Annotated in this window: 49 protein-coding genes and 1 other RNA gene; 27 read left to right on the forward strand and 23 right to left on the reverse strand. The window is 61.2% G+C overall.

Features of this window, described 5'->3' with window-relative positions; translation table 11 throughout:
- The 3 genes from IIC71_09765 to IIC71_09775 form a co-directional block, all read right to left on the reverse strand.
- Positions 1 to 346: P1 family peptidase (locus tag IIC71_09765; GenBank protein MCH7669463.1), on the reverse strand; the 346-nt coding region annotated here is incomplete at its 3' end.
- A gap of 67 nt (positions 347 to 413) precedes the next feature.
- Positions 414 to 1,058, reverse strand: coding sequence for a peptide-methionine (S)-S-oxide reductase MsrA (gene msrA, locus IIC71_09770; protein MCH7669464.1), 645 nt, complete (start codon positions 1,056 to 1,058; stop codon positions 414 to 416).
- 178 nt (positions 1,059 to 1,236) lie between these two features.
- The gene (locus IIC71_09775; GenBank protein ID MCH7669465.1) at positions 1,237 to 1,398 is read right to left on the reverse strand and encodes a hypothetical protein; all 162 of its coding nucleotides are present in this window, start codon (positions 1,396 to 1,398) and stop codon (positions 1,237 to 1,239) included.
- A gap of 214 nt (positions 1,399 to 1,612) precedes the next feature.
- Here IIC71_09775 and IIC71_09780 point away from each other — a divergent pair, with 214 nt between their 5' ends.
- From IIC71_09780 to IIC71_09795, 4 genes are all read left to right on the forward strand, one after another.
- Entirely contained in the window at positions 1,613 to 4,528 is a 2,916-nt protein-coding gene (locus tag IIC71_09780) for a winged helix-turn-helix domain-containing protein (protein ID MCH7669466.1), read from the forward strand.
- A gap of 129 nt (positions 4,529 to 4,657) precedes the next feature.
- Positions 4,658 to 5,254: a DUF1326 domain-containing protein gene (locus IIC71_09785; GenBank protein MCH7669467.1), complete on the forward strand. Its 597-nt coding sequence runs from the start codon at positions 4,658 to 4,660 to the stop codon at positions 5,252 to 5,254.
- The gene (locus IIC71_09790; GenBank protein ID MCH7669468.1) at positions 5,251 to 6,012 is read left to right on the forward strand and encodes a DUF2182 domain-containing protein; all 762 of its coding nucleotides are present in this window, start codon (positions 5,251 to 5,253) and stop codon (positions 6,010 to 6,012) included. Before IIC71_09785 ends, IIC71_09790 begins: the two co-directional genes overlap by 4 nt.
- 60 nt (positions 6,013 to 6,072) lie before the next feature.
- Entirely contained in the window at positions 6,073 to 6,609 is a 537-nt protein-coding gene (locus IIC71_09795; protein MCH7669469.1) for a DUF1326 domain-containing protein, read from the forward strand.
- 356 nt (positions 6,610 to 6,965) lie between these two features.
- On the opposite strand, the gene IIC71_09800 is transcribed toward IIC71_09795, so the two are convergent.
- The gene (locus IIC71_09800; GenBank protein ID MCH7669470.1) at positions 6,966 to 8,279 is read right to left on the reverse strand and encodes a hypothetical protein; all 1,314 of its coding nucleotides are present in this window, start codon (positions 8,277 to 8,279) and stop codon (positions 6,966 to 6,968) included.
- A 158-nt stretch (positions 8,280 to 8,437) separates the two neighbouring features.
- Between IIC71_09800 and IIC71_09805 the strand changes: the two genes are divergently transcribed.
- Both IIC71_09805 and IIC71_09810 read left to right on the forward strand, forming a co-directional pair.
- Entirely contained in the window at positions 8,438 to 9,064 is a 627-nt protein-coding gene (locus IIC71_09805; GenBank protein MCH7669471.1) for a YgjV family protein, read from the forward strand.
- 45 nt (positions 9,065 to 9,109) lie between these two features.
- The gene (locus IIC71_09810) at positions 9,110 to 9,619 is read left to right on the forward strand and encodes a GNAT family N-acetyltransferase (GenBank protein ID MCH7669472.1); all 510 of its coding nucleotides are present in this window, start codon (positions 9,110 to 9,112) and stop codon (positions 9,617 to 9,619) included.
- A gap of 58 nt (positions 9,620 to 9,677) precedes the next feature.
- On the opposite strand, the gene IIC71_09815 is transcribed toward IIC71_09810, so the two are convergent.
- A complete protein-coding gene (locus IIC71_09815) occupies positions 9,678 to 10,424 on the reverse strand; it encodes a hypothetical protein (protein ID MCH7669473.1) in 747 nt (248 codons plus the stop codon).
- Positions 10,414 to 10,686, reverse strand: coding sequence for a hypothetical protein (locus tag IIC71_09820; GenBank protein ID MCH7669474.1), 273 nt, complete (start codon positions 10,684 to 10,686; stop codon positions 10,414 to 10,416). The genes IIC71_09815 and IIC71_09820 overlap by 11 nt, the downstream gene beginning before the upstream one ends.
- A gap of 161 nt (positions 10,687 to 10,847) precedes the next feature.
- Between IIC71_09820 and IIC71_09825 the strand changes: the two genes are divergently transcribed.
- From IIC71_09825 to IIC71_09835, 3 genes are read left to right on the forward strand one after another with little or no spacing between them, the layout of a single operon-like run.
- Positions 10,848 to 11,930 carry a Nif3-like dinuclear metal center hexameric protein gene (locus IIC71_09825; GenBank protein ID MCH7669475.1) on the forward strand — a complete coding sequence of 361 codons (1,083 nt, stop codon included), beginning with the start codon at positions 10,848 to 10,850 and terminating at the stop codon, positions 11,928 to 11,930.
- A gap of 20 nt (positions 11,931 to 11,950) precedes the next feature.
- Entirely contained in the window at positions 11,951 to 12,658 is a 708-nt protein-coding gene (locus IIC71_09830; GenBank protein ID MCH7669476.1) for a hypothetical protein, read from the forward strand.
- 6 nt (positions 12,659 to 12,664) lie between these two features.
- The gene (locus tag IIC71_09835; protein MCH7669477.1) at positions 12,665 to 13,198 is read left to right on the forward strand and encodes a metal-dependent hydrolase; all 534 of its coding nucleotides are present in this window, start codon (positions 12,665 to 12,667) and stop codon (positions 13,196 to 13,198) included.
- On the opposite strand, the gene IIC71_09840 is transcribed toward IIC71_09835, so the two are convergent.
- Together IIC71_09840 and IIC71_09845 are read right to left on the reverse strand one after the other, a co-directional pair.
- Positions 13,170 to 13,571: a sulfite exporter TauE/SafE family protein gene (locus IIC71_09840; GenBank protein MCH7669478.1), complete on the reverse strand. Its 402-nt coding sequence runs from the start codon at positions 13,569 to 13,571 to the stop codon at positions 13,170 to 13,172. The genes IIC71_09835 and IIC71_09840 overlap by 29 nt on opposite strands.
- On the reverse strand, positions 13,568 to 13,936 hold the full coding sequence (locus IIC71_09845) for a sulfite exporter TauE/SafE family protein (GenBank protein MCH7669479.1): 369 nt from the start codon (positions 13,934 to 13,936) through the stop codon (positions 13,568 to 13,570). Before IIC71_09845 ends, IIC71_09840 begins: the two co-directional genes overlap by 4 nt.
- Before the next feature lie 89 nt (positions 13,937 to 14,025).
- Here IIC71_09845 and IIC71_09850 point away from each other — a divergent pair, with 89 nt between their 5' ends.
- Complete coding sequence (locus IIC71_09850; protein MCH7669480.1) at positions 14,026 to 14,679, forward strand: hypothetical protein; 654 nt, start codon at positions 14,026 to 14,028, stop codon at positions 14,677 to 14,679.
- Here the strand turns inward: IIC71_09850 and IIC71_09855 are convergent.
- A complete protein-coding gene (locus IIC71_09855; protein MCH7669481.1) occupies positions 14,670 to 15,665 on the reverse strand; it encodes a TIGR03557 family F420-dependent LLM class oxidoreductase in 996 nt (331 codons plus the stop codon). The two genes, IIC71_09850 and IIC71_09855, sit on opposite strands and share 10 nt — an antisense overlap.
- A 125-nt stretch (positions 15,666 to 15,790) precedes the next feature.
- On the opposite strand from IIC71_09855, the gene IIC71_09860 reads away from it, so the two are divergent.
- Complete coding sequence (locus IIC71_09860) at positions 15,791 to 16,450, forward strand: aquaporin (protein MCH7669482.1); 660 nt, start codon at positions 15,791 to 15,793, stop codon at positions 16,448 to 16,450.
- Positions 16,451 to 16,587: 137 nt separating this feature from the next.
- Positions 16,588 to 17,232, forward strand: a complete 645-nt coding sequence (locus IIC71_09865; GenBank protein MCH7669483.1) for a response regulator — start codon at positions 16,588 to 16,590, stop codon at positions 17,230 to 17,232.
- Positions 17,233 to 17,461: 229 nt separating this feature from the next.
- Here IIC71_09865 and rnpB read toward each other — a convergent pair.
- Positions 17,462 to 17,810: RNase P RNA component class A (gene rnpB, locus IIC71_09870), an RNA gene on the reverse strand.
- A 116-nt stretch (positions 17,811 to 17,926) separates the two neighbouring features.
- Between rnpB and IIC71_09875 the strand changes: the two genes are divergently transcribed.
- The 13 genes from IIC71_09875 to IIC71_09935 all read left to right on the forward strand — a co-directional run bounded on the left by IIC71_09875 (position 17,927) and on the right by IIC71_09935 (position 33,488).
- Positions 17,927 to 18,211, forward strand: a complete 285-nt coding sequence (locus tag IIC71_09875; protein MCH7669484.1) for a WhiB family transcriptional regulator — start codon at positions 17,927 to 17,929, stop codon at positions 18,209 to 18,211.
- A gap of 36 nt (positions 18,212 to 18,247) precedes the next feature.
- A complete protein-coding gene (gene trpD / locus IIC71_09880) occupies positions 18,248 to 19,267 on the forward strand; it encodes an anthranilate phosphoribosyltransferase (protein MCH7669485.1) in 1,020 nt (339 codons plus the stop codon).
- A gap of 182 nt (positions 19,268 to 19,449) precedes the next feature.
- Positions 19,450 to 21,462: a hypothetical protein gene (locus IIC71_09885; GenBank protein MCH7669486.1), complete on the forward strand. Its 2,013-nt coding sequence runs from the start codon at positions 19,450 to 19,452 to the stop codon at positions 21,460 to 21,462.
- A complete protein-coding gene (locus IIC71_09890) occupies positions 21,459 to 22,397 on the forward strand; it encodes an ABC transporter ATP-binding protein (protein ID MCH7669487.1) in 939 nt (312 codons plus the stop codon). Before IIC71_09885 ends, IIC71_09890 begins: the two co-directional genes overlap by 4 nt.
- Entirely contained in the window at positions 22,394 to 23,509 is a 1,116-nt protein-coding gene (locus IIC71_09895; GenBank protein MCH7669488.1) for a hypothetical protein, read from the forward strand. Before IIC71_09890 ends, IIC71_09895 begins: the two co-directional genes overlap by 4 nt.
- A complete protein-coding gene (locus tag IIC71_09900) occupies positions 23,496 to 25,016 on the forward strand; it encodes an apolipoprotein A1/A4/E family protein (GenBank protein MCH7669489.1) in 1,521 nt (506 codons plus the stop codon). The genes IIC71_09895 and IIC71_09900 overlap by 14 nt, the downstream gene beginning before the upstream one ends.
- Positions 25,013 to 25,978: a MoxR family ATPase gene (locus tag IIC71_09905; protein MCH7669490.1), complete on the forward strand. Its 966-nt coding sequence runs from the start codon at positions 25,013 to 25,015 to the stop codon at positions 25,976 to 25,978. Before IIC71_09900 ends, IIC71_09905 begins: the two co-directional genes overlap by 4 nt.
- On the forward strand, positions 25,978 to 26,841 hold the full coding sequence (locus tag IIC71_09910) for a DUF58 domain-containing protein (GenBank protein ID MCH7669491.1): 864 nt from the start codon (positions 25,978 to 25,980) through the stop codon (positions 26,839 to 26,841). The genes IIC71_09905 and IIC71_09910 overlap by 1 nt, the downstream gene beginning before the upstream one ends.
- Positions 26,838 to 28,643, forward strand: a complete 1,806-nt coding sequence (locus IIC71_09915) for a BatA domain-containing protein (protein MCH7669492.1) — start codon at positions 26,838 to 26,840, stop codon at positions 28,641 to 28,643. The genes IIC71_09910 and IIC71_09915 overlap by 4 nt, the downstream gene beginning before the upstream one ends.
- Entirely contained in the window at positions 28,640 to 31,357 is a 2,718-nt protein-coding gene (locus IIC71_09920; protein MCH7669493.1) for a VWA domain-containing protein, read from the forward strand. The genes IIC71_09915 and IIC71_09920 overlap by 4 nt, the downstream gene beginning before the upstream one ends.
- Positions 31,358 to 31,551: 194 nt before the next feature.
- Complete coding sequence (locus IIC71_09925) at positions 31,552 to 31,899, forward strand: hypothetical protein (protein MCH7669494.1); 348 nt, start codon at positions 31,552 to 31,554, stop codon at positions 31,897 to 31,899.
- 127 nt (positions 31,900 to 32,026) lie between these two features.
- The gene (locus IIC71_09930; GenBank protein MCH7669495.1) at positions 32,027 to 32,599 is read left to right on the forward strand and encodes a hypothetical protein; all 573 of its coding nucleotides are present in this window, start codon (positions 32,027 to 32,029) and stop codon (positions 32,597 to 32,599) included.
- Positions 32,592 to 33,488: a hypothetical protein gene (locus IIC71_09935; protein MCH7669496.1), complete on the forward strand. Its 897-nt coding sequence runs from the start codon at positions 32,592 to 32,594 to the stop codon at positions 33,486 to 33,488. The genes IIC71_09930 and IIC71_09935 overlap by 8 nt, the downstream gene beginning before the upstream one ends.
- 112 nt (positions 33,489 to 33,600) lie before the next feature.
- Here the strand turns inward: IIC71_09935 and IIC71_09940 are convergent, their stop codons facing one another.
- Positions 33,601 to 34,497 (reverse strand): hypothetical protein, encoded by an 897-nt coding sequence (locus tag IIC71_09940; GenBank protein MCH7669497.1) that lies wholly within the window; start codon positions 34,495 to 34,497, stop codon positions 33,601 to 33,603.
- Positions 34,487 to 34,717, reverse strand: coding sequence for a sigma-70 region 4 domain-containing protein (locus tag IIC71_09945; GenBank protein MCH7669498.1), 231 nt, complete (start codon positions 34,715 to 34,717; stop codon positions 34,487 to 34,489). Before IIC71_09945 ends, IIC71_09940 begins: the two co-directional genes overlap by 11 nt.
- 315 nt (positions 34,718 to 35,032) lie before the next feature.
- Between IIC71_09945 and IIC71_09950 the strand changes: the two genes are divergently transcribed.
- Positions 35,033 to 35,701, forward strand: a complete 669-nt coding sequence (locus IIC71_09950) for a hypothetical protein (GenBank protein ID MCH7669499.1) — start codon at positions 35,033 to 35,035, stop codon at positions 35,699 to 35,701.
- On the opposite strand, the gene IIC71_09955 is transcribed toward IIC71_09950, so the two are convergent.
- The 9 genes from IIC71_09955 to IIC71_09995 form a co-directional block, all read right to left on the reverse strand.
- Complete coding sequence (locus IIC71_09955; protein ID MCH7669500.1) at positions 35,694 to 36,479, reverse strand: prolipoprotein diacylglyceryl transferase; 786 nt, start codon at positions 36,477 to 36,479, stop codon at positions 35,694 to 35,696. The two genes, IIC71_09950 and IIC71_09955, sit on opposite strands and share 8 nt — an antisense overlap.
- The gene (locus IIC71_09960; protein ID MCH7669501.1) at positions 36,479 to 36,979 is read right to left on the reverse strand and encodes a redoxin family protein; all 501 of its coding nucleotides are present in this window, start codon (positions 36,977 to 36,979) and stop codon (positions 36,479 to 36,481) included. The genes IIC71_09955 and IIC71_09960 overlap by 1 nt, the downstream gene beginning before the upstream one ends.
- 10 nt (positions 36,980 to 36,989) lie before the next feature.
- Positions 36,990 to 37,598, reverse strand: coding sequence for a bifunctional phosphoribosyl-AMP cyclohydrolase/phosphoribosyl-ATP diphosphatase HisIE (locus IIC71_09965; GenBank protein ID MCH7669502.1), 609 nt, complete (start codon positions 37,596 to 37,598; stop codon positions 36,990 to 36,992).
- The gene (hisF, locus tag IIC71_09970; GenBank protein MCH7669503.1) at positions 37,595 to 38,356 is read right to left on the reverse strand and encodes an imidazole glycerol phosphate synthase subunit HisF; all 762 of its coding nucleotides are present in this window, start codon (positions 38,354 to 38,356) and stop codon (positions 37,595 to 37,597) included. The genes IIC71_09965 and hisF overlap by 4 nt, the downstream gene beginning before the upstream one ends.
- Positions 38,346 to 38,963, reverse strand: coding sequence for an imidazole glycerol phosphate synthase subunit HisH (gene hisH / locus IIC71_09975; protein ID MCH7669504.1), 618 nt, complete (start codon positions 38,961 to 38,963; stop codon positions 38,346 to 38,348). Before hisH ends, hisF begins: the two co-directional genes overlap by 11 nt.
- Positions 38,960 to 39,544 (reverse strand): imidazoleglycerol-phosphate dehydratase HisB, encoded by a 585-nt coding sequence (gene hisB / locus IIC71_09980; GenBank protein ID MCH7669505.1) that lies wholly within the window; start codon positions 39,542 to 39,544, stop codon positions 38,960 to 38,962. Before hisB ends, hisH begins: the two co-directional genes overlap by 4 nt.
- Positions 39,541 to 40,839 (reverse strand): histidinol dehydrogenase, encoded by a 1,299-nt coding sequence (gene hisD, locus IIC71_09985; GenBank protein ID MCH7669506.1) that lies wholly within the window; start codon positions 40,837 to 40,839, stop codon positions 39,541 to 39,543. The genes hisB and hisD overlap by 4 nt, the downstream gene beginning before the upstream one ends.
- Positions 40,836 to 41,687 (reverse strand): ATP phosphoribosyltransferase, encoded by an 852-nt coding sequence (locus IIC71_09990; protein ID MCH7669507.1) that lies wholly within the window; start codon positions 41,685 to 41,687, stop codon positions 40,836 to 40,838. The genes hisD and IIC71_09990 overlap by 4 nt, the downstream gene beginning before the upstream one ends.
- 69 nt (positions 41,688 to 41,756) lie before the next feature.
- Positions 41,757 to 42,056 carry a helix-turn-helix domain-containing protein gene (locus IIC71_09995; protein ID MCH7669508.1) on the reverse strand — a complete coding sequence of 100 codons (300 nt, stop codon included), beginning with the start codon at positions 42,054 to 42,056 and terminating at the stop codon, positions 41,757 to 41,759.
- Positions 42,057 to 42,165: 109 nt separating this feature from the next.
- On the opposite strand from IIC71_09995, the gene IIC71_10000 reads away from it, so the two are divergent.
- The gene (locus IIC71_10000; protein MCH7669509.1) at positions 42,166 to 42,873 is read left to right on the forward strand and encodes a 1-(5-phosphoribosyl)-5-[(5-phosphoribosylamino)methylideneamino] imidazole-4-carboxamide isomerase; all 708 of its coding nucleotides are present in this window, start codon (positions 42,166 to 42,168) and stop codon (positions 42,871 to 42,873) included.
- Positions 42,874 to 43,045: 172 nt separating this feature from the next.
- Here IIC71_10000 and IIC71_10005 read toward each other — a convergent pair whose 3' ends face one another.
- Positions 43,046 to 44,011, reverse strand: a complete 966-nt coding sequence (locus tag IIC71_10005; protein MCH7669510.1) for a Fic family protein — start codon at positions 44,009 to 44,011, stop codon at positions 43,046 to 43,048.
- 641 nt (positions 44,012 to 44,652) lie between these two features.
- A complete protein-coding gene (locus IIC71_10010) occupies positions 44,653 to 45,474 on the reverse strand; it encodes a hypothetical protein (protein ID MCH7669511.1) in 822 nt (273 codons plus the stop codon).
- Between the last annotated feature and the right edge of the window lie 664 nt (positions 45,475 to 46,138).

Raw genomic sequence — 46,138 nt, forward strand, 5'->3', positions numbered from 1 at the left:
CAGCCAGGTCGAACAACACGGCAGAGGCGACGATCGGGACGACACCGGCCGCCGTCGGATAGCCGCGGTCGGTCTGTTCGAGCCTGCGGACGACACCGTCGGCGGCCGCGAGACCAAAAGCGCTGCCACCAGCCAGGACGATGGCTTGGACTGTTTGCACCGTCATGCCAGGAGCGAGCAATGCCAGTTCGCGAGTCCCGGGGGCGGCACCACGGACCTCGACGGCCGTAACGTTGGGTTCAGGCAGGTCGACGACCGTGACTCCTGTAGCTGCGCCCGGATCCGTCCAGTGCCCGACACGCACGCCCTTCACTGCCGTGAGGGTTAGATTCTCGGGGTCGATCATGCTCATAGCCCCACGGTAGCCTGCGACCCCGATGTCGAGAACCGGTTCTTTCCAGACCGAGTTTGTGTCAGGCGACACCGACCGGGCAGGACGCCCCGGTGCCGGCGATGCCACAGTATCCAGCAGGGTTCTTCCCGAGGTATTGCTGGTGGTATTCCTCGGCGTAGTAGAACTCGGTCGTCGGTTCGATGTCGGTGGTGATGGCACCGTAGCCGAGTTCGTTGAGACTCTCTTGGAAGGCAGCCTTGGTGGACAGTGCGAGGGCCTGCTGGGTGTCGTTGTGGGTGTAGATCGCTGATCGGTACTGCGTGCCTCGGTCGTTTCCCTGGCGCATACCCTGGGTTGGGTCGTGGCCTTCCCAAAATGCTTTGAGCAGTTGTTCGTACGACACCTTGTTGGGGTCGTAGATCACGAGGACGACTTCGGCGTGTCCCGTCCTCCCAGAGCACACCTCCTCGTAGGTGGCGTGTTCGACGTTTCCGCCTTCGTAGCCAACCGCGGTTGCGTGAACACCGAGCGTTTGCCAGAAAATGCGCTCCGCACCCCAGAAACACCCCATCCCGAAAGTGGCGAGTTCGAGGTGATCCGCAAACGGCGGCAGGTATGAGTTTCGGTTGTCGAAATGGATACCCGAGAGTTGCATCGGAGCCCGGCGCGGTGCCGAAGCGTCGTCGGTCGTGTTTAGGAGCGGTTTGCGCGTCTTGAAAAACATGGCGCTCGCTTTCTGTCACTACACACAACATGGTACGCCATCGAGATTGTTCCTCTCGCGTTCACAAGTTCATCGTTTCATAAGAACCTTCATGGGCGGGTTTGCACCCACCGCGAGAGGACGTGCCTACTGACCGGGCGAAAACGACGATCTGTATGTGCCGCTGGCCGATGGTCCGCTACACCACCGCGGTGGAGACAGGTCTTGACGTGACAAGGCGATAGCCAGTGCTCTCGGCGACCTTTGGTGGTTTGGCGTCTGGCAGCATCAGTTCAACGAGTTTGCCGTTCATCCACGCTGCAAACGACTGCGGCATGAGACGAGATCTTACAATTGCCACGCGCGGCATTCTCGGACAGCAGATTGAGGCTGTCGTCGTTCTGATCATTGACAGTCCCCGGTAGTCCGCTGGATCGGCTGCCTGATTCTCGGCGGCAACTGCTCCGGTGTTCGTGGACGGATCGATAAAACACACCTGTGAAGATTCCCGTAGCGAGATCAAAGGCTGCGGACGGCTCGCAGCACGAGTTGTGGCGTCGCGGTAGTGTCGGGACGTGCACTCGTCGGAACAGGACATACTCAGGTTGTTGGGACCGCTGGAGCTGGTCCTAGGTGGCGAGTGGGTCGATCCTGGAGGACCGAATCAGCGCGCATTGCTCGCCTACCTTGTCCTGCGCGAAGGCGAGCCGGTCGCGATCCAGACGATCGTCGACGCGATCTGGGGCGACAATGCGTCCGAGGGTTCCGTGCGATCTCTCCGGACGTACGTGTCGAACCTGCGCCGTTTGCTGGGTTCGACGGTAGAGATACGCGGTGGGCAGGGCGCCTATCGCCTGACGCTGCACAGCCTGAAGACCGACATCGGTCTCTTCCGGCAACGTGTCGCGGTCGCTGACAACATTGAAGATTCCCGCGGCGTCGCAGCCGCGCTCGCATCCGCGCTCGCTCTCTGGCGGGGTCCGGTTCTCGTGGATGTGGATCGGCCGTGGGTACTCGACCGATCGTCGATCCTTGAGAGCCAACGCACGAATACCGTCGCCCGCTGGGCCGAGGCGACTATTGCCGACGGCGAACCCGAGCTTGTTATTTCGAAGATTGAGCGGATGGTTGCAGAGGCCGTCCTCGACGAACGGCTGAGCGGAATCCTCATGCTCGCGTTATACCGGTCTGGTCGCCAGGCCGATGCATTGGCCGTCTATCGGCGCCTGCGAAACATGTTGGTGGAGGAACTCGGCGTGGAGCCAGGGCCTGAGTTACAGATCCTTGAAGAACAGATCCTGATGCACGATGTCACAGCCGGACGTGTCGAACCGGTATGGCTGTTCCCGGCACCTGCTTCCGATCTGGTGGGTCGAAGTGTGGAGATCGAGGACCTACTGCAACACACCGAACGGGCGCGACTGCTAACGCTTACGGGTCCTGGGGGCGTCGGCAAGACACGGCTTGCTCTTGAGGTCGGCCGACGGATTCTTGCGGACGGCACGCGGCCTGTGTTCTTTGCCGATCTGTCTGCAGTCCAGGACGAATCCGCGGTCGACGCGGTACTCGCATCAAGTGTGGGTGTCCAGCCTCATCCAGAAGCGGGTCCGCTCGTGAGCCTGATCGAGTACCTTGCGCCTCGGTCGGCGGTCCTTATCGTGGACAATTGTGAACACGTCTCGGACACGGTTGCCCGAGCGATTGCTTCGCTCGTACGGAGTTGTCCACAGCTTGTGGTAATCGCAACGAGCCGATCCTCACTCTTCGTTGACGGAGAGGTCACCTGGAGGACCCCGTCGCTTGCTCTTCCCGACCGTATCGATGCGTCCATCGAGGGACTCCGGCGGTGGCCCGCCGTCGAGCTCCTGCTGCGACGAGCACCGAGCACCTTCGAGCTGACTGCTGCTAACGCCGACGATGTTCTGGAGCTATGTCGGAGCCTCGATGGGTTGCCGCTCGCGCTCGAGATAGCCGCATCGCGTCTTGGCTCGATGACCCCTACTGAGATCCTCGCCACGCTCGGGTCACAAGTACAGCTATCGCGCACCGCAGCACCGGATGATTCACGCCACGCAACCTTGTACGCGACCGTTTCGTGGTCCTACGAACTTCTTTCGCAGCAGCCACGCGAGCTACTCGTGCGGCTCGGGGTGATGTCTGGACGGTTCCTCTTCGAGGACGTCCTCGCGGTGTGTGCTCCGGGGGCAGAGAACCCGGAAGCCGTGCGAGGTCAGCTGTCGGCTTTGGTTGATCAGTCGCTGGTCATGGCAGAGACCTCCGGCACCCGAACCAGGTATCGACTGCTGGAGACAATCCGTCGTTTCTCGGTCGCCCACCTCGGTACCGATGAGCCGGCTGTGAGAGATCGCCACGCTTGCCACTACGCCCAGTTGGCGACGGTCCAGGCTGCCAGGCTGCTCACCAACGAAGAAGGCGATGCCATCGTCGAGATGGTCGCCGCTCACGACAACCTCCGCGACGCGTTCCGTTGGGCAATGGAGAACGGCGACTTGGATTCGGCGTCCACCATCGTCATCTCACTTTCCGACGGCGGGTACTGGAGATCTCGTTCCGAAATCGTTACTTGGTCCCGGTCAGTGTGGGAGAACATGGCACCGAGCGATGTCCGCTGGCGAGCCGTGTCGGGAACGGCAGCCAGGGGTGCATGGATAGAGAGCCGGTTCGAGGACGCCGTCGAGTTTGCGAGCAAAGCAGCAGACGCAGCGGGAGTCGTGCCATCGATGAGTGGCTATCCGGAGGATGTACTTGCAGATGTTGCGTTGTATCGCGGTGACGCGAGCACGGCATTGTTGCACTACACGGGGGTGGTTCTGACCGCGCGCGAGCGCGGGGATTTGACGAGAGAGGCTTGGGCCACATATTACGTTTCGGTGACGAACGCAGTCCTCGGGCGGCTCGAAGAAGCTGCCCTCGCGGCGGCAAGAGCGCTGGCGATTGCTAGGAAGACGGGAAATCCGACGTCGCTTGCGTTTTCCCTCTATGCGACCGGTCTCGCAGTCAAGCATGACAAGCCGCAGGAAGCACGTGCGATGTTTGAAGAGGCGGTGAGGATGGCCGACTCAGTTCGCAACGAGTGGATGGGCGGCATCGCTCGGATGGAGCTTGCCTCGGTCAATACGGCCCATGGTGAGACCGCAACCGGCTTGCGGGGCTTCGCTGGCGTCGTCGACCATTGGTTCCGGGCTGCTGACGGCACGCAGCTACGACAGACGTGGCGGTACCTGACGAGCGCGCTAGTGGATGTCGGCCTCCATGAGGAGGCTGCAGTCCTCGCCGGAGCGCTCCTTGTGGACACCGATTCGACTTTGGCTCACCCTCACCGGCGGGTCCTGGAAGTTATCACGACCGCACTGGGTGACGCCCAATACCGACGGCTTACGATCAGGGGATCCATCATGTCCTTGCCCGAACTCGTCACGGTCAGTCTCGACGCAATCAATCGTGCTCTGGAGCTCGACGAGTCAGGATGAACAGACGGTCTTTGGCTCGAACGTGGCGATTTGCAGGCGCTCAGCATCCGTATTGAGCCTTCTTTGACCTGACGTTGATATCGCTATGCAAGTGTGATTCCCAACGACCGGTCGAACGAGGAGATCAACATGACCTGGAACGTAAAGGGACAGTACTTCGAAACATGTAACTGCGAGGCGGCGTGTCCGTGCATATTCTTGAGCCCCCCAACAGAGGACGACTGCACCGTCCTTGTGGGGTGGCACATTGAGCACGGCGACTTCGAAGGAACGAAGCTCGACGGGTTGAACGTCGCGATGGCCGTACTCTCGCCTGGACACATGATGGAAGTGAAATGGCAGGCAGCGCTGTACTTCGATGATCGCGCAACCGAAGACCAAATGAATGCGCTCGGAGCGATCTTTTCTGGGCAATCCGGGGGACATCCCGCACGGTTGGCGACCCATATCGGCACTGTGCTCGGAGCGGGACCCGCAACGATCAGATTCGAGAAAGAGGGCAAACGGACATCTATGACGATCACCGGCGTCGCCGAGGCTGTCATCGTTGGCGCCGATGGACAAGGTGACGGTGCGATCACGGTAGAAGGTCATCCGCTGGCGATCGCACCCGGGTACGCGGCATCTGTGGCGCACTCGGAGAAGATGACGTACACCGATCACGGGATGCAGTGGAATCTGGAAAAGAAGAACGGACTCTATTCACCCTTCGAATACGCGGCATGACCACCGCAGCGGTCGCTCTCAGCCGGGCCAGGGGAGCGGTCGTAGTCGGGCTGATTGGCTTCACAGCGTTGTCGTGGACGTATCTGGCATTCGTGGCGAGCCGGGCCCAAGATATGTCATCGGTGTTTGCAATGCCGATGACCCCGGCATGGTCGTACGCGCAGGCCGCCGTTATGGCCGTGATGTGGGCGGTGATGATGGCGGCGATGATGCTGCCGTCGGCAATACCGATGGTGATCGCCTACGACAGCCTCGATCGAGGATCGGCTGGCGGCAGGGGAGGTTCGACTCCCCTGTTCGTCACCGGCTATGTCGCGGTCTGGGCAGCGTTCGCGGTGGGCGCGACGGCGCTCCAGTGGCTGTTAGCGACCGTGGCGCTCGTCGACGGTATGGGTGTCGTGACACAAAGCTGGTTCTCTGGTGGTTTGCTCGTCAGCGCCGGGGTGGTGCAGTTCTCGCCAGGCAAGCTCAGCAGCCTCGGCGCGTGTCGCACGCCTATGGGGTTCTTGATGACATCGTGGAGGGAAGGCAATGCCGGCGCACTGCAAATGGGTCTGCACCACGGGAGGTTGTGTCTCGGATGTTGCTGGTCGCTGATGATCTTGCTGTTTGTGCTTGGCGTGATGAACCTCGCTTGGGTCGCGGTGCTCGCCATCTTCGTGTTGGCTGAGAAGGTCGCCCCGAGGCGCATGATGATTTCTCGCTTTGGCGGGGTAGTACTGACGCTGTGGGGCGTCGCTGTGGTTCTAGGAGGATGATGTGACTTGGAAAGTGAGCGGCTTGTACTACGAAGCCTGCAATTGTGAGGCAGTTTGCCCGTGCCGGCGCGAAGGGGATCGAAAGGGGGAGCATCGACGTACGACACCTGCGATTTTGTGTTGTCATGGAGCATCGACAACGGCCATGTAGACGGCCGCGATCTGTCGGGTCTTGCAGTGGTGATCGTGGGTTCTTATGCCGACGACGAGCCAGGGAGTCCCTGGCGTGTCGCGATGTTTGTCGACGAGAACGCGGACCAGGCACGGCAGAAAGATCTTGCGGATGTGTTTCTCGGTCGGATCCCTGGCGACACCAGGAAACTATACGGGCGAGCAATCAAAGAGGTTTCGATGGTGCGACCCGCCGCAATCGAGTTGGTGCATGTGCCCGGTCGGTGGCGCATCGCTGTCGAGACGTTCGTCGAGGTGCGGTCCACGATTGAGGCTGTCGCGGAGGGTCCGGTGACATGTGGCCTTACCGACCATGCCTCCGGCGTTGAGATGATCTCTGACGTCGTCACCGTGGCGGTGCCGCCGTTCGAGTGGAACCTGCGGGAGCGGTGCTCCTTCCAATCCAACTTTGTTTACCAAGGGTAAACCGAGACACACCCGACTCTGCAGTGTCATCGACGTGGTGGGTCACCGAGGAGAGACGATCTGCACGCGCTTCCGCCCGATGATCCGCCACTCGACCACCGTGAGGGCCGGTCTCGATGGGGCGAGACGCTAGCTGGCGCTCTGTGCGACCTTTAATGGTTTTGCGTCAGGCAGCATCATTTCGACGAGTTTGCCGTTCATCCATGCTGCAAACGACTGCGGCATCAGTCGGCCTGTCACGAAGGTCATGATCTTGTTCATGACGCCGGGGACGACGTCCCCGGTTGTCACAGCTAGGGCGCGAATGAAGGTCGGCGCAGGGCGCCGACCCTCGGTTCGCTCACGTTAACCCGTGGTTATTGGTCCCCACCAACCCCCAACCAAACGAACGTGAAGACCTTTCGTCCACCGTCAGATGATTCGATGACCACATCAAACAGTTCATCGATAGGCATGTCGTTGAAGTACACCTTGGTTTCCCAGTTCCCGGTCTCGTCGGTCATGACTTCGATGGAACCGAAGTCCGAAACGATCCAAACCGTTGCACTTGGTGTTGCGGTCCCCCAGAAGATGTCGAATGCCTCAGCATCATCTGACACACCGTACTTCTGGGTTGCGGTGAACTCGTGCTTCCGCTCGCCCTCTTTGAGGATGAAACCAAACACGACACGGTCGTCAGTGGAGGACTCGACGACCACCCTGAACTCCTCGCCGACCGGTGCTCCCTCAAACCGTACCTTGACTTCCCAGCGGCCTTCTTCGTTGATCTCGGTCTTGGCATCGCCGTACTCTGATCCGACCCACACGGTGGTTCCAGGTTTGCCCTTGCCGTAGAACACATCAAACGGCTCGACATTCATCCCATATTTCTGATGGGCGACGAACTCGTACACGTCTCGTTCGGGGGTCCATGTGAAGGAGAAGGTCTTTTCAACACCGGTGGTTGACGACACCTTGATCCTGATCTTTGTGTTTGCGGGCAGCTCCTTGAGGGGAAGCTTCAACTCCCACTTGCCGTGTTCATTGGCGCGCGCATCTTCGACCCCGTACTCAGATCGGGCGACGATCCCAGAGCCGGGAGGGGCGGTTCCCCAAAATACCTCGTAAGGTCGCTCCTCGTGGGAGACCTCGAACTTCTGATGCACAGTGAAACGGACGTCAGCAACCTTGTAGATGACGACGATTGAGTCGCGTGACATGTTGCCGGCAGTGTCTTTGGCGACCGCAACAATTTCGTTTCTACCTTCGCGCAGTTTCACCTCGGCGCGCCAGTGGCCCTCGTCTCCTACTTCGACCCTGTGATCTCCGATGGCAACCTTGGCGCCGGGCTCGGTGATGCCCTTCACAATGACATACGGCCGATTGACAACGGCACCCGAGTCGGGGCTGACGATCTCAAGCAGAGGGGGCTCTTCGTCGCGCACCTCGGTGGTGGTCGTGGTGGTCGGCTCAACAGGCGCATCAGTCGTCGCCGTTGTCGTGGACGACTCTGGTGGTGCTTCCGTCGTGGTAGCCGACGATGGCTCCGACTCGTCCTCGACGACGCCTTGCACGATCGTCGTTGGAGCCGGGGCCGCTTGAAATGCGCCCGCCTGCGCAAGGGCTGCCCCGCTTGCAAGCATTACGGCGAACATCATCCCGAAAACGGTGATGGCTTTGCGTTTGAGCATCTGCTGGTCCTCCTGGTGTTAAAAGGTTGTCCAAGGGACAGTGATATGACCTACCTCACATAGCGTTACACGCCCGAAGGGCTGGGAAGGTTTACCGCAAACGAAGAAAAGTCTGTCGGTTTGGCCGAGTACTCTTGCGGCGTCGAGCTTGGAGAATTGTGGACAAGGCAACGCTGTACGAGATTGTCGGTTACATGGGGTCCGCGCTGGTGGTGACAGCACTCACCATGAAGTCGTTTCGCAAGTTGCGGATCTTTAGTCTTCTGGGGTCCGTCGCGTTCGGGGTGTACGGCGCTCTGATCGGGTCGGTGCCGATTGTCCTAACCAACATCGCGATTATGGGCATCAACTCCTTCTATCTGTGGAAGGCCGCAACCGATCATTCGTACTACTCGATCCTCGAAGTCGACCCCGATTCGGACTATGCCAGCGAGTTCTTGTCGTTTCACCGCGAGTCGATCCACGAGTTCCAACCCGACTTCGACGGCACCCTGGAAGGTGCCGACTTCATCTGTTTCATACTGCGCGACATGGTGCCCGCTGGACTGGTTGTTGGTTATGAGTGCGAACCCGGCGTACTCACGATCGTGCTTGACTACGCAACCCCGCAGTTCAGAGACAACCGGCTGGGGCGGCATTTCTACGGGCCGAGTCGGCGGCTGCTTGTGGAGAAGGGGTACCCAACTGTTCGAACGACGGCACAAACCGCTGCCCACCGGGCGTACATCGAACGGATGGGATTCGCCAAGGTCGGCGACACATACGAACGCTCGCTTGTGTCATGATTACGGCGTAGGGTTCTTGACGTCTGTCGCGAGGGAGGCAACATCGTGCACGCGATTCCGCTCCGCCGTCGCACCGAGCTAGGGGACGGAACATCGGTGTGGCTGCGTCCACTACGCCCAGAGGACCGGACGCTGATCCGCGACGCATATGAAAACGCTGATCCGATCGATCTGGAGAACCGGTTTTTCAACGCGAGCTTCTCGCTCACCGAGGAACGCCTCGACTACCTGACTCTCCTGGATTTCTATGAGCGCTTCGCGATCATTTGCGAGACGGAGGACGGAGATCCCATTGGTCTTGCGCGATACGGCGTTCGCGACGATGGAGATGTCGAGATTGCGGTCGTTGTGCAACCGGAGTGGCGGCACCGCGGTGTCGCGACGGTGGTACTTCAGGATGTTATCGACGCTGCGGTCCGCAACGGCTTCACCACGGTGGTGGGGGAGTGTCTGGCGTCCAACCGCGGCGCCCGCGCCCTCATGGAACGCCTCGGCTTCACCCAAAGAGCAGTCAGCGGCGGTGTCATAACGTTCTCGAAGAGAATTGAGTCATAGGGTCGCGCCGATCGGTGGATGCCGTGTCGCGTTGAAGCGTTTTCGGTGCGGAGACGATCTAGGAACAAGGCTCGTTGGACAACGAAACCGTGGCTGTGAAAGGGTCGGCATCACCAACCGTGACGTCGAGTTCGACGCACGGGTCCCCTTGGAATATGAATCCGCCGACAAACTGGGCGGACTCGGATTCGCAGGGAAGGAATGTGACGGCGGCGCCGCCCTGCGCGATGCGATAACTGCCGGATGGATTCCACATGGACGAATCGAATAGGTGGCTGACCCTGTCGCGATAGGCGTTAGGCACGACAAGTGTGACCGTAGCGCCGGGTTCCAAAACGGCGATCGTCTTGACGCTGCGGTCGAAATCGCCACCTGCGCCCGGGGGACCGACGTGCCACAGCCACAAGGGGCCGAACTTGATGGCGGTGTTTTGCCAATCCTCGGGCATATTGTCGATTCCGCAGCCACCGTCTGCGCCGTCGACCACTAACGAAGCGAACTCGGATGGGCCAGGCGTCGTTCGGGTCCCTTGGCCGGGATCGGTGTCAATTCGTTGTGGGTCGGCGTTGGTCGAAATGGTCGAAGGCTCTGTTTCCGTCTGTGGCGCAGACGGGACCGCGCCTCGCCATAAGAACACGCCGCCGCCGATCAACGTGAGCGTTATTAGGAAACTGAACAGGCCCACCGAAGCCGTGGTACGACGTCGTCTGGAGGCGTGGGCTTGGGAGATCGCGGGGCGGGTTGCGTGCCGGGCGTCTCGTATCGCGGCACGCCCTGCCGCGTGGGCGAACGTATCAAAGTTCATCCGCCCACCCTTTCGCTCGAAACTGACGTTCCAGGCGTTCTCGACCCTGATGCAGGAGAGCCTTGACGGTCCCTCCGGCGATTTCGAGAATCTCAGCAATCTCCGCGACCGACAAGTCCTCCACTGTGGGGCGGCTGCCGCTGAGTACATATGTCAGGGCAAGCACGACCGCATACTCCTGGCGATAGAATGCCTCAAACTGCCGAGGCACTCGGACGTTCGGAATGTGCTCCACGTCATCCATATGGCCGTTGTCTCCCATGCATCCATACCATAAGAACGCACCAGCATCCGGCGCGGTTTAGACGAGAATCAACAAACGTACCCGTGACACACAGCTCTTGGATCGCCGTGGACTAAAGCGGTGAGACGCCATGTCGCTTCGATGCGGCAGCGGCGGCGATGCCGTTTAAGATCGGGTGGATGGACACAGCGAGTTTCTTGGCAGCGTTGAACGAGCGCATTCCGCTGTCCAAGGCGGCCCTGTGGGACAAGGTTGGATTGCAAGTGGGGGACCGTGATGCACCCTGTCGCAAGGTTGGGGTGTGTCACGAGGTGACCGACGCCGTCGTTGCCGCTGCCGTCGGGGCTGAACTCGATTTGCTGGTGGTTTATCACCCCCTGTTGTTCGACCCGGTGACTGCGTTTATAAAAGGCGCGTCGCCGCCGGGTAGGGCGTATGCGCTTGCGGAGTCCGGGATTTCCCTCTACGTGGTCCATACCGCATGGGACGTGGCACCCGGCGGCGGCGCCGATGCGCTCGCCGCAGCGTTCGCTCTGGAGAACCTCGTGCCGTTTGGCGCGGAGTGGGGCGGCGACACCGTGAAAATCGTCACCTTCGTTCCCACGGCCGACGTCGATGGTGTGGCCGATGCGCTTGTGGCGGCCGGGGCGGGCTCGGTCGGGCACTACACCGGAGCGCAATTTCGAGTCGAGGGCGAAGGCCGCTTCACACCCGGCCCACATGCAGCCCCCGCGATCGGAACTCGCGGTGTCCCCGAATCCGTGATCGAGACCCGTCTTGAAATGATCGCTACCAAACAGGTGCTGGGTGCTGTCATCAGCGCCCTTGTAGCGGCGCATCCCTATGAAGAACCGGCATATGACATTGTCGCTGTCATGGCGAACGCCGGTTTCGTAGGGCGTCGGGGGACCCGCGCCTCCCCAATGTTGCTTGACGAGTTCGCTGCAAATGTTGACGAGATCTTGCAAACACGTTCCCGTGTTGCCGGTGCCGGTAACAAGGAGATCAGTTCGGTTGCGGTCGTTCCCGGGTCAGGCGGGTCGTTTGTCGCGGCAGTCGCCGGGTCGGTTGACGTTATCGTTACCGGCGATGTCAACCACCACACCGCCCAGGCCGCATTGAGCAAGGGGACGGCAATTGTGGATTGTGGCCACGCTCCCTCGGAGCGTCCGGGCATGGCAGGCCTCGTTGCAGCAGTAGGCGACCTTGGCTGCGAAACTGTCGACCTCACAACTATCAACACCGACCCCTGGAGCAACTAACAGATGGAATCGTCGTCCCGATGGAAATGAAGAGCTACGCAGACCTACTCGACCTCCGGGACGTAGACGCGCAGATCGATCGGCTCTTCCACAACCGGGAAACACTTCCCGAGCTTGCCTTGTACAAGTCAGCCCACGAATCGTCTGCTGAACTCGCAGCCGCCGAGGCCGACGCCGCGGCGAAGCTCAAGCAAACAAACCGTGACCTTGATCGGACGCAGGGCGAATTGGGCATTGCAGACGAAAAGCTCAACCGCGAACAACTTCGACTTTATAGCGGTGGCATGTCGGCGCGCGATGCGGACTACCTTCGCAGGGAGGTCGAGATGTTGCGGACCCAGAAGTCAACGATGGAAGACGAACTGCTTGCACTGATGGAGGCTGCCGAGGAGCAGGAGGCACTGTCGGAATCGGCTCGAGATGAGCTGGCTTCGGTGAACACGGAAAGGGATCGCCTTGCTGAGGTTATCAAGGCGGAATGGAAGGTGATTGACGCAGAATTGGGTCGGCGTAAGAACCGCAAGGGGGAGATTGTGAAGACCATCGAGGCAGAGATCATCGAGCTTTACGAAGAACTGCGGCGTCTGAAGGGTGGTGTCGGGGCCGCCGCTCTTGAGGACGGAACCTGCAGCGGGTGCCATCTGTCGTTGACTGCAGCCGAGCAGATCGAGGCGAAACGCTCCGAACCGCCGCGGTGCATCCACTGTCGACGCATTTTGGTGATCTGAACCGCCATGCTCTTCTGGCACCTTGGCGCTACGGTCGCAGTTGCACGGTACACATTTCGCGATGCGCGTATGGACCTCCGGTTTTTGGCTTTCGGAGCGATCGTTCCCGACCTCATCGATACCCCTATCGGCCTCGTGTTCTGGGAGTCATTCCACTCGGTCCGGCTGTGGTCGCATTCGCTGCTCGTTTCGGCCGCCGTCATGGTGGCGGTGCTGCTGCGCACCCGCCGGGGCAGACCAAGGCGGCGATGGATGGCGATTGCGGTTGGAATGCTGCTCCATCTGTTTCTGGATGCAATGTGGGACTCACAAGAAACGCTCTGGTGGCCGTTCCTTGGACTCGATCTCACCGAGCAAGCGTTTGCGTCGGTGGGGGCCTACCTCGGTGCGGTTCTGAGTAGCCCCGTTGCCTGGACGGGCGAAATTGTCGGCGTTGTGTACTTGTTTATCCTCGGTAGGCGGGGCGGTCTCGACAGCGGAGAAAAGCGGCGACATTTCCTACGAACGGGCGTTATCGATGTTCCGATTGGGGAGTCGTAGCCGATTCGTTGGCATCCGTGTCAGCCTTGCGCCACATCAAAATCGAGAGGATCGCGAGCAGGACGGCGAACATTTTTTTGAGTGTGTCTCCTTCGATTGCAAGCGCAAGCGACGCACCGGCAAGGGCGCCAAGGGCCGCGCCGATGGAGACGGGGATCGCAAGTTCCCAGGCGATCCGACCGCCGCGATGATGAACATATGTCGCGACCAACGCAGTTGGGGCAATCACCGCAAGTGAGGTTCCCTGGGCGACGTGCTGCGAGAGGCCAAGCATGAACACCAAGGCCGGGATGTAGATGATGCCCCCGCCGACTCCAAGCAAGGCCGCGACAGTCCCTGCAAACAGCCCAACGATGATCAGTGCAGGACTCACGACGTTCCGATCTTGATTGCAGAGATCATCATGAGAGTTGCGAGCATTCTGGTCAACGCTCTCTGAGGCACGTTGGTGATCACCTTGCCCCCGATGACCGCACCGACCGCTGCACCGATGAGCAGCAGCGCGGCAGCCCACCAGTCGACGGCATCGTCGAGCTGGAAACGTGCAACACCAACCGTTGCCGATACGACAATGGTCGCTATCGAGGTGCCAGACGCCAGCGACGGCCGCAGACCAATCGCAAGGACGAGACCTGGGACGACAATGACACCCCCTCCCACGCCGAAGAGTCCACTAATAACACCGGCGACAAGACCGAGAGCCAGCGCGGGTGCAATCTTGGCGGCGCTGATCTGCATGCTTGCGAGTGTAGCGGTACGGCTGGGGGGCACCATGTGAGCAGACCCGCGACCGGACGTTCCGCCGCCCCGTAGCTACCCTTGTGTGGATGAAGGTTCTCAGGATGCTTGTTGTCATGGCCGTACTGGCCGCGGCATGCAGCGGATCGGGTCGGGACGATAAAGCTGTAAGCACGTACCCCACCGGCACGGTACGCGAGTGGTTGCTTGCCGTCAGCGGCCGTGATGTGCCGAGATTGGTGGACATCGTCGACCAGGACTCGCTTGCGATCATCCTCGCCATAGAGAACGGCATTCCGGCTGAGGATGTCGAGATCATGCTGGTCCAGGGAATCTCGCAAGAGACCGTTGCTGACTACTGGGTTTCGTTCGCCGGAGGCTTCGGAACTTATACGGGGCTGGCCTTAGACAGCGTGACGGTACGCGGGTTTGAGCAGTTCGCAATCGATGAGACGCTTTTTGCGCACGTCGAAGTCGGTGACGAGTTGGATCCGGGCACCGTCTTCACTCGCAGTTACGACGGGACATGGCGCATCGACCTTGTTGCGACTTTCGGTGAGGCGTTGTTGCCACTGTTAGAAGCGTTCGCAAGTGAAATCCCCGCCGGTGACGACGGGAAACGCCTGCGACGCGAAGTGCGTGAAGCTGTGATCCCGGCGCTACTCGCAGTCGACTCGTTGAAACCGGCTGACGATCGGCTTGGCGCGGAGATCGGTCGTCTGTCCGTGTTGCTTCAGCCCTGAGATGCTGCCTCGCGCAACCTTGGCAGGACTTCGTCACCGAGCATTGCGATCAACGACTCCTGATCGGTGGACGACGTCTGGATTGTGACGTAGTCGGCACCAATTTCGGTGATGAGCGGCAAGTAGGTTTCGACGTAGTCGTCAGCGTTTGCAACGATGCTGTAGCGCTCGAGGATTTCAGAGCGTGGCATCTCGTCGGCGCGTTCGCGCAGCGTCTGTGGGTCGACCGCTTCAAGCCGGCCGGGTGCCCGTAGTCCGCGCCACGAGGCGAGGGCTTCCCAGGCTTCATCTTCGTTTTGGGCATAGATGGACCACCTCGTTGCAAGGAACCGCGGTGCTGGACGACCGGCGTCTTTCGCCGCGGAGCGGGCTGGATCGATCACCCGTTCAAACGTCACCGCCGGGTCCTTCACTGATGTGATGATGCCGTCTGCTAATTCGGCCGCAAGAGCCGAGCTCTTCGGTCCACCGGCTGCCATCCACAGGGGGACACGAGACAGAGGTGGGCTGTACAACTTGGCCCGGTCGGTCTTGTAGTACTCGCCATCGAACGTGAGTTTCTCACCGTCTAGGAGTCGTCTCATGATTTCGAGTGCTTCGCGCATACGCGCAGCCCGCTCTGCGTACTTCGGGAAGTGATACCCAAGCGGGCCCTCGTTGATGTTCTCGCCGGTACCGACCCCGAGTTGGAATCGACCGTTAGAGAGCCGGCTGAGGGTCGCAGCGGCCTGTGCCACGATGGCCGGATGAAAGCGAAACAGCGGCGTCGTGACACCAGTGATGAACTCGATACGTTCTGTCGCCTGCGCCATTGCGGCGATCGTGGCGTACGCAAAGCCCGACGCTGACACATCGTCTACCCAAGGGTGGAAATGCTCAGAGACCAGGACCGCATCGAATCCGGCCTCTTCAGCGAGCTGGGCGTGGCGCACTAGTTCCTCGGGGTGCCACTGCTCGTGTCCGCAAAAGTATGCAAAGCTGGTCACTCGAACTCCATTCAGATTGATGGCCGTCAGCATATCGGGTGCAGTGGCTCATCGGGACGTGAAACCTTATCCGCCGGTTCCAGGTCGTACTATGTGGAAGGTATCTCGTGACAAGGAGTGGATATATGACAAAGGACGTTCGAGTTCTGATAGCGGAAGCACTGGGAAGTCTCGTGCTGCTCGTGGGTGGCGGTTTGGCCATCGTGGCGGGCGGCGACACGATCGCTATCGCATTTGGTTTTGGTCTTGCGCTGATGGCTGGGCTGTACGCGTTCGGGGAAATCTCCGGCGGGCACTTCAACCCAGCGGTGAGCTTTGCTGCCTTCCTCGACAAGCGCATTGACGCCACGACCTTCCTGAAATACGTCGCCGCTCAGGTAGTCGGTGCCGTCGTCGGCGGTTACATCTTGCTCGCTGCGTCATCTGAGGCAGCCGTAGCAAGAACCGCGACGGTGAACGGCGCCGAGTTGAGCAATGTCAACCTGGTGTTGCTTGAGGCCCTGTTTACGGCGTTCTTCGTCATGGTGATCCTCAGAGTCACCTCAAGCGACGCCTATGGCTCGTCCGCGTTTGGGGCAATTTCCTTTACGTTGATAATGGCGCACCTCGCATTGGTGCCAATCACCGGTGCGTCGCTGAACCCGGCGAGATCGCTCGGTTCTGCTGTCGCTGGAAGTCATTTCGACGATATGATTCTGTACATCGTTGGTCCACTGCTCGGTGCCGCGGTCGGGTGGTTTATCCACGATCTTCTCAGCGCCGACGAACACGCCGACGAGGAGTAGTTCCCTCGGCTGTGGACCTGGGGCGATACTGTGTCCGTTGTAGGGCAAGGTGAAAATTGATGGCGTGACAAGCGCGACCCTCGGATCCGGCACCCCGATGGCTTATGGGCAGCGGGGACAAGCCGACAAGAGGTACTGTGACGTCACGAAAGGTCGCGCCAACGAGTTCGTCCGCCTCGTCAGCACCATCGCTCCTTCTCGTTGAAGACAACCCGCTGCATCTGCGGCTTGTGCATGCAATGTTGTCCGAGGCCTGGCCGGGTGGCGTCTCGACCGTGAGCGTCAACCAGCTCCGAGCAGCTGTCCACCACCTACGCTCGACCGAAGTTGACTGTGTCTTGCTGGATCTCGTCCTCCCAGATTCCGATGGGATCGAATCGGTGCGCAGCATCATCAAGGTGGCGCCAAACGTCCCCATTGTGGTGTTGAGTGCGTACGAGGACGACGACACCGCAATCCAGGCGGTGAGCGAAGGGGCCGAGGACTACCTGGTTAAGGGATCGATCGGACCCGACACTCTCCACCGGACCATTCGGTTTGCGATTGCGCGCCACCGAGGTCGCCGCCCCACCGACCTGCACCCAACACCCCAAGGGCACCTTGTTGTTGCACCAGGCGGGCACCGTCGCCTACGTCGACAGGGAGCTCGCAGGGACCGTAGGTTCGAACCTCGAAAACATGGTCGGTCATCCATTACCGAGATCATCGGCGCACAGTACGCCGAGCTGCTTCAACATGACGAGCCATTTTCTATCTGCTCGACGGTACCTCGGCGGCTCTGAGTGGCAAATGTGTCACCGGGACACCGATGTCCGGCGTCCAGGGGTCTGGCTGGATTCTTGCGGTGACGAGCGTCTAGGTAGTTGCCGATATCGGTCGCATGTCTCCCCCAGACGCTGCTGACTTCGTACGATTTCCGGCCTACATCAACCGTATCCGAACCTCCGTAGAGGCGTCTGTACACACCGCGTCATGAAGGGCCCCTCCGAAACGAGGGGTCCTTCATCGAAAAATGCAACGTGGGCTGTAAGCCGGATTCTGTCTTCGTACAGCCATCTATCTGGGCCCGACATTACTGCGCGGGCTCGTGCGGTCTACCTGGAACGTAACGGACGGGCAGCCCTGTTCCTGCTTGACCTTGCTCCTGATGGGGTTTGCCGAGCCGACGCGGTCGCCCGCGCCGCTGGTGGTCTCTTACACCACCGTTTCACCCTTGCCTGTGCCCGCGAGGGCCATCGGCGGTCTTCTCTCTGTTGCACTGTCCATCGGGTCACCCCGCCTGGGTGTTACCCAGCACCATCGCCCTGCGGAGTCCGGACTTTCCTCAACGATTGCTCGCCGCGGCTGTCCGCCCACGTTGCGCGTGACAGCGTAGCGGCTCAGCCGGTCTCCGCACCCTGGGAACTGATAGGCGGCCGAATACGTCATATTGAGTAGACAAGTCGGCGAGGGTCCCCAAGCAAGGAGAAAATCCCGATGGCGGTAACAATCGAGCGAGACAGGCTGCACACCATCCCCCTTGTTGAGGAGCGGCCTTGGGTCGTCCTGTCCGGCTGCCGGGACATCGATGCGGATGTTTTTTTTGGCGAAGCATCAGCGACGGTTCGGCAGGCCAAGAGGGTGTGCGCCGGTTGCCCCGTCGTGGATGACTGCCTTGACTATGCGCTCGAAATCGATGTTCGTTTTGGCGTGTGGGGCGGGATGACAACACGCGAACGAATGGCCATTCTGCGCGACTTTGCTGACGCCCAAACAGCGTAGGGCGAGTTCGGCGTCAATCGAGTAGAGTTTTCCGCCATGACCGACTTCTCATGGCCCCCGGTGTTGCAGTCACTGATGGCCGGCAACGACATTGATCGCGCAACGGCCCGTGCTGCGATGACCGCCATGATGGCCGGCGATGCTACCGATGCCCAGATAGCGGCTTTCATCGTTGCGATTCGCGCTAAGGGTGAAAGCGTCGAGGAAATGACCGGCCTCGTGGATGGGATGCTCGCAGCGGCCGTCACGTGTGACCTTTCGGTGGACGCCGTGGATCTTGTGGGCACCGGTGGGGACAACGCCGGCACTTTCAATATTTCGACAACGGCGGCCTTCATCGCGGCAGGCGCTGGTGTGCCGATCGCCAAACACGGCAACCGTGCAGCATCTTCACAAACCGGTTCGGCGGACCTGCTTGAAGCATTGGGCATAAACATTGAACTTCCACCGGAGGCCACCAAGCAGATGGTCGAGGAGATCGGTTGGGGATTCTTCTTCGCCCCGCGTTATCACCCGGCAATGCGCCACGTTGGGCCGGTTCGTAAACAACTGGGGGTCCGCACTGTCTTCAACTTTCTTGGACCGCTGAGCAACCCCGCCAGGGTGAAGCGGGCGGCAGTCGGAGTTTCCGATGGGCCCATGGCCCACAAGATGATCGAGGTGCTCAAGGGTCTTGGGCTAACACACGCGTTTGTTGTGCACGGTCACGATGGACTCGATGAGATAAGCACCGCCGCGACGACCGACGTGCTTCGGCTCGCCGACGGCGAAATCACCAGGGCAGAGTTCCAGCCGAGCGACTTCGGCGTGCAACGTGTGACACTTGCCGAACTCCAAGGCGGAGATGCTGCCGAGAACGTCCGCATCACCCGTGCGATATTGGGCGGCGCCAAGGGACCCAAGACCGATGTTGCTATTGTTAATGCCTGTACCGCGATCGTCGCGTCGGGCCTCGCCGATGGGTTTCGAGAGGCCATGGTGCTTGCCGGTACGGCGGTCGATTCTGGCGCTGCGATGGCAATAGTCGAAGCTGCTGTGGATTTCGGTCGTTCGTAACTGATACGCCCAAAATCGATCGGTACAGGGTGCAGGCTCGGGGACGTAGTAGCCTAAATTCGAGTGAGGTATGGTTGCACATGGGGGAGCAGATGTCCCAAACAGAATCGACTTGCTGGGAACCAAGAGCGCTGTGGTGGCGTCATATGGGTGTGGGAAGTCTTCGGAGGTTGTTCGCTGGTATGGGTGTGGCGCTCGTTGTCGCCGCCATTGGGCCCGCGGCCATCGCCCAGGACTCCACAGCCACCCTCGAGCTTGAAGCGGGGTACGGAGCGTACGTCAATCCCCTGGAGACCTTCGACCTGCGTGTCATTGTCACCAGTTCTGAACTGTTCAATGGTCGACTGGAGGCAAACGTCCTCGGAGTGTCGGCGTCGATCGAAATCCCGGCAGGTGGCTCCAAGTCAATCACCCTGCGGATTCCTCCGGTCGGAGAACAGCGCCGGGTAACTCTCAGACTCGTTGACACGTCTGGTGAGGCGACCGCCGTTGTCGCCACCGAAACGTTGCAGACACGCACCCCGGGTGATGCAATCCTTGTCGCGGTGGTCGGCGCTATCGACCTCGGGCAGGCACGATCGTTCCCCCTTGAACGTGACCTCTTTACCGTCGGTGAGCAACCGAGTGGCTTTTCGAATCTCAACACCGCGGTGGCATACGTGGTCGCCGCAGATGGCGCCCTCGTTGACCGTTCCACCGACGACCGTGACGCGCTCCTTGCATGGATCAGATCCGGCGGCGTCCTCGTGGCTGCACAGCGTGATGTCGAATCGTTGAGCGAGGACTTTGCGGGAGGGTTCGTCGACGCCGCCGATATTGGATCGGGTCGGATCGTCGTTGCTGACACCCGTTTGCTCGAACAGGATGGCTGGGATCGTGTGTTCATCGACACGCCAAGTGTCGGGAACGTTGTCACGTACTTCGATCCGAACGCCGGATCACTCGACGTGGCTGCGGTATCGGCTCGACCGTTTTCAGTGCCTGCACTGCCTTGGCTCGTCTCGGGAATCGCCCTTTTTGCGTTGTTTGTTGGGCCGGTGAACTTCCTCCTATTGCGCCGCGTCGGCCGACCAGAACTGGCGTGGGTGACGATCCCCGTGGCGAGCCTGGTGTTTTTCGTAGCCTTCTTGGTGGTAGGCCAAAAGTCAGTGGACGCCGAGGTTTTCACCAGCGCCGTTGCGCTGTATGAAAGCGACGCTGGGACTGTCGGCAACGGCTCCCTCGTGGTGTCGGCCAAAGGCGGCCGGACCGTTACCTTGGATGGCTCATCTTCGTGGTCGGTCGCACCGTCATCGGGGGGATTCATCTCGACGGTGCCGGCCGAACAGCAAGGTGCTGACTCGTTGAGATTTGAGTTCGTCGAAGCCGGTGTCGGTTCCGCGCAAATTACCGCCGTTGACATCCCGGGAGGGACGGGCCTCTCGGTCGTTGAGGTCAGCGGTGTGTACACGGTGGCCAACAACAGCGGGGCAACATTGTGGATATGGGGGGTGATCGTGGGCGGGGAGTTTGCGGTGTCAGGTGAGACCCTAGAGTCCGGCGAGACCGCCGTATTGAAGGGGCGCCTGTCGTCGTTGCGAGAGTGGGGGATCCTCAACCAGGCCGTCGACCGCAGCGGTGTCGAAATTTGGACGATGCCAAACCCTGAGAACCGCTGGAGGCAGATTGAGTCTTTGTCCCCTGCAATGGAATCTGTTGCTCCCCTGCGCGACGCCAACAAGGCTTTCGTGTTCGGGGTGTCGAACAACTACCGCATCGAAACATCAGTCAGCGGTAAGCCGAAGACCGTTGAGGGGGTCGCCGTGCTTGTTCGGGAGTTTGATGCAGGGATAGCAAGCGGTGGTGCTGGTTCGGCCCTACCTGAACTTGTGCGGGCGTTGGGCGCTGAGTTTATTGAACTGAACTTCGGGTCGTACTACATCTACGGTGCAGAAGAGATTGTCGTGCGTTTCGACGTACCAGACGCGGTGACGACGGCGAAAGTCATCCGGCCAATCAGCAACTCTGAGCTGTTCAACTGGTCGACGAGCGTCTGGGACGGGGTGAGTCGCAACGACACAATTGTGTTGGAGGAGTACCGCGGACCTGATGGGTACGTGCTCGCACGCGGCGGCCGCGGCGACCAGTTCGAGGAGGGGCAAGTAGGGCTGGGTTCTAGAGACGGCTTTCGACTCGACTGGGTGGCCGGGTCATGATCGTGTTGGAATCGGTAACCAAGAGTTACGGTCCGCTCAAGGCGTTGGACAGTGCCGATCTCAACATTCCGGAAGGGTCGGTGTACGGGATCATCGGACCTAACGGGGCGGGGAAGACCACCGCGATGTCCATTATGGCGGGGTTGCTCAAACGTGACGGGGGCAAGGTGCGGGTCGCCGGTGATGATCCCCAAACAGACTCGAAGGCGGTCCGGGCTTCAATTGGATACATGCCCGACTTCTTTGGTGTCTACGACGGACTCACGTCAAAGGAGTACCTGCTTTTTTTTGCCGCAACTCAATCTGTGCGGTCGCAAGCTCGCGCCGCCGTTGTTGCAGATCTCCTCGCGCTGGTAGATCTTGAAGACAAGGCTGACGCCGATGTCAACGGCCTATCGCGAGGGATGAAACAGCGCTTGTCGCTCGCACGTGCTCTCGTCCACGATCCTGCCGTATTGATCCTCGACGAGCCCGCCTCCGGTCTTGATCCCAGGGCCCGCATCCACCTGAGAGAGCTTATTTCCGAACTGAACCGCATGGGTCGCACGATTGTTATATCGAGCCACATCCTGTCGGAACTGGAGGGCATGTGCTCGCATCTTGCTGTCATTGATCACGGCAAGGTGGTCGTCGATGGGACCGTTGAGAGCTTGCGGAGTGATGCGGCGGGGACTCGAAACATCCGTGTCCGCATTGACGTTTCGGCGGTTGAAACGACCGAGCGCTGGCTGAGGGACCAGACCGAGGTCGGTTCTGTGATGGTCGAGCGGGACGTCTGTGACTTCAAGTTCACCGGCGATGAGGCCGTCGGCGCCGATCTCCTCCGTCGTGCCATCGGCGCCGAGTTGCCGATCGTCGAGTGGTCCTACCACGGCCAAAGCTTAGAGAGCATTTTCATGAAGCTCACCGGCGGAGAATCAGGTGACCAGACATGAACCCAGTGACTCTACGCGAAATGCGCGAACGCTTTCAGACATTCCGGACACCTGTTGTGATGTCTCTGTTCATCGGTGTGTTCGGGTCGATCGTGTGGCTGACGTACACCGCCTCGCGTCAGTCGTCGACGTCCGTGTTCGGGATCGCCCTCGCTCCGAGCGTCATAACGCAATCAGCAGGCCGGCTGATATTTCATGTGCTATTGCTCTCGCTGCTCACAGCTGTGCTCTTCATCGTTCCTGCCCAAGCGGCACCTTCGATTATTGGAGAAAAGGAGCGCCGAACGTTCAAGCTGCTCCAGGTCAGCCAGATGTCGGCGACGAAAATCGTTCTTGGCAAGGTGAACGCAGCAGTCGCCTACCTGGCGCTTCTCGTAGTCACAACATTGCCTCTGTTTGCAATCCCATTCGCCATGGGTGGGGCCGCGGTTGGCGATGTCATGAGGGGGATGCTGATTATTGCAGTGACTGGATACGCCGTTGCGTCCGTCAGCGTGTGGCGCTCAGCGCGCGCCCGCTCCACACAGTCGGCGGTCGTCGGGGCATATCTGTTGGTAGGTTTTCTTGTGGTGGGGTCCACGGCCGCGCTTGTGGTAGAAGGGACCGTTGTCGACGGCCCCCAATCGACAACGGTGTACACCGGGGTTCTGCCCCAGGATGACGGCCGCGAATTGGTGACGGTCTGGTTCAACCCATATCTCGCCCTGGTCGATTCGACCACAGACATTTTGAAACTCCAGGTCGGACCCGGCGGGGATGGGGCATACGAGGGGTTAAAAAGTGTGCTGCTGCAGCGGCAAGGCATCGCGTTCAACCCATACGGTGGCCAGTTTGGTGGAGGCTTCGAGGAGGAATTGTTTTTCGAGGGGGTCAACGGCGGTTTTGTAGGTGACTTTATCGGTAGGCCAGGAGTGGGCTTTGGGCAGGGGTTCGGATCGGGTGACAATTCCATAGTGCGAAAGCGGGGGGACATTTGGATGGGTTACGTGCTTTTGATGGTGGGGATCTCGTGGATTGCAGTGTGGGCGACTGTTCGTTCAGTTCGTGTGCCAACAGCGAGCGACCGCACGCTTGGTAGCCGACGAAGGAGGCGGGCAGGTGCCGCTTCCTGAATCGCTCGCTCAACTGATTTCCGGTGCAGTGCGGAGGATCAGGCTTGAGAGGTCCCTCGACAGCGCAGTGGTGTTGCTTGCGGTTGCAGGCGCAGTATCTGCGATTGTTCTCGGTGTGGCGCGCATCGTTGTGCTGGTGTGGGCAGAGCGGTTCGCCCTTGGACTGGTGGTGGCGGCAGTGCTGGCAGCCGTCGGAGTTGGCATTACACGCCGTCCGACACGACGGGTGGCGGCTCTAGCAGTCGATGAACGACTCGACGGCGCCGACCGAGTTTCAACTGCACTGGATCTTGTCGGTCGCGGAGAGACCGGGCGGCTTGCCGAATTGCAGGTCGCCGGCGCCGCGGCTTGGGCTGATGGCCGATCGATGAGCGAGTTTGGCCGTTGGTCGCCACAACCGAAGCTGCTGGCGTTAGCTGCGTTAACTCTGGTTGCGTCTGTGGTTCTTGCGGTGCCTGCGTCTCAAGCGGACGCTGAACTGCAACGCAGACAGGACGTTGAGCAAGTCGTGGACCAGATTGCTGACGAGATCGAAATTGTCGCGGACGAAATCGGGACGCCCGAAGTCCGCGAAAGGCTACGCGAGGCCGCCAAGGAATTGCGCGAAGCGCCCGACCTCGAACGTGCAATGGAGACACTCGCCGAGGCGAGACAGGCCCTTGCCGAGGGCACCGACGACCAAGCGTTGGCCCTCAAGACCGCGCTCGCCGGTCTCGAGGACAAGATTGCACAATCGCCGTTGGGTGAGGGTGCAACGGCGCAAGAGCAGCTGCAGAATCTGGCAGAGAACGCCGACACGCTGTCGCAAGCTGACCGTTCGGCAGCGGTCCAACGGCTTCGAGAGCTCGCGGACGATACGGCCGGCTCGTCGAGTGCGCTGTCTGATGCTCTAGACAAGGCCGCCGACGAGCTGTCTCGCGGTGGCGGCGCTGACGCTGTCGCCGCGGCCGCTGATGCGGTCCAGGCCGCAGGAGTCCGAGTCGCGGCGCAGCAGGACAGATCAATGGCTTCGGCCGCAGTTCGCGACGCGCAGCAAAGTGTATCCAACGCACAGCAGCAACAGCAGGGGCAAGGGCAGGGGCAGGGGCAGGGGCAGGGGCAGGGGCAGGGGCAGGGCCAAGGTCAAGGTGGCGGCGGGGGAGGGGGCGGCTCGGGCGGTGGTGGGGCTTCGAGCCAGCAACCAGGCAGTGGGACCGGGAATCAGGTCAACGGCCCGGCATTCGGGGACAAGGATGCCGCCAAGGACCCCGCCCGATCGGAAATCTACGACCCGACCGGAGGGCAGCGTGGCGATGAGGTGCAGGTGCGGTTCGGTGTTGAAAACCCTGATGGGACAATCACCGGCAAAGCCGAGGGTGAGGGTGGCCAAGCCAACGTTCCTCTCGCCCCGTACACCGACCGTTACGCAGACTATCAGCGCACAGCAAACGATTCTCTCGAAACACTGTCCATTCCGGCATCGCTGAAAGACTTGATACGTACCTACTTTACGGAGCTAGAACCATGACCCCAGAGAATTTCGCCTGCAAAGTGGAAGAGCTAGAACAACAGCTGTCCAGGGTGATTGTGGGTCAGGAAGACCTTGTCCGTTCGGTGCTTCTCGGACTCCTCAGCGAGGGCCACGTCCTGCTCGAAGGTGTCCCGGGTCTCGGTAAGACACTGCTCCTCAAGACACTCGGCGACGCGCTGGGCGTGGCGTTTGGGAGGATCCAATTCACGCCCGATCTCATGCCCGCCGACATCATTGGGACCAACGTCCTCAAAGGCGACGGGTTTTCGTTTCATCGCGGTCCGGTGTTCGCCAACGTTGTGCTCGCGGACGAAGTGAACCGCGCCACACCAAAAACTCAGTCAGCCTTGCTCGAAGCAATGCAGGAACACCAAGTGACACTGAGCGGTGTTACACATCCACTGCCGCGGCCGTTTTTTGTCATGGCGACACAGAACCCGATTGAAATGGAAGGTACATACCCTCTCCCGGAGGCACAGCTCGACCGGTTCCTGTTCAAGGTACTGGTCCCATTCCCACCGCAGGATGACATTGTCGGCATTCTGGAGAGGACGACCGGTACCGAGGTCGTGGAAGTCAAGCCGGTGTTGGGGCGAGAAGACCTCATTGATATGCTCGCGCTTGTTCGCGAGACTCCTGTCGGGTCGCACCTCTTGGGTTACGCCGCGACGTTGATTTCGGCAACTCACCCAGACTCGCCGCTTGCACCCGAGCGCGTGAAGACATACGTCCGCTACGGAGCGAGTCCCCGTGGCGCCCAGGCAATGATCCTCGGTTCCAAAGCACGCACACTGGTAGAAGGCCGCACGCACGTCACGACAGATGACATCCATTTCACCGCACCACTTGCGCTCCGACATCGCCTGGTGCTCGGTTACGAAGCGGCCGTTGACGGCGTTTCGGCCGACGACCTCGTTGCCGATGTCCTTGAGGCCCACCCAGCTCCGACGGTCGACTAGTGATCCTCGACACGGACACGCGTTCGCGTCTGGACCGCCTTGCAGTCGTTTCCGGTGGCCGGGTCCGTGGGATCTGGACCGGGACAAATCGGTCGTCGCGCCTTGGCGAGTCCATGGATTTCGCCGACTACCGCGAATACACCCCGGGTGATGACTTCCGGCGCATCGACTACAACCTCTGGGCGCGCCTTGGGGTGGTGTTGATCAAGCTGTTCGAAGCAGAAGACGAGATGCCGCTACGCATCGTTTTGGACGCCAGTGGCTCCATGAAGTTTGGCCGCAAGTGGCGAACCGCCCAAGAGCTCGCCGGGATGGTCGCCTACTTGGGACTCACCGGTGGTGACCGGGTGAGGCTGATGTCGACCGGCAAGACGGGTCGCACGACGCAGGGTCCGTGGCTTAGGCACCGTTCTTCTTGGCCGCAGTTTGAGGCGGCTATCGAGGCGATACAACCCGAAGGTGAAGGTGGTCTCGTTGAGGCGGCGCGAACCGCGGCGGCGTCGACATCTCTGCGCGGGCCATTTGTGGTAGTTAGCGATCTGCTCGAACCTGGTTGGGAGACTGCAATCAAGATGCTCGGTTCGCGTGGTGGCGGCATCATTCTCCACACGCTGGCACCGTCTGAACTGGATCCCGATCTGACCGGTGACCTCACGCTGCGCGACGCTGAGAACTCCGCCGAGCGCAACGTTTCACTATCCGCAAAGGCTCTGGCGAGGTACGTCGCAAAGGTCGAAGATTTCCGCAAGCAGGTCGAGAACGTGGCGGCATCGGTTCGGTTCTCCTACGCCTTTGTACGTGCCGACGCGGCCGCCTTACGCACCGGGCTCGACCATCTTGTGCGTGCGGGGGCGGTGCGATGAACCTGCTGGCGCCATTGGGTCTCGCCGCCGCTGCTCTGTCGGTACCGCTGATTGTCCTCTACATGCTGCGCAGCCGCCGCTCCACGGTCGAGGTGCCGTCCGTGATGCTTTGGGGGGACGAAGACGAGTTCGTCTCAGCAGCGGTACCGTGGCAGCGTCTAACGGTCACGGCGGCGTTGCTACTTCAAATCCTCGCGCTGATCCTGTTCGCGCTGGCTCTTGCCCGTCCGTTCGACCGTGTACAGACGGTTCTCGGGCCTCATACGGTGTGGGTTGTCGACACGTCGGGTTCGATGGCGATTGCCGGGCGTTGGGAGAAGACAACGTCAATTGTTTTCGATACGTTGAACGACGTATCTGAGGAACAGCTCGTGTCTGTTGTCGAGGCCGGCGTCGTCCCGCGCGTGGTCGTGGCCTTTACCTCCGACCCAGACGCTGTCCGTGCGGCGGTCGAGGGTCTCAAACCGGGTGGCGGCGAGGCCGATCTCAGCGCCGCCATCACACTTGCGCGAGGTCTGTCCACACCCGACCGGGCATCGTCCATCCTGCTGGTCTCCGATGGAGATGACGAAGCCGCGCTTCCGGGTCCGATGGGTTCGGTCCGCCACATTCTTGTGAACGCCGTCGGCGACAACGTTGCCATAACCGCCCTCAACACCGACGTACCCGGTCAGGGCCTACCTCGCGTGTTCATCGAGGTCACGAGCTATTCGGCACGCAACGAAGAGGTAAAGCTTGAAGTGCTTGTCGACGGGCTTCCGATCAACACGGAGGTCCTAGCGCTCGCTCCCGCGGAACGCGTGTCGCGCGTCGTCCCGGTCGACGCCGGGCCGGGTCAGACAATCGAGGCGAGGCTAGTCGGCGCCGACGATGCCCTGCCCGCCGACGATTCCTCCGTCATCGTGCTCGGGGAAGCGACAACGGTGACTTCGGCTGTGGTCGGCGAAAGCTCGCCGTTCCTTGAAACACTGCTGCAAGCGCTGCCAGATGTGGTCCCGGCAACCACAGGGCAGGCCGACATCCTTGTCATCGATGTTGCGTCGGCCGCGACAATCGACCGTCCGACGTGGGTCATTGGCCCAACGGTGCCGCCCGCTGGGGTGACGGTCGTTGGGCGTATTGACGAGCCGGTTGTCACGTCGGTGCAACCGTCCGAACCTCTGCTAGAGGGTGTCGACCTGTCCAACCTGGCCATTGCGGAGGCCGCCATCGTCGAAGCGCCCGGCTGGTTTCCAATCGTTTCAGCAGGCAACGTCCCGTTGATACTGATCGGAGATGTTGAGGGTCAGCGTGTCGTCTACTTCACGTTCGATATTGTTCGCTCGAACTTGCCGGTGCAGGTCGCGTTCCCAATTCTCGGTGCTCGCATCATGGACTATCTGGCAGGGTCTCGCTTGTCGACTGCAGCAACCGCCCCCGCTGGTACACCCTTGACGCTGGTTGCGCCTCCAGGTTCGGTACCGGTTGTCACGACTCCGGACGGTGACCGCATTGAGCTAAGCGCACAACGCAGGGTGTTCACCGCCACCGGCGATCCCGGCCTCTACACCGTTGTGTATGAGGCCGAGGGTGAGTCGGTTGGGGGCTACGTTGCAGCCCGTCAGTTTTGGCCGTCAGAGTCCGAAGGCTCCTTCTTCCAACACACCGGCGGAGATGCCGCGGCGGACAGTGCCCTGGAGGACGGGTTCCTGACGAGAGAACGTGCCGCGTGGGTCGTCGCCGCATTGCTGCTCGTGATGCTTGCCGAGTGGTGGGTTGCTCTCGGGCGTCCCAACTTCGCACCACGCCGGGTACCGGCATGAGGTTCGGTACGCCGCTGGTGCTTGTTGGCATAGTGCCCGCGGTTGCGCTGGTTCTGTGGGTCGCACGCAGGGGACACCGCACTGTCTCCGAACGACAGTTCAGGGTGGCCAAGATTCTCCGGGTCATCGGCGTGGTGCTCCTCATTGCAGCGCTCGCTCAGCCGACGATCTCGTCTGGATCAGATCAACGCACTGTGGTGTTCCTGCTTGACCGATCTGCGTCTGTGGGACCCGATGCGAGGGCGGCACAGGAGTCATTCGTTCGTGAGGCGCTCGGTCTCCAGGGTGCGCTTGACCGCTCGGGTGTCGCGGTGTTCGGCGCTGATGTGAAGCTCGACTCAGCCATCGGTGAGCAGATGACACTCGGCGACCTTACGAGCGTGGTTGATGCGTCGGCGACCGACATCGGCAGCGCCCTTGTCGCGCTTGGCGCGGTGCTTCCAACCGAGGGTTCGCGGCGGATCGTGTTGATCACCGATGGCGTGGACACCGCGGGCAACGCACGTGAGGTGAGCGCAGTTCTTGGCGAGAATGGAGTTGTGGTAGATGTTGTCCAACTCACGGCCGCGATCCGGTCCGATGTTCTGATCAGATCTGTGAAGGCACCGGCTACGGCGCGGGTTGGCGACAATGTCAGCATCGAGATCGAAATCGAGTCGAGCATTGCCGGACCCGCAATAGTCACGGTCGACGACGGTTCGGGTTCTCCGCAGACACTTTCAGTAGACCTCGTCGGTGGCACACAGACGGTTACGGCGAACATTCAGGTGACTGAACCGGGGTTTGCACGCGTCAAGGTCACGATCGAGACCGCCAGCGACAGCGTTGCGCAGAACAACGTTGGCGAGGCCGGGATCAGAGTGCTCGGGTCACCGTCGGTTTGGGTCGTCGAGGGAAAGGCCGGAGACGCTGATCAGATCATTGCAGCGCTCAGCGCAAACGATGTGATCGTGAAACGCGGTACCCAAATCCCCTCCGACGAGGCGCTTGCAGGGTACGACGGTGTCGTGCTGGTAAACGTCGTTGCGCCTGCAGCCGCGGACGTGACCAGGCTGACAAGATATGTGGAAGACCTCGGTCGCGGCCTTGTCGTTGTAGGTGGAGACCAGGCCTTCGGGCTTGGCGGCTACCAGCAGTCTGCCCTCGAGGATCTGCTACCGGTGATTTCCAATCCAGACGATTTCGTGCGGAGGCAGCCGGTTGCTGAGGTGCTCGTCATCGACACGTCCGGTTCGATGGCGGACTGCCACTGCGGAGATGGCAACGGTGTTATGGATCCTGGCCAAGAGGGCGGCGGGGTCAACAAGACCGATATTTCGCGCGCTGGCGCTGAGCTTGCGATTGGCGCCTTACGCGACGACGACCGCATCGGTGTCCTCGCGTTTACCTCAGGTACGCGCTGGGCGCTGCCTTTCGGGCTGAAACCCGATGATGCAACGGTGAAGGCGGCCGTTGGGTCACTGCGCCCTGAGGGTGACACTGAGATCTCGCAGGCGCTCGAAGTCGCCCTCGCCGAGGTACTCACCGCACCCGAGGAGATCAAGCACCTTGTGTTGTTCACCGATGGATGGGGTGAGGACCCGGAGCTTTTGGCGATTGCGCAGAAGATTGCAAACGCGGGGGTGACGCTGTCGGTCCTTGCGACCGGTGAGGGTACCGGGACAACGCTCCGGCGTCTTGCCGGCATCGGTGGCGGTCAGTACTACCCGGGCCGTGACCTGCAGGCCATACCCGAGATCTTCGTCGAGGAGACGCTTCGGGTGTCCCGACCGTTGGTAGCCGAAGGTGTCTTCCTCCCAACGCTCGGCGCCGTGTCAGCGGTCACCAAGGGTCTGACGAGTGCACCTCCGCTCGGTGGCTACGTGCTTACGAAAGCCAAGAGCACCGCCGCGGTTGCACTTGAGATCGGTCCTGGCGATCCGCTGCTTGCTTCATGGCGGCGCGGTCTTGGCAGAGTTTCGGTGTGGGCTTCTGATGCGACAACCCGGTGGTCAGACTCGTGGGTTGCGTGGGAGGGATACGCGGAGTTCTGGACGGCGCTTGTGCGCGACACGCTGCCCGGTTCGCTGGATGCTTCTCCATCGCTTGTGTACCGAGACGGCAAGATTGAGGTGACGTACACACCCGGCGTCATGCCGTCGGATGCGGTCGCGACTGCGCAGGTCCGTGCACCGAGTGGCGAGCTTCTTGTTGTGCCACTCTCCCGCAGCGGCAACGGTGAATACTCCGGTGCGGTCCGGGCAACAGAGTCCGGCGCCTACTGGGTAGCGGTGTCGGTGTCAGGCGCCGATGGTGTCCTTGCGGAATCTGCGGCAGCTCTTGTCGCACCATACTCGGATGAGTTTGCGTTCCGGGACCCAGACCCGACCCTGCTGCCCGATATCACGGAGCTGACCGATGGGCGTGTCGATCCGACGGCGGCGGGGGTGTGGGATCTCGCACCGCAACGCGGCACAACCGACACGGACCTTGCTCCGTTGCTGGTGTTGCTTGCGCTGGTGCTGTTCTTCGCCGACGTTGTTCTGCGCCGGTTGGTGGTCCAGCGTGGTGACGCTGCGATATGGAAAGAATCCGTGTCGCTGCAAACCGCCCCAGTCGAGGCGATCCGCACCGACGGCGAAGGCGACGCCCCGACGGTCACCCAAGAGCGTGAGATTCACTCCGAGGAAGAGACCCTGGGCCAGCTACTCCGCCGCCGCCGTAAAGACGATTGATGATCCGGCGTCTGGCGCTTGCTCGTACCGCATATCGCACGAGCAAGCGCCAGACGTGGAGAGTTCTGCCGATCATGGCGGATGTATTCGGAACGCGCAGAGGTGATTTGCTGCATTAGTATGGGATTGCGGTGTCGTCGGCAAGGTGCGCGCGCTGAACCGTCCGGTCGAACGTGCCGGGCCTTGGGAGGGAAATGAATCGACGAATATATATCTCGTTAATACTCGCCGGAGCAATGGTTGCAATATCGTGTGGGTCGAGTGCCTACGACATTCCAGCCGACAAACGTGCCGGTGTTGCGAGTATGGGTGTGAGTAACACCGGACGAACCGACATTACCGAAGCGCAGTGGGTGGCGATCGCAGCCCGGGCATGCAACGAGGGTGGGTGGGATTGGGAGGTCGCTGGCCGTATCGCCGATGAGATGATCGGCCCGGCCCAACCTGGGAGCGGGGCGCACACGGTGTGGTTGCTGCTCACTGTCGGGTGTCATGAGCTGATACCAGACGACGCTCTTCTGCGCGGCCCTCCGGGGCTCTAATCACCGGGTGCCCTCGACCCGCCTGGCCGTGAACCGAGGCGAGTCGCCCTTCGTGTGCGAGCGCAAGCAGTTCACGCGCTCGAAACGTGTACTTCACATGCTCGACTCAAGCATGTAGAGTACCCGTATGGACCTCGGTGTACAAGAAGTTGAGCACGCGTTGCGCTCTCTCGGAGCGCTTCTTGCGTCGCGCCGCCAGCACCTCGACGTTGCGATAGTTGGTGGTTCGGCGCTGCTTCTGATGGGGTACTCAAGTCGGGCCACCCAGGATGTCGATGTTGTAGGAACTGTTGTTGACGGCGAGGTTGTCCGCACCCGAGAACTGCCGGAGCCGGTTCGCGTTGCAGTTACCGAGGTCGGTGCTGCTTTGGGATTGGGTCCGACATGGCTGAATCTCGGCCCGGCATCGCTTGTAGATCTCGGCTTGCCGTCCGGATTCACCGAACGTGCTGCTGTGCGTCGATTCGACACGTTGACCATACTGATTGCCGACCGCATCGATCAGATCCATTTCAAACTGTATGCCGCCGCCGATTCGGGACCACACAGCAAGCATTTCGCCGATCTGCAGGTTCTGGGGCCTTCGGGGGAAGAGTTGATGCGGGCCGCAGCGTGGTGTGCAACTCACGACCCGTCGCCCGACTTCACTCACGAGCTCGACGCTGTCATAGCAACCCTCGGCGGAACCGACGATGAGTAGCCGACTCAAGGACTCCGTCACCACCCTTGCGTGGAGTGGCTGGGGTGCCCTCGGAGCTGGGACCTGGGGTAGCGCCCATCGCTCCTGGTCGGTCGACCCAGAGGCGCTGCTGTTGCTAACCGGCGCGCTTTCTGACAGGGACCCTCGTCTGCACGAGGAGTCGTTGCGATGGGTCAGCCGCCATGGCCACCTCGTTTCGCGGACACGGATTGGCAGATTGCTTGACACATGGCCCCACACCTCAGCATGGACCGAATACGCAGAAGAACTCGGCATTGTCACGGGTAGACGTTGGCCCGGCGCCGGTAAACAGGTCACAGCAAGGGTAGTTCCGAAAGGAGGCGACCACCCCATGGGCGAGCAGCTCGTGTTGCGGCTGCGCTCCGGGATCGGCGTGAGCGTCAAAAGCGAAATCATCCGGATCATGCTGGCGGCACCCATGCGCCTTCCGGCGACCGCTGCCGACCTCGCCGGTGAAGCGGGCTACTCCAAACGAAGTGTGGCTTCGGCAGCCGGACAGATGGCCTCCGCTGGCCTACTGGTGGGCGTCACAAAAGGGAGTGCGATTGCATATCGCCTCCGCGATCCTATCGCCTGGACTACGTTGTTTGGGCCGGTCCCGACGGTATCGCTTAGCTTTCTCTCATTGTGCCGCGCCGCATCGGTGATGCTCATCGGTCTCAACATGGAAATGTCGTACGACGAACTCGCCGATGGTGGCGAGATCGTGCGCTCGGTGGCCGCCCGCAACGTACTTCGGGATGCATCTAGTGACCTCGCAAACCTCGGTATTGATACGCCCAGGCTCGTCCCAGGCGCAGATGTGTTCGACCTTGTCGAGGAGTTCGCGACAAACGAGTTCGCCCTGCTAGCTAGCGGCGAAACCTAGCCGCCACGCCGCCGCTGGATCTGGCGACGTGTCTGAGGGTGCGCCTTTGGGCGGAGACTTCGTCCCGCAAGACCCGCTGCATGTCTCGGAAGTCATGAGAGAAGGAGCCGCTCTAGCTGAACGTAAGGCTGAGCGTGTCCACAAAGATGTTCACGAACTGGGTAGATCCATCGATTGTCACCTCTACGACAGCATCGTTGTCACACCATGACGCGTAGTGATCTCCGCGAATCAGTGGCCCTCGAACCGCGTGTTCGATGGTGCTGGCGCCCGGGATGGACTCTTGGAAGCACTCCCCGATACGCACAGTGACTGTTCCGCCATCCGTACTGACCAGGTTGAGTTCGTAGTACTCAAAACGCAGCGCAGGAAGGGTTACGCCACGGTCGTCACTTGTGCCCGCGAGTAGATCGACGACTCCAAGGAGAGCGTTGTCGGTAGGACGATCTGTGTCTGAGCCGATGCCGAGCCATGCCGTCCATGAACCAAGATCGACCGAGAGGAACATCGGATTGCCCGCGCGGCCCCAAATCGTGGCGCTATCGGTGAGGCGCTCGTCCTCTGTGACCGACTCTGTTTCGGCGAGTTCCGCTGCGCCGCCGGTCGCGGTGATGGTGACAAGACGTTCGCCGCCGAGTCCAGGGAAGTCGTGAAAGAACGAGTAGCTCTGCAATTTCACAGGGTGGTCAACTACTACTCGTAGGGAGCCGCCGTCGAGGAGTCGGAGGTCCTGCTGTGCGTCTTTCTGCGCAGAGACTTCGGTTGACGTCGACACCGCGCCGCCCGTTGATGGCAGGGTGCTGGCAGCCAGCGGTGGTGCTGTGCGACCGACTTGCCATAACAGGGGGATGCCCACGAGGGCAAGCGTAGCCACGAATACTCCGATGCCAGCGATCTGGGCGATCCGTTTCTGAGGCGACCGCGGCTCGCCAACTGCTGAGCCTTCGAGATCCCTTGAGGCGTCACGCACCGCTCGGCCAGCATCGAACCCCTCACTGTCAAGGCTCATCGGAGAACCGGCCTTTCGCTTTGAGTTGCCGCGCGAGGCGGGTTCGTCCCTGATGGAGAGATGATTTGACCGTGCCCTCTGCCACTTGAAGGACCTCGCCGATTTCCTTGACAGATAGCTGGTCGATGTAGAAGAGCGCGATGACCTGGGACTGACGCTTCGGGAGTCTTCTTACCTCGGCCCAGAACGCGTCATGGTGTGCGGGCACTTGTTCAGGCACCGGAGACGGTCGACCGAATCGACGCAATGCCGACGCCTCGGCCCGGACCCGCCGCAAAGACAACACTTAGCCCTGACGCCCCGTCCGTTCGTTGTCCGTAGTCGCAGCCTCGTGTCCAAGTCCCATTCGACAGTCACGAAATCGTTGCTGACGACTCTCGGTCTGCGGTCATCACAACCTTCGGTGCCTGGTGGGGCTAAATACCCTCGCGCTCCGGGGAGTCGCGGCGGTTCGCGGGGCGTTGTTGGCGACGACCATCAAGCATTTTTGCTGCGTTTGTTACGATGATCTTGGAACAGTGAGGTCGAGATGCCGATGTTGAGGAGAATATTCGCACCCTTCGGACTGCGTTCGGGGGCGGTTGCTGTAGTCGTCGCAGCTATCGCCGTGATGGCTTTCGCGGGTCCCGCCGATGCGAAGGGCCCGGGTTCGGTGACCATCGAGGGACCTGGGATCGACACGCCGATCGAGCTCATCGGATCCGATACAGCAACGCTCGTCAAGTTGATGGAACAATCCGGGCTGTGGTACGCCACAGGTGATCTTCCACTTCCAATAGCTGAGCCAAGCCGCACGTTGGGTCCCGTGTATGTGCTCAGCTGGTTGGTCGGCGAAATTGACAATAGACGCACGATTCGTCAGTTCCTCTACCTCGACGTCGAACGTGGCAGCCTGATCCATACGCCTCCTCAAGAAGGCCTGGCAGACTGGGGGCCCGGTGTCGAGGGTTGGTTCGCTGCTCCCGATGGGCTTGAGGACACGCTGACCAGCCTGGGCGTGCCAGGCCTGGCGAACTCAGAGTCGGCGGATCTGGCCGCTTCGACCGCCGGCCCATCCACGGTGCTTGGTTACGCCTTGTGGGCAGTTGCTATCGCTGCCGGATTGGTTGTGGCCTTGTTTGCGGCCAGTCGGGACCGGCGCACGTCGATTCGGCGGGTGGCGAGCGTCCGCCGAAGAGCAACCCGGCCAACGCCGCCTATTTAGGAGCGGAGCGGCTCGACTTCTGTGTTCTGGCGTCCAGACTTTCTGTTTTAGCGTCCATCTGTGCACCATGGTGCACAGATGGACGCCAGAACAGAAGGGTCGGCCGGTAACGCCACACCGCTAGCGCAACACCTACGACGACACCGGCGGCGTACCACAGAGTCGGGGGGCTGCCTAGTGCGAGGCGGAGGGGCTCAGTCGCCAGACGGGCGCCAGCGGCGGCGATGAGGGCAACGGCACCGATCACACCCGGTGGGGGTCGGTCTCGCATCTTCCAGAGGACGAGAGCCCCGGCGACCAAGACCAGGGCGATGGCAACGTACAGCTCTGTCGGGTGGCGGGTCACGGTGCTGCCGGGTTCGGATAGTGCCCAGGGGAGCGATGTGATCTTGCCGAGGCATGAACCGGTGACAAGGCAGCCTGCGTGCCACCCGGCGAGGCCCGCAATCGCAGCGGGTGCCACCGAGTCGATGGCCCACCAGATGTCGTTTCGCATGATCCACGCAAACGTTGCTAGGGCGACAAACGCCGCCGGTCCGGTGGCAACGCCGCCGCGGACGAGGAGCACATCTCCCGGGCGTGCGAATGGTGAGGTACCGGCGTCGACCATCGACCACAACCGACCGATCAAGAGACCCAGAAAAATCGCCGACAGGCTCGCATCAAAAAGGCGACCGGCACAATCGACCGCAGCGTTTCCACGTGGTGCTTCGTAGTACAGCACGAGACGCAGTGCGGCGACGGCACCCGCCGCGGCGATCAGAAGTGTGAACTCCATTAGCGGTTCAACGCCTCGTCGACCAGGAGGACCAAGGCCCGTTCGTCGATGATTCCTGCGTGCGAGGTGATTCTCTCGCCGCCAGGGAGGAAGACCGCGGTCCCGGGCAGGGCGTTGCCGATGTTGGCCATCAGACGGGTCGTCGACCGTGGGTCAAACCCGTAGGTGAAGTTAGCGTCGCCGAAGTATTCTGCAATGAAGCCTTTGGCGGCGGACTGCGTGTCGTTGACGTTGACCAGGTAGAACTCCACCGCGTCCCCATAGCGGGCTGCGGCTTCGACTAGCAGCGGCGCCTCCGAACGACACGGCCCACACCACGACGCCCACAGGTTGACCACAACCGGGACATCCGACGCGGCTATGTGCGCCGCAAGCTCATCACCGTTGATTGGTGGCAGGTCGGGGATAGCGGCTGCATCGGCACTGAGGGTCTTGGAGCACGCACCGGCGATGACGGCGAAGGCCGCCAACAATATGAACATTCGGACGGTGCGTTTCACGATGTTGATCCTAGGTTGCCCTGCGATGTAAAACCTCAAGTACCTCATTGAGCGACACGCCCTGCGAGGCAAGGGTCACGAACAGGTGATACACCAGATCCGCAGCTTCCTCAGCAAGATTGTCATCTTCGGTATTCCCCGAGTCATGGTTCTTTGCTGCGATTAGGACCTCTGTGGCTTCCTCTGTCACTTTCCTGCCGACCGCGTCGATTCCCTGAGCGACCAGGCCGGCGGTGTACGAGTCTGGAGGCGGATCCGCAATGCGGTCCTCAATCGTTGCGAAGAGACGTGAAAGCTCAGAGGTGTCACTACCCGTGCCGAAACAGGTGGTGGCACCGGTGTGGCAGGTCGGCCCAGCGGGGACCGCACGGACGAGCAGCGTGTCGGCATCACAATCTTCGGTGATCGACACGAGGCGAAGTGTGTTTCCGCTGGTTGCGCCTTTGCGCCACAGTTCGTTGCGCGACCGACTCCAGAAATGTACGTCGCCGGTTGTTTGGGTGAGATCGACGGCCTCGGCGTTCATCCAGGCAACCATGAGGACGGCCCCCGTGAGGTTGTCCTGGACGACACATGGGATGAGCCCACTGTCGTCAAAACGAAGCGTTTCCGCTTTCATACCGTCGTCCTCACCGGCACACCCGCCGCCGCCAGTTCATCTTTCACTTCGCTGATGGCGATTTCGCCACGGTGAAATATTGAAGCTGCAAGAGCTGCGTCGCTGAGGTCGGCCTGGAGAACTTCCACGAAGTGACGTGCGGTCCCCGCACCACCGGACGCAATCACTGGGATCGTGGTGCGTTCACGGATCGCGGCGAGCAGTTCGAGATCGAACCCGCTGTAGGTGCCGTCGCGGTCGATGGCGGTGATGAGCAGCTCGCCAGCCCCTCGCCGCTCGCATTCCGCTGCCCACTCGACCGCGTCGAGCGGAACCTCGCGGCTGCCCCCGTGAGTGCGGACAACCCAACCTGTGTCGGTGCGCATGGCGTCGATCGAAACGACGACACACTGTCTGCCAAAAACCTCGGCGCATTCCGTGATGAGGGCAGGGTTGGCGACCGCCGCCGAGTTGATGGCGACCTTGTCGGCGCCGGCGCGCAGCGCAGCCTTCATTGTGTCTACCGAATCGATCCCACCGCCGACGCTGAGTGGAATCGAGATCTTCTCAGCCGTTCGACGTACGATGTCGAGCATGGTGGTGCGTCCCTCGAGGGTTGCCGAGATATCGAGGAAACAGATCTCGTCGGCACCCTCTGCGCTGTAACGGGCTGCAAGCTCGACCGGGTCACCCTCGTCGGTGAGGTTCTCGAAGCGGACACCTTTGACGACCCGGCCGTTGCGGACGTCGAGACAGGGGATGATTCGTTTACGCAGCACGGTTCGCTCCTTTGGCGACGGATTGCACGAAGTTGTCGAGCAGAGTCGCGCCCGCCGACCCCGATCGCTCGGGGTGAAACTGGACTCCAACGATGTTGTTGTGCCGCAGCGCTGCGGGAAACACAGTGCCGTAATCGGCGGTTGCGATTACGGTCGCCGAGTCGGTAGGCACGATGACGAACGAGTGGACGAAATACATCAGCGCACCATCAGGAACCCCCGTAAAGAGGGGATCATTGGTGTGCGTGACATCATTCCACCCCATGTGGGGAAGCTGTGGCGCTGATTCGATTGGCTTTACTACTCCGGGGACGAGACCGAGAGTGGCTGTCGCATCTTCTTCTGACCAGTCCGCAAAGAGTTGCATGCCGACACAGATACCGAGCACTGGTCGGTCCGTGGTTCGTAGTTCGTCGGTCCACGCAGTCTCATTGAGGGTGGCCATCGCAGCACCTGTCGTGCCGACACCGGGTAGCACGAGCGCGTCCGCGGTTGCGGCTTGCTCGGGGGTCTCAACGATGAATGGTGTCGCCCCGACCCTGGTGAGCGCCTGCGTGATGGACACAAGGTTGCCGGCACCGTGATCGATGATCGCGATTGAGGTCATGTCGTGCCTTTGGTCGACGGGACGCCCTTGCGCCGCGGGTCGATCGCAACAGCGGTGCGCAGGGCACGGCCGAACGCCTTGAAGGCGGCCTCGGTGATGTGGTGATCGTTCGTGCCCTGTGCGGTGATGTGCAGTGTCGCACCGGCGGTGCGGGCGAACGCTTCGAGGGCGTGGGGCACCATCTGGGTCGACATGGTGCCCATTCGTAACCCTCGCAACGGGATGTCGATAACGCTGTACGGACGTCCTCCAACATCGATCAGCGCGGTCGCCGATGCTTCGTCCATCGGGACCGAAGCGTCGCCGTACCGTACGATGCCGGCCCGGTCGCCGAGTGCGTCTGCTACGGCCTGACCGAGCACGAGTGCGGAATCCTCAATGCTGTGGTGTTCGTCGATGTCGAGATCGCCGCTGCAATCCAACGTCAAGTCAAACATGCCGTGGTACGCAAACGCCGTCAACATGTGGTCAAAGAAACCAATTCCGGTTGATACGGTGACTTCACCTGTGCCGTCGAGGTCGAGCGTGCACGAGATGTCGGTTTCTTTGGTTGTCCGTTGGATGGTGGCGATGCGAGTCATGTCTGCTCCTCGAAACGAATGGTGACTGCGAGTGCGTGGGCGTCGAGGCCTTCGGCGTCGGCCAACGCGGTGATTGTGGGGGCGAGGGTTTTGAGACCCTCCCGGGTAAGTGTTTGCACCTGGCGGTAAGAGCCGAAGTCGTCGACCGAGAGCGGACCGTACGACCTAGCAAGGCCACCAGTTGGGAGCACATGGTTGGCTCCCGTGGCGTAGTCACCGGCCGATTCGGGGCTCCACGCGCCGACAAACACTGACCCGGCACGAGTGATCTGGTCGGCTACCGCAGTCTCGTCGGCGGTGTGGATCGATGCGTGCTCGGGGGCGTAGTTGTTTATGAACGCAATGCGGTCGTCCAGGTTTGTTCCGACAACGACTGCGCCGTAGTTCTCGAGGGAGGCAACAATCGTGTCAGACCGGGTGAGCCGGGTGAGCAGCGTGGTCGCTGTTTCGAGTACCGAGTTGGCCGTCTCTGTTGAATCGCAGACGAGGACGACGGGCGAGTCCGGGCCGTGCTCGGCCTGGCACAACAAATCAGCAGCGACGATCACGGGGTCCGCCGTTGCATCGGTGAGCACCACCGCCTCGCTGGGACCGGCGGGCAGATCGACACCGCAAGCCCCGAACACCGCAAGTTTTGCCGCGGTTACCCAGGCGTTGCCTGGCCCGACGATCTTATCGACCCTGCGCACCGTCTCGGTTCCGTACGCAAGGGCGGCGATCGCTTGGGCTCCACCGGCAACGACGAACTCGGTCACCCCGAGGTATCCGGCCGCCGCGAGTGTTGCGGGGGAGACGACACCGTGTGTGTCGGCGGGGCTGATGACGACGATTTCGGCAACACCGGCGATTTGGGCAGGGATGACGCCCATCATCAGCGACGACGGGTACGCCGCCTGCCCACCGGGGACATAAACGCCCACCCGCTCCAGCGGGGACCAGCGGCGCGCCACCTCCACTCCGGGCACCGGTGTGACGACGCTGTCCGTCGGGCGCTGGGGGTAGTGGCATTCGCGTATATTGGATGCGGCTGCCTCGATGGCGTCTCGCAGTTCGGGCGCCGCATCCTTCCACGCCTGAGTGAGCACGTCGGGCGCAATGGTCAGAGCACCGTCAGCAAGCGATCCACCAAAGCCTTCGCCGGCCGATATCAGTGCTGCATCACCACCAAGGTGGACATCCTGAACGATGGCATACGCCTCCTTGCGCACGGCATCGTCGGGAACGCTAGAGCGTTCAATGAACGTCGCGACGTCGTCGTCCGCATCGAGGTCGAACGAGTGCCTTGGTGTAATCATGCGATGAACTGCTGGATGGGGAGGACAAGGATTCCCGACGCTCCGGCTTTCTTGAGCAGGGGGAGCGCTTCCCACAGGCGGTCTGCACGGACGACGGAGTGGATAGCGACATCATCGGTATCTCCAGAGAGCGGCACAACACTCGGAGCGTCGAGCCCCGGGATGAGCGCTGCAATGGCGTCGACCGAGTCACCCGGGGCGTTCATCAAGACGTACCGCATGGTCTTGGCCGCCACCACGGACAACATCATCGTGATGAGACGCTCCACCGCCGGGTCGTCTGAGGCGTCGGGGCGTGTGATGGCAACGGCTTGGGATTCGAGGATGGTTGCAACGGGGCGAAGACCGTTGGTCAACATGGTGCTTCCCGACGACACAAGGTCGACAATCACGTCAGCGATGCCGAGCTTTGGTGCGACCTCGACGGCCCCTCGTAGAGGAACCACCGTTACATCGACGCCCTGATCGGCGAAAAACTTTGCCGTGGTATTTGGGTGAGCGGTGGCGATGCGTTTTCCAGCAAACTCGTCCACGGACGTGATTTCTGAGCGGGTTGGCACTGCGGCGGTCAATGTGCAGCTCCCGAACCCGAGTTCCCCCGCAATCGTCACGTCGGCGCCGCTTTCGGCTACGAGGTCGATGCCCGTGATCCCGACATCGGCCACACTCGATGCGACAAGCTGAGGGATGTCGTCAGCGCGGACAAACAAGATCTCGATGTCGGCGTTCTTTGCGGGCACCGAAAGAGCACGGTCGCCCTTTTCGAAGCTGATGCCGGACGCTCTGAGCAGCGCGGTTGCGGACTCTTCAAGGCGTCCTTTGTTGGGGACTGCAATTCGTATTGTCATCGGGTTGTTCCTCGGGGAGAGTGTTGGAGAGCGGCCGCTAGCCGGCGCTCGGGGTGAAGGTGGGGGTCTTTACCCCTTGGAGTGCTTGTCGAGCATCGCCGAGTATCCGCCCATGCCGTGGTGAAGCCATTGGTTGATGCGGGTGATCGTGGCGGTCGACGTGCCGACGTCGGCAGCGATTTCCCGATACGGTGTGCCCTCATTGAGCATGCGCACGACTCGCCAGCGTTGGCTCATTTCTTCCAGTTCTCGGCGGGTACACAAGTCGCGGAAAAACAGCGAGGCTTCCTCGCGCGATCCGAGCGTGACGATGGCGTCAAGCAACGCATCGGCGTCTTCGGTTTTCCAATCTTCGTATGGCAGGGCCATCGGCTATCGCTTTCGACGTTTCCGCATCAGTGTTTTAACATGCTAAAACACTACAACGGTATGTCAAGCCCTATTCTTGACTCTTCACTCGAACCCAAAGCAGAGGCGCGTGATTCAGATTCTCCCCGCAGTCGATGTCCTCGGCGGCAATGTCGTGCGTCTCGAACGAGGCGACTATGACGCTGCGACGATTTACGGCACCGATCCCGCGGCCCAGCTTCGCAGTTGGAGCGAGCAGGGTGCTGCCCTCGTGCACGTTGTCGATCTCGACGGCGCACGGTCGGGGGAGCCGTCGTTTGGGCTGTGGGAGGGTCTCGGGGCGTGTGGGGTGACGTTTCAGGCCGGGGGAGGGTTGCGCACGGTTGACGATGCGGTCCGTGCTGCCGAGCTCGGTGCCGCCCGGGTGGTTCTCGGTTCGGCGGCGGTGTGGGACCCTGACGTACTGGCCGAGCTGGTTGACCGGCTGGGACCAGATCGTGTCGTTGCTGCGTTGGATGTCCGCGACGGTATGGCCCAGGGTGCCGGCTGGCTCGATGCGGGAAAACCCGTCGGTGACGTCGCCGCGTCGGTTGCGGAGCGTGGTGTTCGGTGGTGTCTGGTGACCGGTATCGAACGTGACGGCATGCTGAGCGGTCCCAACACCGATGTCATCGAAGTCGTGAAAGAGTCGGCCCCCGATCTCCAACTGATTGTCTCGGGCGGTGTCGGTTCGCTCGACGACCTCCAAGCCCTCAACCGCCTCGGCTACCCCCAGGTAATAGTCGGCCGCGCGCTGTATGAAAAGGTCTTCACGCTCCAAGATGCACTCGCTCTCTAGACCCCGCTCGCGGCTTGAGCGCTGCGCCGGCGGGAATCGTTGTCGCGAGTCAGAGCACCTGTTCTTCGATTGCGGTACGAGCTTCATTGCTACACGCGTCGATCTGTGTCGGTGGAGCGGTGAATCGACACCGATCGGTAGCTCTGCTGACGGTCGATGCTGAAACTGCGGGTTAACGCCTGCCGCGTGGACTGCGGCCGTCCATGTATTCCTGGAGCGCCGCCCGCGAGCTGAGCCAGAGTGATCCGTGTCGGACGGCGCGAAGCCGACCCGACAGAGCGAGCTGGCGAAGGTAGTCAGACGAGTACGAACTGCCTTCCGCCAACGCTCGGAGTGGAACGATCCGAGCGTCACCGGCGAGCCCGGGCAAGATGAATCTGTTGATCGATTCGCTCACGGCTCTGGCGAAGAGTTCCACGAGGCCATTGGTGTTCCCCTCGTCCGCACGTTCGAGTGCACGGAGATAGCGATCGCGTTGCTGGTATCGGATGATCATCGGCGGGTAGCCAGCTTGGACAAGTCCCCAGTTGGCCAGCAGACGCCCAACTCGTCCGTTCCCGTTGGTGAAGGGATGGATGCGCTCGAAACGAGCATGCTGTTCGGCGACTCTTAGGATCGGGTGACCATCGGCGGGCGCGTTTCCGGCGGATACCCAGTCGGTCATATCAGCGTGAACGGCTGGTGCTGCAGATAGCTGAACCCGTCGACCACCCCCTACGGAAACACCGGTCTGCCGGAACGCTCCGGGCGTATCTCTGGTGACTGGCGGAAACGTTGCCCACGCGGGTCCGACCACACGGCGGTGAACCTCTCGAACCGTCGCCAACGTGATTCCGGGTGGTGTGTTGGGTGCTGTGTCGTAGACCCATCCAGCGGCGTCTGAGTAGCCCTTCACTTCGAGTGCTTCCTCGAGTGTGCCCCGCGCTTCGTTGCGCTCGACGACAGCGACGACATCTTGAGGAGTGAGCGAACTGCCCTCGATCGCAGTCGAGTGGTGGGTTTCGAGTAGCCAAATTTCGCGCAGCACATGATCAAGTTCGAGGCGGTGCGGAAGTCCGCCGAACCGATCCTTCAGGAGGTCAGTCTCCGCATCGACATGGGCCAGTAGCTGTTCGGTTGTGGGGCGACCCCTCGGCATCGAATTCCTACGCTTTCTTTAAATCCAGAATATCGTAGGTATTCTAAAGCCCTCGTCCTCCCGTCGTCGGACTCACCGATCGAGGCGCGGTCTAGGACCTTCGCTGGTGGATGCGAGCACCGAACGCTATTGTCGGAACGCACGAGTTGCTGAAACGCTGGGGCTTCGGCAGTGGGCCCCCTCGGCATCAGCCGTTCGAGCTGGATTCAAGCCCGGCGAGGTCGTCGGTCGCGTAGGGTCTTTAATCGGTGCGGGTGGATGTCGCCCCTCTTCACCGACGCGAGGGCTTGATCGAGCTTGGCAACGGCCACGGGATCTGCGTAATGGCGTGCTTCAGCTGGTGTCATAGTCGCCTCCAGGTACGGTGTCTCCAAGCAGCCTAGTTCTCTAGTGGTTTTGTAGTGCGCGTGCCTGGCGGAGGCGGCTCGAGCGTTGCGACGTAAGGTTGGGGTCGCGGCGACCGACGTGGCGCGTATCAACCATGCATCTCATCGGCCGGAGTAGTTTCTAGGACCCTGTCTCGGCCAGACACGACCGCCGTGAGAGTCGCTGGTGTGCCGGTTCCGCGAGTCGAATCTCTACGTTCAGGACCCTCTCACGCAGGATCCGACGAGTAATCGCGGCCACGAATCGACACCGGGTCAGAAGTCGAGCAGCTTCCCGATCGTGGGAACCATTGATGTAACCTCGGCGTCCTCAGGGTCCGTAGCCAATGAGACCGAATACTCAGTTCCTCCCTCCGACCAGTCGATAGTGACGCCGATCCGTCTGGAGTAGCCGATCTCTGCGACTTCTCGCACGGACACCCGAAGCCAGATTGTGGTTATCCCCCTACTGAGCCGATAGCTTCTACCGTACACCTCGCCGTTGGGTGCCAATGGCGTGAACCGGAGGCCGCTCTCCTCGGTGGTGATATAACCGACGCCGATCAGCCGCTCTTCGCCCGGCGGTATCTCTTCAACGAGTACACCCTTTCTGCTCATCCAGTAGAGCGGAGAGTACGGATCAAGTAGGGGTTCGTCGGTTCCGTCGATTCGCTCGATAACGACGGCGAAATGGGCACCGCGCCCTTGATTGTGGACACTGACCCGGAGAAGAGCGTTGTGGCCAACCGGTGCGGTGCTTGCAAGGGTCGGCACAAGGGCATATGTGTTGGCCGCCGCTCTGATTTCTTTCAGACGCTCCCGGGCGCTGTCTCGCTGAACCTGGAGGGCAGGGATCAGGCCCCACACGAACAGGCCGCCAATCAGGATGATGACTCCGGCGAACCCGCCCAGGGCGTCTGCGGCAACGCGAGACGGGGCCGACCAACTCTCGGCAAGGGACAGCTCAACGGCCATAGTGCCGGCCACGCCAGCACCGGATAGGTACATACCCCCCCGCAGGCCAGAAAGAACCGATCCGGTCGTCTTGCCCGCACGAGTCGGTGCTGTTTCGCTGATGTCGAATTCAGGGGTCATCATGCTGCCATTGTTGTCGGCGGCAGCGCTGCAGCGGGGATTTGCGTCAACGTGGAGCCGTCCGACGGCAATCCGGAGGCTAAGCATGATGGTTGGGGCGGCTGGTGTCCGCGACCGATGAACGTCGCGGCGCGGGACAGGACGCGTCACGCCGCTTCAAGGTCGCAAGTATGTTGTGTCCTAGGTTCGCGCACACAGGTTCCGGGGCGTTTTCCACCCGCTCGGCCCATCCGAACACTGGTTTCGTGTCCCGAAGGTCCGCGCCGGGCCTGCTGCTCTGTCGGCCTCACCGCACCGACTAGGGATCGAAATGGAAGCGGGTCTCTGGAGGAGTACAGCGATCGACTTGGCCCACGGTGGCAGTGGCCGGCAGTGGCGAGTCCATTCGTTCGGTCGTGGGACCGTCGCGGTGGGCACAGGATGGTCCATGTGGTGCCACTCGGTCTGTCCGCCGCAGCGCGACCATTCCAAATGCGCTTGGTGTGGAACTGGGCATCTTCGGAGTCGACCGACGGCACCGCGCTATCTCGATTCCAACTTTGGCCAGACTAGTCGCCGTGCCGACAGAAGATCACTCCACCGGATGCTTGGAACGAATCCACCACCGTCTGAGGGGAGACGGCTTCTTCACTTCGCTGAGATCTCCATCAGGCAGCCCCAACCAACG

This window comes from Acidobacteriota bacterium, assembly GCA_022562055.1.
GTDB lineage: Bacteria > Actinomycetota > Acidimicrobiia > Spongiisociales > UBA5794 > BMS3BBIN02.

What these genes read in the sequence shown, in the direction of transcription:
- msrA (MCH7669464.1), bottom strand. Translation starts at nt 1,058, where the DNA reads ATGTTTTTCAAGACGCGCAAACCGCTCCTAAACACGACCGACGACGCT.
- IIC71_09785 (MCH7669467.1), top strand. Translation starts at nt 4,658, where the DNA reads ATGACCTGGAACGTAAAGGGACAGTACTTCGAAACATGTAACTGCGAG.
- IIC71_09790 (MCH7669468.1), top strand. Translation starts at nt 5,251, where the DNA reads ATGACCACCGCAGCGGTCGCTCTCAGCCGGGCCAGGGGAGCGGTCGTA.
- IIC71_09800 (MCH7669470.1), bottom strand. Translation starts at nt 8,279, where the DNA reads ATGCTCAAACGCAAAGCCATCACCGTTTTCGGGATGATGTTCGCCGTA.
- IIC71_09815 (MCH7669473.1), bottom strand. Translation starts at nt 10,424, where the DNA reads ATGAACTTTGATACGTTCGCCCACGCGGCAGGGCGTGCCGCGATACGA.
- IIC71_09820 (MCH7669474.1), bottom strand. Translation starts at nt 10,686, where the DNA reads ATGGGAGACAACGGCCATATGGATGACGTGGAGCACATTCCGAACGTC.
- IIC71_09825 (MCH7669475.1), top strand. Translation starts at nt 10,848, where the DNA reads ATGGACACAGCGAGTTTCTTGGCAGCGTTGAACGAGCGCATTCCGCTG.
- IIC71_09830 (MCH7669476.1), top strand. Translation starts at nt 11,951, where the DNA reads ATGGAAATGAAGAGCTACGCAGACCTACTCGACCTCCGGGACGTAGAC.
- IIC71_09835 (MCH7669477.1), top strand. Translation starts at nt 12,665, where the DNA reads ATGCTCTTCTGGCACCTTGGCGCTACGGTCGCAGTTGCACGGTACACA.
- IIC71_09845 (MCH7669479.1), bottom strand. Translation starts at nt 13,936, where the DNA reads ATGCAGATCAGCGCCGCCAAGATTGCACCCGCGCTGGCTCTCGGTCTT.
- IIC71_09850 (MCH7669480.1), top strand. Translation starts at nt 14,026, where the DNA reads ATGAAGGTTCTCAGGATGCTTGTTGTCATGGCCGTACTGGCCGCGGCA.
- IIC71_09860 (MCH7669482.1), top strand. Translation starts at nt 15,791, where the DNA reads ATGACAAAGGACGTTCGAGTTCTGATAGCGGAAGCACTGGGAAGTCTC.
- IIC71_09875 (MCH7669484.1), top strand. Translation starts at nt 17,927, where the DNA reads ATGGCGGTAACAATCGAGCGAGACAGGCTGCACACCATCCCCCTTGTT.
- trpD (MCH7669485.1), top strand. Translation starts at nt 18,248, where the DNA reads ATGACCGACTTCTCATGGCCCCCGGTGTTGCAGTCACTGATGGCCGGC.
- IIC71_09885 (MCH7669486.1), top strand. Translation starts at nt 19,450, where the DNA reads ATGGGTGTGGCGCTCGTTGTCGCCGCCATTGGGCCCGCGGCCATCGCC.
- IIC71_09890 (MCH7669487.1), top strand. Translation starts at nt 21,459, where the DNA reads ATGATCGTGTTGGAATCGGTAACCAAGAGTTACGGTCCGCTCAAGGCG.
- IIC71_09895 (MCH7669488.1), top strand. Translation starts at nt 22,394, where the DNA reads ATGAACCCAGTGACTCTACGCGAAATGCGCGAACGCTTTCAGACATTC.
- IIC71_09905 (MCH7669490.1), top strand. Translation starts at nt 25,013, where the DNA reads ATGACCCCAGAGAATTTCGCCTGCAAAGTGGAAGAGCTAGAACAACAG.
- IIC71_09915 (MCH7669492.1), top strand. Translation starts at nt 26,838, where the DNA reads ATGAACCTGCTGGCGCCATTGGGTCTCGCCGCCGCTGCTCTGTCGGTA.
- IIC71_09920 (MCH7669493.1), top strand. Translation starts at nt 28,640, where the DNA reads ATGAGGTTCGGTACGCCGCTGGTGCTTGTTGGCATAGTGCCCGCGGTT.
- IIC71_09925 (MCH7669494.1), top strand. Translation starts at nt 31,552, where the DNA reads ATGAATCGACGAATATATATCTCGTTAATACTCGCCGGAGCAATGGTT.
- IIC71_09930 (MCH7669495.1), top strand. Translation starts at nt 32,027, where the DNA reads ATGGACCTCGGTGTACAAGAAGTTGAGCACGCGTTGCGCTCTCTCGGA.
- IIC71_09935 (MCH7669496.1), top strand. Translation starts at nt 32,592, where the DNA reads ATGAGTAGCCGACTCAAGGACTCCGTCACCACCCTTGCGTGGAGTGGC.
- IIC71_09940 (MCH7669497.1), bottom strand. Translation starts at nt 34,497, where the DNA reads ATGAGCCTTGACAGTGAGGGGTTCGATGCTGGCCGAGCGGTGCGTGAC.
- IIC71_09950 (MCH7669499.1), top strand. Translation starts at nt 35,033, where the DNA reads ATGTTGAGGAGAATATTCGCACCCTTCGGACTGCGTTCGGGGGCGGTT.
- IIC71_09955 (MCH7669500.1), bottom strand. Translation starts at nt 36,479, where the DNA reads ATGGAGTTCACACTTCTGATCGCCGCGGCGGGTGCCGTCGCCGCACTG.
- IIC71_09965 (MCH7669502.1), bottom strand. Translation starts at nt 37,598, where the DNA reads ATGAAAGCGGAAACGCTTCGTTTTGACGACAGTGGGCTCATCCCATGT.
- hisH (MCH7669504.1), bottom strand. Translation starts at nt 38,963, where the DNA reads ATGACCTCAATCGCGATCATCGATCACGGTGCCGGCAACCTTGTGTCC.
- hisB (MCH7669505.1), bottom strand. Translation starts at nt 39,544, where the DNA reads ATGACTCGCATCGCCACCATCCAACGGACAACCAAAGAAACCGACATC.
- hisD (MCH7669506.1), bottom strand. Translation starts at nt 40,839, where the DNA reads ATGATTACACCAAGGCACTCGTTCGACCTCGATGCGGACGACGACGTC.
- IIC71_09990 (MCH7669507.1), bottom strand. Translation starts at nt 41,687, where the DNA reads ATGACAATACGAATTGCAGTCCCCAACAAAGGACGCCTTGAAGAGTCC.
- IIC71_09995 (MCH7669508.1), bottom strand. Translation starts at nt 42,056, where the DNA reads ATGGCCCTGCCATACGAAGATTGGAAAACCGAAGACGCCGATGCGTTG.
- IIC71_10005 (MCH7669510.1), bottom strand. Translation starts at nt 44,011, where the DNA reads ATGCCGAGGGGTCGCCCCACAACCGAACAGCTACTGGCCCATGTCGAT.
- IIC71_10010 (MCH7669511.1), bottom strand. Translation starts at nt 45,474, where the DNA reads ATGATGACCCCTGAATTCGACATCAGCGAAACAGCACCGACTCGTGCG.